This is a genomic window from Rhizobium sp. 1399, from assembly GCF_031455475.1.
Taxonomy (GTDB): domain Bacteria; phylum Pseudomonadota; class Alphaproteobacteria; order Rhizobiales; family Rhizobiaceae; genus Rhizobium.
This window is the reverse complement of the sequence record NZ_JAVDSU010000006.1, coordinates 228,006-283,221: the sequence shown is the minus strand read 5'-3', so window position 1 is coordinate 283,221 and position 55,216 is coordinate 228,006. Positions and strand designations below refer to the sequence as shown.

General features: G+C 58.7%; 61 protein-coding genes, 6 pseudogenes and 1 other annotated feature (2 of these 68 only partly in view). Of the genes and pseudogenes, 50 read left to right on the top strand and 17 right to left on the bottom strand.

Annotated elements, in window-relative coordinates; all coding sequences use genetic code 11:
• From aspS to J2X71_RS20820, 4 genes are all read right to left on the bottom strand, one after another.
• Positions 1-917, bottom strand: the 5' portion of a protein-coding gene (gene aspS / locus J2X71_RS20835) for an aspartate--tRNA(Asn) ligase (RefSeq protein ID WP_310384502.1). 400 nt of this gene lie to the left of the window's left edge; the window shows 917 of its 1,317 coding nt (coding positions 1-917); its start codon is at positions 915-917; its stop codon lies off the left edge, out of view.
• 539 nt (positions 918-1,456) lie between these two features.
• Positions 1,457-1,975, bottom strand: a complete 519-nt coding sequence (locus J2X71_RS20830; protein WP_310384500.1) for an AAA family ATPase — start codon at positions 1,973-1,975, stop codon at positions 1,457-1,459.
• Positions 1,976-2,390: 415 nt separating this feature from the next.
• Positions 2,391-3,491: a serine hydrolase gene (locus J2X71_RS20825; RefSeq protein WP_310384498.1), complete on the bottom strand. Its 1,101-nt coding sequence runs from the start codon at positions 3,489-3,491 to the stop codon at positions 2,391-2,393.
• A 270-nt stretch (positions 3,492-3,761) separates the two neighbouring features.
• Positions 3,762-4,073 (bottom strand): DUF982 domain-containing protein, encoded by a 312-nt coding sequence (locus tag J2X71_RS20820; protein WP_310384496.1) that lies wholly within the window; start codon positions 4,071-4,073, stop codon positions 3,762-3,764.
• Positions 4,074-4,465: 392 nt separating this feature from the next.
• Here J2X71_RS20820 and J2X71_RS20815 point away from each other — a divergent pair, with 392 nt between their 5' ends.
• The 21 genes and pseudogenes from J2X71_RS20815 to J2X71_RS20715 all read left to right on the top strand — a co-directional run bounded on the left by J2X71_RS20815 (position 4,466) and on the right by J2X71_RS20715 (position 22,111).
• Entirely contained in the window at positions 4,466-4,744 is a 279-nt protein-coding gene (locus tag J2X71_RS20815; protein ID WP_112968925.1) for a CopG family ribbon-helix-helix protein, read from the top strand.
• Positions 4,744-5,106, top strand: coding sequence for a type II toxin-antitoxin system RelE/ParE family toxin (locus tag J2X71_RS20810; protein ID WP_310384492.1), 363 nt, complete (start codon positions 4,744-4,746; stop codon positions 5,104-5,106). Before J2X71_RS20815 ends, J2X71_RS20810 begins: the two co-directional genes overlap by 1 nt.
• Positions 5,107-5,612: 506 nt before the next feature.
• Positions 5,613-5,786: a hypothetical protein gene (locus tag J2X71_RS20805; protein WP_310384490.1), complete on the top strand. Its 174-nt coding sequence runs from the start codon at positions 5,613-5,615 to the stop codon at positions 5,784-5,786.
• 229 nt (positions 5,787-6,015) lie between these two features.
• A complete protein-coding gene (locus tag J2X71_RS20800; protein ID WP_310384488.1) occupies positions 6,016-6,558 on the top strand; it encodes an AAA family ATPase in 543 nt (180 codons plus the stop codon).
• A 285-nt stretch (positions 6,559-6,843) separates the two neighbouring features.
• Positions 6,844-7,718 (top strand): annotated as a pseudogene (locus J2X71_RS20795) (ornithine carbamoyltransferase).
• A gap of 125 nt (positions 7,719-7,843) precedes the next feature.
• A complete protein-coding gene (locus J2X71_RS20790) occupies positions 7,844-8,617 on the top strand; it encodes a DUF3658 domain-containing protein (protein ID WP_310384486.1) in 774 nt (257 codons plus the stop codon).
• 123 nt (positions 8,618-8,740) lie between these two features.
• Positions 8,741-9,223: a GNAT family N-acetyltransferase gene (locus J2X71_RS20785; RefSeq protein WP_310384484.1), complete on the top strand. Its 483-nt coding sequence runs from the start codon at positions 8,741-8,743 to the stop codon at positions 9,221-9,223.
• A gap of 51 nt (positions 9,224-9,274) precedes the next feature.
• Positions 9,275-9,706, top strand: coding sequence for a cupin domain-containing protein (locus J2X71_RS20780; protein ID WP_310384482.1), 432 nt, complete (start codon positions 9,275-9,277; stop codon positions 9,704-9,706).
• Positions 9,707-9,867: 161 nt separating this feature from the next.
• On the top strand, positions 9,868-10,491 hold the full coding sequence (locus tag J2X71_RS20775; protein WP_310384480.1) for a GrpB family protein: 624 nt from the start codon (positions 9,868-9,870) through the stop codon (positions 10,489-10,491).
• A gap of 74 nt (positions 10,492-10,565) precedes the next feature.
• Positions 10,566-11,159, top strand: coding sequence for a phosphotransferase-like protein (locus tag J2X71_RS20770; RefSeq protein WP_310384478.1), 594 nt, complete (start codon positions 10,566-10,568; stop codon positions 11,157-11,159).
• A 155-nt stretch (positions 11,160-11,314) separates the two neighbouring features.
• Positions 11,315-12,543, top strand: a protein-coding gene (locus J2X71_RS20765) for an IS3 family transposase (protein WP_130679134.1) whose coding sequence is annotated in 2 segments (ribosomal slippage) — positions 11,315-11,606 and positions 11,606-12,543 — 1,230 coding nt in all. Because the reading frame shifts where the segments join, the coding sequence is not laid out codon by codon here.
• Positions 11,596-11,712, top strand: a sequence feature (AL1L pseudoknot). Its footprint overlaps the gene before it by 117 nt.
• Positions 12,544-12,612: 69 nt before the next feature.
• Positions 12,613-14,178 (top strand): AAA family ATPase, encoded by a 1,566-nt coding sequence (locus J2X71_RS20760; RefSeq protein ID WP_310384471.1) that lies wholly within the window; start codon positions 12,613-12,615, stop codon positions 14,176-14,178.
• Positions 14,175-14,942, top strand: a complete 768-nt coding sequence (locus tag J2X71_RS20755) for a metallophosphoesterase (protein WP_310384469.1) — start codon at positions 14,175-14,177, stop codon at positions 14,940-14,942. Before J2X71_RS20760 ends, J2X71_RS20755 begins: the two co-directional genes overlap by 4 nt.
• Before the next feature lie 683 nt (positions 14,943-15,625).
• Positions 15,626-15,793, top strand: a complete 168-nt coding sequence (locus J2X71_RS20750) for a hypothetical protein (protein WP_310384468.1) — start codon at positions 15,626-15,628, stop codon at positions 15,791-15,793.
• 746 nt (positions 15,794-16,539) lie between these two features.
• Positions 16,540-16,729: pseudogene (locus J2X71_RS20745) on the top strand (type II toxin-antitoxin system HicA family toxin).
• Positions 16,730-16,737: 8 nt separating this feature from the next.
• Positions 16,738-17,163 carry a type II toxin-antitoxin system HicB family antitoxin gene (locus J2X71_RS20740; RefSeq protein ID WP_310384733.1) on the top strand — a complete coding sequence of 142 codons (426 nt, stop codon included), beginning with the start codon at positions 16,738-16,740 and terminating at the stop codon, positions 17,161-17,163.
• 550 nt (positions 17,164-17,713) lie between these two features.
• A pseudogene (locus J2X71_RS20735) lies at positions 17,714-18,909 on the top strand (DUF932 domain-containing protein).
• A 42-nt stretch (positions 18,910-18,951) separates the two neighbouring features.
• Positions 18,952-19,203, top strand: a pseudogene (locus J2X71_RS38140) (hypothetical protein); the annotation flags it as partial.
• A gap of 8 nt (positions 19,204-19,211) precedes the next feature.
• Positions 19,212-20,246: a toprim domain-containing protein gene (locus J2X71_RS20725; RefSeq protein ID WP_310384464.1), complete on the top strand. Its 1,035-nt coding sequence runs from the start codon at positions 19,212-19,214 to the stop codon at positions 20,244-20,246.
• Positions 20,247-20,576: 330 nt separating this feature from the next.
• The gene (locus J2X71_RS20720; RefSeq protein ID WP_310384462.1) at positions 20,577-21,497 is read left to right on the top strand and encodes a DUF2493 domain-containing protein; all 921 of its coding nucleotides are present in this window, start codon (positions 20,577-20,579) and stop codon (positions 21,495-21,497) included.
• Positions 21,498-21,844: 347 nt separating this feature from the next.
• Positions 21,845-22,111 (top strand): WGR domain-containing protein, encoded by a 267-nt coding sequence (locus J2X71_RS20715; protein WP_310384460.1) that lies wholly within the window; start codon positions 21,845-21,847, stop codon positions 22,109-22,111.
• Between the two features lie 52 nt (positions 22,112-22,163).
• Here J2X71_RS20715 and J2X71_RS20710 read toward each other — a convergent pair whose 3' ends face one another.
• Positions 22,164-22,334 carry a hypothetical protein gene (locus tag J2X71_RS20710; RefSeq protein ID WP_310384457.1) on the bottom strand — a complete coding sequence of 57 codons (171 nt, stop codon included), beginning with the start codon at positions 22,332-22,334 and terminating at the stop codon, positions 22,164-22,166.
• Between the two features lie 444 nt (positions 22,335-22,778).
• Between J2X71_RS20710 and J2X71_RS20705 the strand changes: the two genes are divergently transcribed.
• The 4 genes from J2X71_RS20705 (at position 22,779) to J2X71_RS20690 (ending at position 24,492) form a co-directional block, all read left to right on the top strand.
• A complete protein-coding gene (locus J2X71_RS20705; RefSeq protein WP_025668403.1) occupies positions 22,779-23,090 on the top strand; it encodes a DUF736 domain-containing protein in 312 nt (103 codons plus the stop codon).
• A 276-nt stretch (positions 23,091-23,366) separates the two neighbouring features.
• Positions 23,367-23,633, top strand: a complete 267-nt coding sequence (locus J2X71_RS20700; protein WP_310384454.1) for a type II toxin-antitoxin system prevent-host-death family antitoxin — start codon at positions 23,367-23,369, stop codon at positions 23,631-23,633.
• Positions 23,630-24,046 (top strand): hypothetical protein, encoded by a 417-nt coding sequence (locus J2X71_RS20695; RefSeq protein ID WP_310384453.1) that lies wholly within the window; start codon positions 23,630-23,632, stop codon positions 24,044-24,046. The genes J2X71_RS20700 and J2X71_RS20695 overlap by 4 nt, the downstream gene beginning before the upstream one ends.
• 275 nt (positions 24,047-24,321) lie before the next feature.
• A complete protein-coding gene (locus J2X71_RS20690; RefSeq protein ID WP_310384451.1) occupies positions 24,322-24,492 on the top strand; it encodes a hypothetical protein in 171 nt (56 codons plus the stop codon).
• A gap of 90 nt (positions 24,493-24,582) precedes the next feature.
• Here J2X71_RS20690 and traG read toward each other — a convergent pair whose 3' ends face one another.
• The 3 genes and pseudogenes from traG to J2X71_RS20675 form a co-directional block, all read right to left on the bottom strand.
• On the bottom strand, positions 24,583-26,505 hold the full coding sequence (gene traG, locus J2X71_RS20685) for a Ti-type conjugative transfer system protein TraG (protein WP_310384449.1): 1,923 nt from the start codon (positions 26,503-26,505) through the stop codon (positions 24,583-24,585).
• A pseudogene (gene traD, locus J2X71_RS20680) lies at positions 26,492-26,626 on the bottom strand (conjugal transfer protein TraD); the annotation flags it as partial. The pseudogene traD and the gene traG, both read right to left, overlap by 14 nt.
• Before the next feature lie 61 nt (positions 26,627-26,687).
• A pseudogene (locus J2X71_RS20675) lies at positions 26,688-26,915 on the bottom strand (TraC family protein); the annotation flags it as partial.
• A gap of 248 nt (positions 26,916-27,163) precedes the next feature.
• On the opposite strand from J2X71_RS20675, the gene traA reads away from it, so the two are divergent.
• The 4 genes from traA (at position 27,164) to J2X71_RS20655 (ending at position 32,826) form a co-directional block, all read left to right on the top strand.
• Positions 27,164-30,475, top strand: a complete 3,312-nt coding sequence (traA, locus tag J2X71_RS20670) for a Ti-type conjugative transfer relaxase TraA (protein WP_310384447.1) — start codon at positions 27,164-27,166, stop codon at positions 30,473-30,475.
• 65 nt (positions 30,476-30,540) lie between these two features.
• A complete protein-coding gene (traF, locus tag J2X71_RS20665) occupies positions 30,541-31,038 on the top strand; it encodes a conjugative transfer signal peptidase TraF (protein WP_310384445.1) in 498 nt (165 codons plus the stop codon).
• A complete protein-coding gene (locus tag J2X71_RS20660; RefSeq protein ID WP_310384443.1) occupies positions 31,028-32,191 on the top strand; it encodes a conjugal transfer protein TraB in 1,164 nt (387 codons plus the stop codon). Before traF ends, J2X71_RS20660 begins: the two co-directional genes overlap by 11 nt.
• Positions 32,192-32,208: 17 nt before the next feature.
• Positions 32,209-32,826 (top strand): TraH family protein, encoded by a 618-nt coding sequence (locus J2X71_RS20655; RefSeq protein WP_310384441.1) that lies wholly within the window; start codon positions 32,209-32,211, stop codon positions 32,824-32,826.
• Positions 32,827-33,053: 227 nt separating this feature from the next.
• Here J2X71_RS20655 and J2X71_RS20650 read toward each other — a convergent pair whose 3' ends face one another.
• Both J2X71_RS20650 and J2X71_RS20645 read right to left on the bottom strand, forming a co-directional pair.
• Complete coding sequence (locus tag J2X71_RS20650) at positions 33,054-33,320, bottom strand: hypothetical protein (RefSeq protein ID WP_310384438.1); 267 nt, start codon at positions 33,318-33,320, stop codon at positions 33,054-33,056.
• Between the two features lie 254 nt (positions 33,321-33,574).
• The gene (locus J2X71_RS20645; protein ID WP_310384436.1) at positions 33,575-34,423 is read right to left on the bottom strand and encodes a type IV toxin-antitoxin system AbiEi family antitoxin domain-containing protein; all 849 of its coding nucleotides are present in this window, start codon (positions 34,421-34,423) and stop codon (positions 33,575-33,577) included.
• 489 nt (positions 34,424-34,912) lie between these two features.
• On the opposite strand from J2X71_RS20645, the gene J2X71_RS20640 reads away from it, so the two are divergent.
• The 12 genes from J2X71_RS20640 (at position 34,913) to J2X71_RS20585 (ending at position 43,711) form a co-directional block, all read left to right on the top strand.
• Positions 34,913-35,041, top strand: coding sequence for a hypothetical protein (locus J2X71_RS20640; RefSeq protein ID WP_310384434.1), 129 nt, complete (start codon positions 34,913-34,915; stop codon positions 35,039-35,041).
• 224 nt (positions 35,042-35,265) lie between these two features.
• Positions 35,266-36,273: an ABC transporter substrate-binding protein gene (locus tag J2X71_RS20635; RefSeq protein ID WP_310384731.1), complete on the top strand. Its 1,008-nt coding sequence runs from the start codon at positions 35,266-35,268 to the stop codon at positions 36,271-36,273.
• Positions 36,274-36,282: 9 nt separating this feature from the next.
• A complete protein-coding gene (locus J2X71_RS20630; protein ID WP_310384432.1) occupies positions 36,283-37,182 on the top strand; it encodes an ABC transporter permease in 900 nt (299 codons plus the stop codon).
• A complete protein-coding gene (locus J2X71_RS20625; RefSeq protein WP_310384430.1) occupies positions 37,179-37,982 on the top strand; it encodes an ABC transporter permease in 804 nt (267 codons plus the stop codon). The genes J2X71_RS20630 and J2X71_RS20625 overlap by 4 nt, the downstream gene beginning before the upstream one ends.
• Entirely contained in the window at positions 37,979-39,064 is a 1,086-nt protein-coding gene (locus J2X71_RS20620) for an ABC transporter ATP-binding protein (protein ID WP_310384428.1), read from the top strand. Before J2X71_RS20625 ends, J2X71_RS20620 begins: the two co-directional genes overlap by 4 nt.
• 112 nt (positions 39,065-39,176) lie before the next feature.
• Positions 39,177-40,040, top strand: coding sequence for a TauD/TfdA family dioxygenase (locus tag J2X71_RS20615; RefSeq protein WP_310384426.1), 864 nt, complete (start codon positions 39,177-39,179; stop codon positions 40,038-40,040).
• A 24-nt stretch (positions 40,041-40,064) separates the two neighbouring features.
• The gene (locus tag J2X71_RS20610; RefSeq protein ID WP_310384424.1) at positions 40,065-40,718 is read left to right on the top strand and encodes an RraA family protein; all 654 of its coding nucleotides are present in this window, start codon (positions 40,065-40,067) and stop codon (positions 40,716-40,718) included.
• Complete coding sequence (locus tag J2X71_RS20605; protein WP_310384423.1) at positions 40,715-41,608, top strand: carbon-nitrogen hydrolase family protein; 894 nt, start codon at positions 40,715-40,717, stop codon at positions 41,606-41,608. Before J2X71_RS20610 ends, J2X71_RS20605 begins: the two co-directional genes overlap by 4 nt.
• Before the next feature lie 73 nt (positions 41,609-41,681).
• Positions 41,682-41,969, top strand: a complete 288-nt coding sequence (locus tag J2X71_RS20600) for a hypothetical protein (RefSeq protein ID WP_310384421.1) — start codon at positions 41,682-41,684, stop codon at positions 41,967-41,969.
• Between the two features lie 25 nt (positions 41,970-41,994).
• Positions 41,995-42,336, top strand: coding sequence for a hypothetical protein (locus J2X71_RS20595; RefSeq protein WP_310384419.1), 342 nt, complete (start codon positions 41,995-41,997; stop codon positions 42,334-42,336).
• A gap of 424 nt (positions 42,337-42,760) precedes the next feature.
• A complete protein-coding gene (locus tag J2X71_RS20590; protein WP_310384418.1) occupies positions 42,761-43,072 on the top strand; it encodes a PepSY domain-containing protein in 312 nt (103 codons plus the stop codon).
• A gap of 36 nt (positions 43,073-43,108) precedes the next feature.
• Complete coding sequence (locus J2X71_RS20585) at positions 43,109-43,711, top strand: general stress protein (RefSeq protein WP_310384416.1); 603 nt, start codon at positions 43,109-43,111, stop codon at positions 43,709-43,711.
• A 323-nt stretch (positions 43,712-44,034) separates the two neighbouring features.
• Here the strand turns inward: J2X71_RS20585 and J2X71_RS20580 are convergent, their stop codons facing one another.
• Together J2X71_RS20580 and J2X71_RS20575 are read right to left on the bottom strand one after the other, a co-directional pair.
• Positions 44,035-44,376: a response regulator gene (locus tag J2X71_RS20580; RefSeq protein ID WP_310384414.1), complete on the bottom strand. Its 342-nt coding sequence runs from the start codon at positions 44,374-44,376 to the stop codon at positions 44,035-44,037.
• A gap of 244 nt (positions 44,377-44,620) precedes the next feature.
• On the bottom strand, positions 44,621-45,034 hold the full coding sequence (locus J2X71_RS20575) for an HD domain-containing protein (protein ID WP_049818532.1): 414 nt from the start codon (positions 45,032-45,034) through the stop codon (positions 44,621-44,623).
• 243 nt (positions 45,035-45,277) lie between these two features.
• On the opposite strand from J2X71_RS20575, the gene J2X71_RS20570 reads away from it, so the two are divergent.
• Both J2X71_RS20570 and J2X71_RS20565 read left to right on the top strand, forming a co-directional pair.
• Positions 45,278-45,661 (top strand): response regulator, encoded by a 384-nt coding sequence (locus tag J2X71_RS20570; protein ID WP_310384412.1) that lies wholly within the window; start codon positions 45,278-45,280, stop codon positions 45,659-45,661.
• Positions 45,662-45,739: 78 nt separating this feature from the next.
• Entirely contained in the window at positions 45,740-46,249 is a 510-nt protein-coding gene (locus J2X71_RS20565) for a sigma-70 family RNA polymerase sigma factor (RefSeq protein WP_310384410.1), read from the top strand.
• A gap of 330 nt (positions 46,250-46,579) precedes the next feature.
• Here the strand turns inward: J2X71_RS20565 and J2X71_RS20560 are convergent, their stop codons facing one another.
• The 3 genes from J2X71_RS20560 to J2X71_RS20550 form a co-directional block, all read right to left on the bottom strand.
• On the bottom strand, positions 46,580-47,107 hold the full coding sequence (locus J2X71_RS20560; protein ID WP_310384408.1) for a response regulator: 528 nt from the start codon (positions 47,105-47,107) through the stop codon (positions 46,580-46,582).
• A 701-nt stretch (positions 47,108-47,808) separates the two neighbouring features.
• Complete coding sequence (locus tag J2X71_RS20555; protein ID WP_310384406.1) at positions 47,809-48,054, bottom strand: hypothetical protein; 246 nt, start codon at positions 48,052-48,054, stop codon at positions 47,809-47,811.
• A gap of 158 nt (positions 48,055-48,212) precedes the next feature.
• Positions 48,213-48,800, bottom strand: a complete 588-nt coding sequence (locus J2X71_RS20550; RefSeq protein ID WP_025669692.1) for a cysteine hydrolase family protein — start codon at positions 48,798-48,800, stop codon at positions 48,213-48,215.
• Between the two features lie 402 nt (positions 48,801-49,202).
• Between J2X71_RS20550 and J2X71_RS20545 the strand changes: the two genes are divergently transcribed.
• The 6 genes from J2X71_RS20545 to J2X71_RS20520 all read left to right on the top strand — a co-directional run bounded on the left by J2X71_RS20545 (position 49,203) and on the right by J2X71_RS20520 (position 53,316).
• Positions 49,203-49,616, top strand: coding sequence for a CBS domain-containing protein (locus J2X71_RS20545; RefSeq protein WP_310384401.1), 414 nt, complete (start codon positions 49,203-49,205; stop codon positions 49,614-49,616).
• A gap of 423 nt (positions 49,617-50,039) precedes the next feature.
• A complete protein-coding gene (locus J2X71_RS20540) occupies positions 50,040-50,375 on the top strand; it encodes a hypothetical protein (protein ID WP_310384399.1) in 336 nt (111 codons plus the stop codon).
• 251 nt (positions 50,376-50,626) lie between these two features.
• On the top strand, positions 50,627-51,127 hold the full coding sequence (locus tag J2X71_RS20535; RefSeq protein ID WP_025669695.1) for a ferritin-like domain-containing protein: 501 nt from the start codon (positions 50,627-50,629) through the stop codon (positions 51,125-51,127).
• Between the two features lie 179 nt (positions 51,128-51,306).
• The gene (locus tag J2X71_RS20530; RefSeq protein WP_310384396.1) at positions 51,307-51,687 is read left to right on the top strand and encodes a GFA family protein; all 381 of its coding nucleotides are present in this window, start codon (positions 51,307-51,309) and stop codon (positions 51,685-51,687) included.
• Between the two features lie 190 nt (positions 51,688-51,877).
• Positions 51,878-52,096: a hypothetical protein gene (locus J2X71_RS20525; RefSeq protein ID WP_310384394.1), complete on the top strand. Its 219-nt coding sequence runs from the start codon at positions 51,878-51,880 to the stop codon at positions 52,094-52,096.
• Positions 52,096-53,316, top strand: coding sequence for a phospholipase D-like domain-containing protein (locus J2X71_RS20520; protein WP_310384392.1), 1,221 nt, complete (start codon positions 52,096-52,098; stop codon positions 53,314-53,316). The genes J2X71_RS20525 and J2X71_RS20520 overlap by 1 nt, the downstream gene beginning before the upstream one ends.
• Here J2X71_RS20520 and J2X71_RS20515 read toward each other — a convergent pair.
• Positions 53,308-54,276, bottom strand: coding sequence for a lysylphosphatidylglycerol synthase domain-containing protein (locus J2X71_RS20515; RefSeq protein WP_310384390.1), 969 nt, complete (start codon positions 54,274-54,276; stop codon positions 53,308-53,310). The two genes, J2X71_RS20520 and J2X71_RS20515, sit on opposite strands and share 9 nt — an antisense overlap.
• A gap of 117 nt (positions 54,277-54,393) precedes the next feature.
• On the opposite strand from J2X71_RS20515, the gene J2X71_RS20510 reads away from it, so the two are divergent.
• Complete coding sequence (locus tag J2X71_RS20510; protein WP_310384728.1) at positions 54,394-55,092, top strand: endonuclease/exonuclease/phosphatase family protein; 699 nt, start codon at positions 54,394-54,396, stop codon at positions 55,090-55,092.
• Between the two features lie 37 nt (positions 55,093-55,129).
• On the opposite strand, the gene J2X71_RS20505 is transcribed toward J2X71_RS20510, so the two are convergent.
• Positions 55,130-55,216 carry the 3' end of an SDR family NAD(P)-dependent oxidoreductase gene (locus J2X71_RS20505; protein ID WP_310384387.1) on the bottom strand. Its footprint extends 708 nt past the window's final position, so the window shows 87 of its 795 coding nt (coding positions 709-795); the start codon falls outside the window, past its right edge — the gene reads right to left on this strand; its stop codon occupies positions 55,130-55,132.

The following is a 55,216-nucleotide window of genomic DNA, read 5'->3' as shown; positions in this document are numbered from 1 at the left end:
TCGAGGTCGTAGGATTTTTGTAGGTCATGGCCCAATGTGCCGAGGGTCTCACGCGCCTGTTCGAAGGTGATTTTCGGGAAGGGAAGTTTCGGCGGTGATATTTCGACGTCGAACAGCTCCTTGATGGCCGTGCCGTGAGCGGTGGCTACCGCACTCACGGAATGCGCCAGCCACCGCTCCTCCAAGTCCATTAAGTCGTAGTGGTCATCGATCCACGCAGCCTCCATGTCGATTGAGGTGAATTCGGTCTCATGACGGGAGGTGAAGGACGGTTCCGCACGGAATGCGGGCCCAATCTCGAATACCCGTTCCATGCCTCCAGCAATCGCCATCTGCTTATAGAATTGAGGTGATTGGGCGAGAAAAGCTGTGGTGCCGAAATACTTTACGGCGAAAACCTCCGATCCGGATTCACTGAACGTCCCCATGAGCTTCGGTGAATGAAGCTCTCGGAAACCGTTCTCGCTCCAGAACGAACGCATCGCTTCTTCAAGGGTCGTCTGGACAGAGAAAACGAGTTGCTGTCGTGGATATCTCAGACTGACCTGCCGATGGTCAATCCACTTGTCGAGACTCGACTCCTCGTCAATTGGCGAGCGAGCGTCGGCGAGCCCGCAGATGTCGGCAGTTTCGAGGCTAACTTCCAGGCCGCCAAGTTTCACGCCGGGAGCCGAGGTTACCAGACCAGTGATGGCAACCGCGCTTTCCGGAGTGAGGGCATCGAGAACAGCGGTGAGCGAGAGATTGTCTTTGCTTTGGGTAAGCTGAACTTTTCCTGTGTGATCCCGGAGGACGATGAAGCGCATTCGCTTTTGATCGCGGATGGCCTCTGCAAAGCCGCAGAGCCTGACACGTTGGCCTACGAGCATAGGCAACTGTGCAATTACAGATCGTTTTAACGTTGATTTTTCAAGCATGACTATCTCCTGAAACGGAAACCGGATCAGAGAAGCCAAACCACAAGCCCTTCCGAAACCGGCAGGGCTGTGGTGATCAATGAGCTACGCTAAAAGGCGCACACAATGTCCACGACCCCGAAGGGGCCGTTATTATTGATCGTGTTCTTCGACAACGTGCTCATATAGTCATCTGGACACAGGATACTACGAAAGTAAACCCGCAAAAATCATGAGAGTGTTTGGTGCGAGAATGACCGGTTTTGGTAAGGTGAACCGCGTCACAGGAGTGCTGGCGGTGCAGCGCGGTCATCATTGCTCACTGCCACCAGAACGGTTTTGAATCCGATTAGAAAGCTATGCTCGTCGGTGTTGGCAAAGGCGGACTCGGTATCGCTATTGATGGCGTTCTAGAGCGGCAACGTTGTTCGCGCCGCTCTAGAAAGGTTTTGAAGCCAATGAGAAAGCGATTGTCGTCGCGGCTTCGACGCCGTCGGGCGTTATCTCGTCGTCGATCCGCCGATCAGGATGGAAGTCGCATTTCGGTGCATGTTTCGGAATTAAACATGCTGCCGTCGCGACACGCGAAGGACAAGTTCAACCCCCTGTTCCAGCGTCAGATTTGATGTGTCGAGAATTTTGCATCCGTATGCCGATGCTTCATTCCGTAGGAAGGCCGCCCAGTTCATCATATCCGGGTTTGCCAACTCAGGTTGGCCTCGATCAATCGAAAGCCGTCTGGTTCTAGTCTCGTCGTCGCAATCAACGAGAATGCAGGCGTAGGGGATGATTCCCGCGCGTTCGGCCGCTTCCACCAGAAAGGCAAAACGAGACTGACCCTCGAATAGAACGCTGCGGCCCTGTTCGACTAGTGGCGATAGCCGAGCCATCCATTCGAAAGTGGCCGCTCTCTGCCATCCTTCGACAGAGCCGAATTTATCGATCATCTCGTGGACGGGCGGTACGCCGATGCGGTCCTTGTAAAAGACGTCGATCTCTTGGCCATGCAGGCGTTCAATCGCTTCGGCAATGGTTGTTTTCCCGGCTCCTGATGCGCCGGTCAGAATTACGAGTGGCATGATTATTTCCTCAATCGCAGCCAGCAAAAAGCATCCGCAAGGCGGGCTGGCTAAACGTACCCAGGTGCGATGCACCTGCTTCGAGCCCCTTCAGCAAGGGTAAGTGCCGTTAGGCGTCGAAGAAGGCCGTGGCGATGTTGAGGATGATAGTCTTCATGGTGCGGAGGCTATCTTACAACCAAAGTTAGTGCAATCCGGTCGTCGCTGTTTCGTCGAGACCTTTGTCATTGGTCGGGGCAGTGTTGCAGGGGTAGTGTGAAGGGGAGACGAATGTCGCGGCTGGTAGGACTGATCGGCATGTCGGTATTTGTTGGCCTGGCCAGCGCGACGATGGCTTGTTATGCAGCGTCATCCCCTTATTAGGTAGCAGTCAACAACATTTCAGTTATCAGAGCGAGTACAGAGACGGTGATTTTCAGGTGTCTGTCAGACTAGGCAGGAACACGTCGAACAACAGCGCGGCAGGTGCCATCCACTGATCCGGGGAATTGTAATTGCCGGTGGTGATGGCGAGGACAAAGTCAAAACCGGGGAAGACGAACAGCCGTTGCCCACCATTGCCGAACGCAGCGATGAAACGCTCGCCATAGGTTCCCGTCTTGTCTGTTATAGCCTCCTCGCCGAGATACCAGAGATAACCGTAATGCATTCCCCGCCAGCCGATATCAACGATGGCGGCAGGTTGGAAACTTTCATCGAGCCACGATTTGGGAATGACACTGCGGCCTTGCCATTCGCCGCCCTGCAAGATCACCTGCCCGATGCGGGCCAGTGAGCGAGGCGACAGCCGTAGCCCCGATGCAGCCGACGGCTCGCCGTCTTGGCCCCGAATCCATTCCATGGCGTCAATGCCGAGGGGATCAAACAGCACCTCTTTCGCGAAGTCCGGCAAACTCTGGCTGGTCCCTCGCTCAATGATCTTGCCAACCAGCGCAACCGCCCCGCCACTGTAAATCCAGCCCCTTCCCGGTTTGGCAAGGATCGGGCGATCCAAGATGAAGCGATAGCGGTCGGGCGCTTGCTCCATGGCGATCTCGCTATTGGCAGGATCGGTATAGGGGGCGTCTTCGTTCCATTCCATGGCCAGCGTCATGGTCAGTGCATGGCGAATGGTGATGCGCTCGCGTTCAGGATCACGGCCAAGATCAGCATATTCGGGAAACTGCGCGACGATCGGCGTGTCAAGCGCCGGCACTCGCCCCTTAGCAAGCGCAATACCGTAGAGCAGACCGACGATGCTTTTAGTAACGGATCGGATGTCGTGAAGGGTTTCTGGCCCGAACTTAACATTTTCTAGCGACTGCCCCCACTTCATGTCGTCGCCGTCAATGTAGCGTTCAAAGACAATACGACCGCCGTGCAAGGCAACAACCCCGTGCACGCCCGATAGCTTTCCGCTTTCCGCTAGATCGTCGAAACGCGTTACGGGGTCGGACTTGAATCCGGTCTCACCTGTGGCAGCAATCTGCCAATCGGTATGCTTTCCGTCCGCGATGGCGGGTGTAGTGCTGACCATTATTGTTGCTCCCATGTACTTGAGGATGTCTCTGCGATTTGCTCGGGTGGTCATTGGCAACCTGTCAATTAAGGGGTCTGCTCTGTGATTTCTTGACAGATTTTGCTGACCTCGAACAACTTCAGCCCATCATCGCGGACGCAACGAGCTAAGGCATTCTTCAGACCGCCAGGTCCTTATTGCGAGGATCGTCGAGTTGCATTCACTCCTCGGAGGCAATACGGAAAAAACTTCGGGTGGAGTTTGGAAGCCACCATACTGAGGGACAGACTAATTGCACTGCTGGGAGGGCCGATCAGGTTGGGTCTGTTCCAATCCGTGATGGACGACAGTTAGAGCAGCAATGCCAGCTTCATTGGCCGCACGTAAGAGGATTTCCCGAAATTGCTCTGGTGAGATGTTTCCGGTAATGGCGTCGACGCAAGCTTTCACGGCAGCCACATACTCCTCGCCGTCATCGGACGGCCAGTCCTTCATTAGGAGATGTGCTGCATCACCCAGTGTGCGCACGACTCTGCGTGTTGCTCTGTCGCGCAAAACAATCCCGACCGGCGTGAATGCCGATGATGTATTCCAGCACATTTTCCTCAACCCCAACGCACTAATATTTCAATCCTCGTGTGCAACATACGCGCGTATTATATAATTTGGAATTGAAATTATCCTGGAGAAAGCGACCCCATCGAAGCTGTCGGGTATAAAAGAAAAGGGCGCTCTACGACATATGTCGGAGCGCCCTGAGCTGCGTCAGCCTTTGTTGCGTTGGTGGACGACCGCAGCAACACCAGTTGATTGGATTCGTAATAGATTGCAACCGGACGCGTTTCGACCAGGTGTTTTACGACTATGTATATTTCGCCTCCACTCGATGATGTGGTGTGGCAGATTCCATCTAAGCCGCAAAGACCAGTGTCATTTGACTTTAATCTCGTTTGGGTTACGGTGTATTTCAGTGAATTACGGAGCGGTTTGCCATGTTACATAACGAAAAAACCCAGGTTTCCCTGCGTCTCCCAGCCCATTTGGTTGCCCAGTTCGATCAGATTGCAGTGCTTCTGGATCGGGATCGTACTTGGGTGATGCAGAAAGCCCTCGGACAATATCTGGCAGGTGAAGGAGCTGAAGTTCTCCGAGATGCCCAAGGCATCGATGAGCTGGATCGCGGCGAAAGTGTTGATCTTGAGGAAGTGCTTGAGAAGGCCCGAACTATCGTTGACGCCGCCGAATATCGACGCGGTCAACGGGTCGGTTGATGCCTCCTATCCGTTTATCCAAAAGCGCGGAACGCTGGTTCCTGGGCAAGGTTGCAGAAATTGCTGAGGTGAACCCCGCTGCCGCCAGAAAGCTCATTGAGCGTCTGGAGAGGCAGAAGGACCTTCTTTCATCATTCCCGCAGATGACCGAAAAAGGTGTTCTGGAGGGGACGCGGAAGGTGAGCATGCCTCCTTTGGTCCTCACCATCCGTGCACGCAATGGCATCGTTGAGATTGCTGCAATCAGGGACGCACGGCAGAAAGACGCGTATGCGCCAGCCGAACTTGGTGTCGCCTACGACAACGATGATGACGACGAAAAAGAGGATGCGTATAGCGGCGGCGCAAAGCCGGGCCCTTGACCTTACACGTCGTCAATGAGTAGCGAACACGAATGCTGACCGTGATTTTGGCCAAGACCGGGCGTGGCGGTGCGTCTCGCTGGATGGCATCCCGGCGCGGAGAGAGATGGAAACCAAACGACCGTTCTGTTCGCGCCCGCGCCCCGAATATCCCTGGGCGGAGATGGCCTGTCACCTAATTTCCAGGGAACTTATTCCCGACAAGCCCGTCGAAATGACAGTTACCGTAAAGGCCGCGGGCTTTGATCCCTCGGTCCGCGAACGGAAGGCCATGTTGAAGAACCAGCCCACCGTGGCTTCCGACGGGCCTCAGAACCTATCGTTCGCAACATGACCTCTATCTACAGCGGCCGGACGGATATTTCGCCCATTGCCAGGACTATCGTTCCAAAAGCCAACCTTGGCTCTACTGCACAGCAACGGAGGAGTTACAGCCGCTGGCAATAATTGACTTCGACAGCGCATCACCTGGACCTCGCCTACACGATCTGGGCTACGCGGCATGGATGTGGCTCGATCTCGGTGATGACGATATCGAGCCTGATCTGCAACGACGCCGGTTGACCATGTTCTGCGGGGCCTATGATGAAAATGTGGATTTGCCGCGTGTTGTCGATTTTATCTTGCTTCGCCAGCGGATTCTGATGCTCAAGGGCGACGCGTTGGTGATGGGACTATAGAACGCTGGGCGGACGATTGCCTCCAATGGACCATCAGGAACCTGCACAATGCATTCGACACATCGGACGCCAATAGCGGTACTGGCCAGTAACGCAGCTCTCGGGAACGTCCAGTCGAGCGCTCACGCCCGGGGGAGGCAGGCCATTTCGTCAATTTGGATTTGAACTCGCAGAAAATTCCCGTTTAAATTACCGAGATCGATATGACCGCGAATGTTCGGGAGGCGCAATGGATTCTATCAACCCATCAACCCCCTTCGAGCGGGTTCTCATCATGGGAAACGGCGGCTCCGGCAAGACGTGGCTCGCCCGCCGCATCGGCGAACAGCTTCACCATCCTATCATCCACCTCGACGATATCCATTGGGAGCCGGGTCGGTACGGGATTGCTCGCGACAGGACGCTCAGAGACGAGATGGTCACGGCTGCAGCTAACGACGACCGCTGGATCATGGAAGGGGTCTACGGCCAGCTGGTGAACCTGGTTCTGAACCGCGCGACAGCGTTGATCTGGATTGATCTGCCCGAAGAAGCTTGCATCGCAAATGTCAAAGAAAGGGGCATTCAGGGCGGCGAGACCCAGACGCAGTTCGATGGGCTCGTAACGTGGGTGGCGGGATATCGGACGAGAAGGAATAACTGGAACTCATTCGAGGCGCACGCTCGTCTCTTCTCCGCATTTCCCCTCCCAAAATTCCTACTATCAAGCCGTGATGCGGTTACTGAATTTGCTGATCGGCTGTTCATGGATATCGGAGCCGCCGATAAATGAACCGAGCTTTTCAACCGGCGAACGGCGAGACGGGTTGATGCTCGTCAAGGTGTCGAGGACCCGGACGGGAATCGTATCGATGTAGGCCAAGTGATCTAAGGCCGCTTTCCGAGGCCGGGCGGAATGGCTTCTGTCCGGCGTCGCGAAACTCCCACAGACCGTCCCGAAAACTCCGATGAGTAATCGCCAGGAGGTTTTGGGACGGTCTGCCTAACATTTGCGAGGTTGTCGGTCCTTCTGGAAAACACGAGTAGTATTCGTCGCGAACTAATTCGGAGCACCTAATTGCAGCAAAACTTTCTCGAATTTCATTCTCTGCCGCCAGATGCCGCCCTCAGGATCATCGAACGCGCTTGCGACCTGGCGAAGCACTGGGCAGATCGCGAAATGCCTCAAACGCTTTCGGGCAAGCGGATTGCTCTCATCGTAGACGATACTGGATGGCGAAATACCACAGCCATTGAACTCGGCGTGAAGGCGATGGGTGGGATTTGCGTCGAGGCTCCAGTCAAATTCGGCGGCGGCGAAGCCGTTGCGGACCTGGGGGCTATCTCTCCAACTGGTTCGATCTACTCGTCATACGCACAGGGGAGTTGGCCAATCTGAAGGCACTTGCATCCGCGATTGATATACCTGTCATCAATGCACGGACCCGATCAAATCATCCATGCGAAACGCTGGGCGACTTGGCGTTCGTGAGAAGCGTGCGCGGAACCTTGGAAGGACTGAAAGTTGTCGGCATCGCGCCTGATGCCAATATTCTCCGGTCGTGGGTCGAAGCCTCGAAGTCTTTGCCGATAAGGGTTACGCAGGTTTATCCGGAGCGATGGCATATTGCCGATCCCGCACTGCTCAACGCGAACTTCACGACAAGCACCAATATCAAGGCTGTCTTTGATGCTGACGTGATTATAACAGATTCCTGGCCGAATGAGGAACAGGAGAACCAACTTCTTCCATACCAGGTGTCAGCCAGTCTTTTGGACAAGGCACAAAATAACGCGATCTTCCTGCCGTGCCCACCGGTCGCCAGAGGCCGGGAGGTAACGGCGGATGCGATGCTGCACCAGGCTTGCCAAAGCCGACCAGCGAAAGCGTTCTTGCTGCATGCTCAGAACGCGCTCATGGAGTTTCTTACCTCGCGCCACCAGCTCTACTGACATGTCTTCGGGCGAGTACGGCCTTCAGACACGGTTCATTCGGAGGAGTAATCCACAGTTCATGTGCTTCGAGTTTACTGATATTGCCTCATCGAGATTTCGTGCGTCCGCGTGGAGCCTTTCCAATGAAGACAACACATATCATTCCAGGTGATTCAGCCGCAGGATCGTTGCGAGAGGCGCTTCGCGTTGCAGGCCGTGATGACGACTTGCTGGTGTTTCAGGATGATCTGAGTTGTGGCCCCATCGCAAACATGGACCCATCTGCACGAGCAGCTTGGTGGCAGATGGATGGCTGGGATATTGAGAACAGCCTTCACGCCTTCTGGTCGAACGCGAGCAAGGCAGATCGGTTGGTCGTCTGGTTTGGCCAACATTCAGCCAGAGAAATGGCTTTTCGCCTAGCGTGGGCATGGCGAATGGCGGGGCGTCACTACCATGTCATTGATGTGACAGGCCTTCGGGTGCCTGTCAGATGGGGCAACGGCAATGACGGAGTGATTCAGTCAGCTCAAGCCGTTTCGATCATACCTGGCAACGGGCTGGCAACGCTTTTCGGTCGCGAAAGAAACGTTTCTGCTGACGAAGACATTCTGAACCAGCGGAGATGGGAAAAGCTTATGGCCGACAATGCACCGTTCCGTGTCGTAACAGCAGACGGTCTCGGGTCCGCACCAATCGATCACTTTGATGCTTTGCTACTGGCGCAGGCAAATTCGGAATGGAAAAAGGTTGCTTTTATAATCGGCAACGCTCTCGGTCTGAGTAGTGACCCATATTTACAGGTCGGCGACATGGCATTGCATGAGCGCGTGATCAATTTGGTTGAGGAAGGTGCCCTTATCGCAGATGGCGATCCCTCGGAAATGAGGACTTGCCGAGTCCGCCTACCAGGTTAAGCCATCACCAAGATCGGCCCATGCTTTCAAGTGCTGTCTAGTCGCAAGCATTCCAAGCTGAACCTAAGATTTGTGTCAACGTGCAAACTGACACAGCGCTTAGCTAAAGGTAGTCTCGATCCTATGAAAATTCCTGACCTTCCCCCTGATTTGACATTTCAGATGCTCACGCCAACGGATGAGGAATTTGAGTGCTCATTTCAGGCGAAGAAACAGGCCCTCGGTCCTCACATCATTCAACAGTGGGGATGGGATGAAAAGTTCCAGCGCGAAGTCCACGATCAGCGATTGCGCGAGAAGCCATTCTGTCGGATCGAGCTGGATGGACAGCCGATTGGAACCGTCTCGCTTCAACTGCTACCCGAGTTCGTCCGCTTCGGCGAATTTTATCTGATGGACTCATTTCGCGGGCTCGGCATTGGCTCGAAAATCCTTGCACACTGCCTCGAACTTGCGGACGCCGAAGACCTCCCCGTGCGCCTCGAATATCTCCTGTGGAACCCAGTTGGTAGCCTCTACCGAAGGAATGGTTTCGTTGAAGTTGGACGCACTTCAACTCACTTCCTCATGGAGCGACCAAAGCGCCTCGGCTCCCGACAATCCTGAGGCGATCATGCTATCTCGTTTTGACCATTTCCGTCGCCGGAGACAGGAGCCATGTTCGAAAGCCGCATTGGCAGCCTTGCAACCGCGCCTCATACGCCAAGCGCCAGCTATGAAGGTCAGATAAAGCCCGAGCGCTTCACCGGTGTGGCCGAGTTGAGGTTGGCTAAACCGCTTTCTCTCACACAGTTTGGCGTCAACCATGTGCGGCTCGAACCGGGAGCGTGGTCGTCACTCAGACATTGGCATATAGCTGAGGACGAATTTATATACGTGCTCGAAGGCACCCTAACATTGATCGATGATAATGGTCCGCATGAACTGACGCCGGGCATGTTCGCTGCCTTTCCGGCGGGTGAACGTAATGGTCATCACATCCAGAACCGCTCCGACCAGCCGGGCATCTTCCTGGCTGTCGGCTCACGCCGACCGGGTGGAGAAACGATTCACTACCCCGACGACGACTTCGGTCCGATCCAGAAATAGAGTTCGTTTGTCGTGCGGAGACTGATCTCAGGGCGGCCGCTTGGCGTGTCGATGATGCTGCGGGCTAGCGACATCGTCGTAATCGATGCCGCGCTCCCACCGTGGAGCTAGATGCTGATCTCTACGACGGCGATCCTCCGCCAGGAGGAGACATGGATTAGATGAATCGGTTAACGTCAGCTATCTCCTCTGTTGACGGTACGCTCATGCCGACCTTAGTCGAACTCTCCGCTTTCGATCCAAATTGGACGAATGATTTCTCTGCCGCTGAAGTCCTGTTGAGAGCGACACTCGGGAAATATGTCGTGTCGGTTGACCACATCGGCAGCACTGCCGTACCGGGCTTGGCCGCGAAGCCGATCATCGACATCGACATCACTCTATCGAGTTTGGACGACGTCCCCGACGCAAGTGCGGAGCTGGTCAAGCGTGGATTTGAATCGCGTGGAAATCGGTACGACGACGATGTTTGGGCCTTCCTTTGGAAGCGCCGTATACCCCAGCTCAGGGTCTATCTCTGCCCGCCATCAAACCGGACTCATGAGCGTCGGATGTTGTTTCGGGACTATCTTCGTCAACATGAGGAGGTGGCGACCGAATATGCCGTGTTGAAACGACGGCTCGCAGATCAATTCCCATACGATGGAGATCGGTACACGTCAGAAAAGAGCGCGTTCATCTCGGAGATCGTAGGAAGGGTCCTGAACGAAAGCTGGGAAGATGTCACCTCAGGGAGACCACAAGAAGTGGACACGCAGTTTTCGTCGTTCTCGGATAGAAGCTGATTATCATATGGCGGACTTGCGCTTATAGCAGTCATTGCGGCGTTACATAGGTTTCCAAACCGGGAGGCCATTGAATGGCACAAATAATCTTTCTCCACGGAGCGTCGAGCAGCGGCAAATCAACGATTGCGAAAACGCTACAGAAACGCATCGAGAAACCTTTCTGGCATATATCGATTGATCACCTGCGTGACGCTGGCGTGCTTCCAACCGAGCGCTTCAAGAACGGCGATTTTCGCTGGGCTGATGCCCGGATGGCCTTCTTCGATGGGTTTCACGGATCGCTGAAGGCTTACGCGGATGCCGGTAACGATCTCATTCTTGAGCACATTCTTGATACTGAGGGATGGTTAGAAAGACTTGTTCACCTCTTGGCGGGGCACGATGTTTTCTTCGCCGCTGTGCATTGCTCACTCGAACTTTTAACGGAGCGCGAAGCCGCGCGAGGTGACAGGCCGCTTGGCAGTGCCAAGCGGGATTTTGAGACAATACATGTCGGGAAGACATACGATATCGAATTGCGATCCGAGGACGGCACTGAGGCAAACGTCGAAAAGCTACTTGTCGCATGGAGAAATGGCGGTCGATCCTCAAGTTTCGTCGAACTGAGGTCCGCCTCGGGCCGACAGCAGACTTCAGATGTGTCGCTCCGAGTAATTCCACGGTAGGTCGTCGATCCGGCTCTGTTTGTGACCGCTGAGGATGGCGGTGAGCGTGCTAGTCAGGGTTAGCTCTGTTTGCCTCCCTTGACCATGCACGCAACTACAGTTTGAACCGCACCGGGTTTGCCGGAGGCTCCAACTTCTGAGAGAGTGGAGCCGATATGAGCAAGACAACGAACAAGTTTTCACCTGAAGTCCGTGAGCGTGCGATCCGCATGGTCCTGGATCACGAAGCAGAACATCCGTCACGATGGGCTGCCGTTTCCTCTATTGCGGCCAAGATCGGCTGCTCGGCAGCCACGCTGTATGAGTGGGTGAAGAAGACCGAGGTCGATAGCGGCAAACGAGCAGGCCTGCCGAGTGATGTGGCGGAGAAGATGAAGGCTCTGGAGCGTGAGAACCGCGAGCTTCGTCAGGCCAACGAGATATTGCGCAAGGCGTCTGCTTATTTCGCCCAGGCGGAGCTCGACCGCCCCTTCAAACGATGATCTCGTTCATCGACGAACACCGTGGCGTGTTCGGGGTCGAGCCGATCTGCAGGCTTTTGCCGATTGCCCCGTCAACCTATCACGAGAATGTCGCCAAGCGCCTCGACGTGGATCGCCTCTCGCTCCGTGCCCGCAGCGATATCAGTTTGAAGATCGAGATACGCCGTGTCTTCGAACAGAACTTCCGTGTCTATGGCGTTCGCAAGGTCTGGCGGCAATTGCAGCGGGAGGGCATCGACGCCGCCCGTTGCACTGTCGCCCGGCTTATGAGGTCGATGAGCCTGCAGGGGATCATTCGAGGAAAGCCGGTTCGCACGACATTCTCGGACAGAACGGCTCCGAGCCCGCTTGACCGGGTTAACCGGCAGTTCAAAGCCCCTGCACCAAACAGGCTATGGGTTTCTGACTTCACCTATGTCGCCACCTGGCAGGGTTTCGTCTATGTGGCCTTCGTGATCGACGTCTTCGCTCGTCGCATCGTCGGCTGGCGGGCGAGCCGGACAGCACATGCAAGCTTTGTCCTAGATGCGCTGGAGCAGGCACTCCATGATCGGCGTCCCGTTCATGGGGGCGGCCTCGTGCATCACTCGGACAGGGGTGTCCAATACGTGTCCATTCGCTATTCCGAGCGGCTTGCAGAAGCAGGTATAGAGCCGTCTGTTGGAAGCGTCGGCGACAGTTACGACAACGCCCTCGCCGAAACGATCAATGGTCTCTACAAGGCCGAGGTCATCCATCGGCGCGGGCCATGGAGGAATTTCGAAGCGGTCGAATTCGCCACTTTGGAATGGGTCGACTGGTTCAACCACCGACGCCTCCTGGAGCCCATTGGAAACATACCGCCAGCCGAAGCCGAAGAGCGGTACTACGCCATGCTGGACGAACCAGCCATGGCCGCATAACTTAAACCAAATGGCCTCCGGCAAACCCGGTGCGGTTCAGACGACGCGGAAATCTCGGATGAGCTGGCGTTGCTCATCGACCATCGTATCGCCATGGATATGCCGGTGGCCAGCCATTTCCAGGTGGCGGCAAAAACGCGCGGCCTCGCAATCGCCGAAGATGAATCCACGTACCTGGCGACATGCCGTCTTTGCGATATCAGCCTGGCTCTGCGACCAAACCGTTCCCTTCGAAATCTAGTCCAGCGCTTGAAGGCCGTCGCGCTCGAAGATTCTCCGCCTACTCCTGCAGAGCCTGACCGCGCTTCTCCCCGCCTGGAGGACCTCTCGGGGCTCGGAGACGCCAAGACCTGGGGACTGCAAATCGCGGCCGACATCAAGGCTTGGTTGGATGGCGAAATTCAGTGGGCCGACATCGACAAAGGGGTCGTCCTCGCCGGCCCAAGCGGATGCGGAAAGACGACCTTTCCAAAGGCCCTCGCCAACAGTTGCGGTATCGCTCTGGTCACGAGCTCCGCCGGTGCGTGGCAGGCGAACGGGCACCTCGGTGACATGCTGAAGGCCATGCGCAAGACGTTCAAGGAGGCGGCGGCCATCAGGCCAGTGATCCTCTTCATCGACGAGCTCGACAGTCTCGGGGACCGAGAGGCCTACAAGACCAGCGACTACCACGACTACAAGCGGCAGGTGGTGAACGCGATGCTGGAATGCCTTGACCCAGCGGAGGGGTGGGAAGGGATCATCGTGGTCGGCGCTACCAATGACCCCAGCGCGATCGATGTCGCACTGTTACGGCCCGGCCGGTTCGAACGGGTAATCGAAATCCAGCGCCCGAACGCACAAGACCGCAAAGCGATTTTGAAGTACCACTTGCCGGAGCTGTCGGTCACGGATTTTGAGCCATTCGTCGTTCAGTCTGATGACTGGTCGGGTGCAGAAATCGAGAAGCTAGCCCGAGACGCGAGGCGAATTGCCCGCCGATCTGGTAGGAAGACGGTGACAGACGAAGACTTGCTTGCGGCAATGCCGCCGCTCTCCGCCTACACGGAGGAGGAGGGATATCGTCTCGCCGTCCATGAGATCGGACACGCTGTCGTCGGAGCCACACTGCGGCCCGACCAGCTCCTGAACGTCAAAATCAATCGATGGCGGCCTTCCAGAGTTGGATGGAACCGGATCGGCGTAACCTACTTCAACGAGAGGTCGCCACTTATGACGTCGGAATCTTATCTGACGGATACGATTGCTGTCCTTCTCAGCGGAATGGCCGCGGAACGCATTTTCTTCGGCGAACACTCCATGGCGTCCGGAGGGAATGTGACGTCCGATCTCAACAGGGCTACCGATCTCGCGACGATGATGGAACGCTGCTTCGCTTTCGGCGACAACCTTGTCACCGACATCGGCGTCGGCGAACGGCCGATGGAAAACCTGAGACAGGCTGATCGTGATCTCCAAGATGCCGTTCGGCGGCGTCTCGATGCTCAACGTGAAAGAGTGATGCAAATCCTGACATCAAGGCGAGCAGCCGTGGAAAGCTTGGCCAACAGGCTCGCGCAATCCTTCGAGCTTTCTGCGGAGGACATCCTACAGATGCTGCGCGGCGGAGACTTCGACATGGGAGCCGAGCCATGAAAGTCTTGGTCTTTTCCGACCTCCATTTGGAATTCGGCAAGCCTTTCACCGCGGGGCCCCCGAGCGCCGTCGACGCCATCGTGTGCGCAGGGGATGTTCTCGACAGGGGCATCGTGCCGAGCATCGAGTGGCTATCCAACTACGCGGGACCAGAACTCCCGGTGGTATTCGTGGCAGGAAATCACGAGTTCTACCGCAGCTTTCTGTCGGACAGCATCACCGCAGCCAATGCGTTGCGTTATCGCTATCCGAACATCCACTTCCTTGACGACCGGGATGTCGTGATCGGCGACGTGCTTTTCGCGGGGGCGACGCTCTGGACGGATTTCCGACTTTTCAATCGTGATCCGGAAACCGCAATGTGGTGGGCGGAGAAGGGGATGAACGACTTTAGGCGTATCAATCTTTCAAAGAAACCGTTCCGGAAGTTCAGGCCTATCCAAGCCTTCCGGAGCCATGACGCTTCCATGCGATTCTTGTCGGAAAGCCTCACTCGGACCGAGTCCAGGAAGCGGGTAGTCGTTACTCACCACGCGCCATCACCTCGCTCGATTTCCCGCTATTTCAAGGATGACCCGCTTTCGCCATGCTACGCATCGGATTGTGAAGCGTTCATCAGGGAGACGGAACCCGACTTGTGGGTCCACGGACATGTCCATCAGCGGCTGGACTACACGCTCGGCTTTACTAGGGTCATCTGCAATCCGCGTGGATATTCGGGGGAGGCGACAGGGTTTGACCCGGAACTTGTGATCGAGATTTAGAGGTTACGCCACTTGGCCACGATCATGTGGCGCACCTCGCGATTGCTGGAGACAGGGACGAGGAGAGGCAGCCGATTTCTCCGCAAGCGTCAGCGCTAGGTCATTTAGTCTGGACCGCTGCTTCGCTCCTTCGGGAACAAGCAGTGGTTAAGAACGGGAGCTTTCGCCGGCATCGTGGACCGTCAATAGCTACCGCCTTTCTGGCCGCTTCTTTGGCCAGTTTGAATATCGTAATTTCGTCAAGTATAACAGAGTGTAAGAAGATATTGCAGGTGAGGGGCGTCCGGATTTTTGGCCGCTTTTGCGGGAGTTAGAAACCTCAGCCGTCGCGCCACCTTCAACAATCAATGGGGATTGAGATATGTTAAGGCAGAGGCACCGAATTCGCTTGCCTGGAGAAAAGCAGGTGGACGACTAATTGTCGATGGCCGAAGCGGAAAGCACTTATCAAACCCCTCGGAGAGCGGTTGAAGGGGCCGATCATATCCGCGAACGAGATGGAATGCCGCGTCAATACGATGATCGAGCGGAAGCGACGGGAAACCTGTTGAAACCCGCGCCCTCCGTGATCAGGTGCTAGAAACTCGCTCGAGCCGAGTTCAAATGCCGTATGCTCGACACGAGGCTGGGAGTTTTGTAGCCTCTGAAGGCTTCCAATGAAGGGGTGCCAATTGGGAAAGACGGTGCCTATCAAACAGAACGAGCTCGACCCTGACGGACAGCGCACCCTGGGGAGCGGCCTCGGGCCGGACTTCCGCCCGCGCGGGGAGCGCATCGTTATCGCCTCCGGCCGCGATGCCAAGCCGCTGAAGATCAAGCTGCAGCCGACTGATAAAAACCGCGAGCGTTGAAGCTCGCGCACACACGTGAGAGCTGGGTCGACCTCATCTGATCCAGCCACGATTTCTACTCATGGGCACAGCCCGTGTATTCCACTGGATGCTCGTCTACCAAGCGAAGCGCGGCTAGACTCAGTGGCCCCCGATCGATGATGTCGCCCAACACAACGCGGAAGGCTCAGTCAGCGATCATGACTACAGATGCGAAAGCAAACAGTATCCGTTGCCAGACGACGTGTCTGCGAGGACATGATCTCGTCTCCGTCCGGCTACGGAAGCAACAATGTCACTGGAAATCGCCCCCTTTGCCCATACGAGCTTGATCGCTAGGAAATTAAAATCAGATTTAATGACCTTGGCCGGGCCGCCTCGTTCTGAGTCTCATAGTTCAGCTTTTGGGCTCCCTTCTACTCTTATCCGACCAGCCAATCTCTCTGGGCGAAATTAAACGCCCGAACCGGCGAATTCATGTGGATTTGGGCGAGACCGAGTGTCCAGCGACAAGAACTAGCGCCCAAGAGGATGTCTTTAGTTCCATAATATCTATTACGCGATTTTGCCTCCAGGCTTGAAAAATAATTAATGTATTCATATACTTATGTGTGTTCATGCCGACGTGCCGGAGGCGCCGGTGCGTCCCATTCAAGCCGAGGGGGCTCGGTCCCTCACCTACAAACGGCTAACAGATGAGGCTACAGGGTAAAACGTGCGTCTCGCTTTCTCTCTTGATTTATACACTCGATGTGTATTTTTTGTTTATGAAGAGCGGCGACATCATAGCGGCACTGAAAAATGATGGCTGGTATGAAGTGGCTACCAAAGGTAGCCACGTCCAATTCAAGCATCCAACCAAACCAGGTCGTGTCACGGTTCCGCATCCGGAGCGCGACATTCCAGTTGGAACGCTCAAGAGCATTGAAAGACAACCCCGGTCTGAAACTGAAATAGGTAGCATGATGCGTAACTATATCGGACTGATCCATAAGGACGCTGACAGTGACTTCGGCGTTTCATTTCCTGATTTTCCCGGCGTTGTCACCGCGGGCACGGATCTTGATGACGCCCGTCGGCTTGCCGAGGAGGCGTTGGCCTTCCATGTGGAAGGACTAGTCGAGGACGGCGAGGCCGTTCCCGAGCCCTCCTCCCTGGATGCTGTAATGGCGGACCCTGACAACAGGAACGGTGTCGCAATCCTTGTTTCGCTCAAAGGCGAAAGTAGAAAATCCGTTCGCACCAATGTCACTCTCTCGGAAGACGTTTTGAATGCGATCGACGCTTATGCGGAATCTCAGGGCCTGACGCGTTCTGGTTTTCTGGCCCGCGCGGCAAGACGCGAAATGGCGAATTCACAGGATGCGAAGGAATACGCGTTAAGTGCATAAGCCTTCCCGGTGAGCGTCGAAGCGCAATAGCTGTGTTTGCTTTCAACGTGGGCTATCGCAACAAGTCAGCGCTTCCATCCGGACCGGGCCGTTCCGGCGTCCAGCTTCACAAGCAGTTCCTCCTTGTCGAAAAGGCTGAGACGTTATGTCCGCAAAGATAAAGTCAAACGCCGCGCTCAGAACTTACTGTAAGCTGAGGAGCGAACCAGAAACATCTGCCCTGATTTTGATGACCTGAGAGATTGCGGATTGGACTGATTGCGAGCAGCCCTGCTCAGAATCTTGTTCGATTGAGTAGCCCCGCGTTGAGTCCTCGATTGCAGGCGGCCGAGCGAGTTTAGGATACGAGGATCCTGTCAGAGGTGAGTCCCAGGCTGATTTGGACACGCGCCGCGGAAAGCCTCCTCCTGCGGCCGAGCCTTCGTCTCGGCCGACCCCTTCCGCGCGGTGGACCCGCAACGCCCCTAGAGTGAGAGCGCGGACCGGATTTGGCGTGACGGGTTGAGGGCTGGAGAAGAGGTCTCCGGCGCCCGTCATGGAGTTTGGTCCCATGACCCAGATTGAAATTCCTGACGCAGGCCGTGATACGAGCGGCGGCTACAAGGTTGATGTGCGCCGCGGCGAACGAGTGAGCCGCGTCTCGTCCGAGTGGTTTTCGCGCCCGGCTGACGAGCGCTACCTGTCCCTCTCCGAGCTGGCGCGCTCCGTTCGCGATCGTGCCGATCACAGCCGGACCCGCGTTGTGGAGAGCGCTCGCATCCACGTAGAGGCGAACCGCTCCGATCCGGAGCGCCTGGCGCTCCTGCTCCCCGACGCCGATCGTCCTGTCGTGCCGACCCATTGGAGCTTCGGCCAGCTTGCCGCCCTTGTTGGCGCCCCGGCCGCCTACTAGCGCCAGCTTCCGCCCCGCTCGCCGCCATCAACCTGCAATATGGCCTGAGCGCCACGCGGGCCGAGCAGATCAAGACGCTCGAAATCGACCACGGGCGGCTGGAACTGCGCGCCGTCACCGGTCCCGATTATGGCCGGATCTTCGATCACGAGCTCGTCGATGCGGTACAGCGCATCGCCGGCAACGGCACGGGCGACACAAGATGGAAGGTCCCCGGCGTCCTCGACTGGTCGACCGGCATTTATAATCCGCGCGTCGATATCACCAAGGACACGACGACACTCTACGCGTCCGACCGCGACGTCTTCCTGTTCCTCGTCGATGACCTCAACCCGATCGAGGCCGGGCGCCTGCCCGATGGCTCTCCGGATCTTTATTTTCGGGGATTCTATTGCTGGAATTCCGAGGTCGGCGCCAAGACGCTCGGCATGGCGAGCTTCTATCTGCGTGCCGTTTGCCAGAACCGCAATCTCTGGGGCGTCGAGGATTTCGAGGAAATCACCATCCGCCACTCGAAATATGCCGCCTCCCGCTTTGCCCATGAGGCGGCGCCGGCCCTGCTCAATTTCGCGAACTCCTCCCCCCAACCCTTCATCAATGGCATCAGGGCGGCGCGCGAACAGATCGTGGCGCGCCATGACGGGGATCGCACAGACTTCCTGCGCCGTCGTGGCTTCTCCAAGGCCGAGACCGGCAGGATCATCGAGGCGGTGCTGGCCGAGGAAGGCCGCCCTCCTGAAAGCATCTTCGACTTCGTCCAGGGCATCACCGCGATCGCGCGGGACAAGCCGCATCAGGACGCGCGTCTCGACATGGAGGCGAAGGCGAAGAAGCTTCTGGATAGCGCCGCCTGACACACGGGGCCGGAGACCCGATTGACGGCGCTCCCGCTTTCGATGTCCACGCCCCTCATTTCAACGGAACCGGTGGCGCTGCCCTCGAGAGTGAGGGGCGGCGCTGCGCGTCGTGACGGGTTAAAGGTCGAAAGAGAGACTTTCGGCAGCCCGTCGCGGAGAAACCCGATGGCTATTGCAGTTCAGAAGATGACCCTGTCGTCCTCGCGCGACATTCCCTTCAACAAGCTGGTGCTGAACCAGTCAAACGTTCGACGCGTAGTCTCGTCCGAGACGCACATCTCCAGGCGGGGGGCTGCGTGATGACCCGTCAGGACGCTTCCGATCTCGCCCATCGGCTTGGCCGGCAGGCAGAAGCAGTGTGCCGCCACTATCTCTCCAGCGGCCGCCGCGTAGGTGGCTACTGGCTGGTCGGCGATGTGCACAACACGCCCGGTCGCTCTCTCTACGTCAGGCTTAAGGACTCACCAAAGGGCCCGGCCGGCAAATGGACCGACGCCGCCACGGGCGAACATGGCGATCTCCTCGACGTGATCCGTGAAAGCTGCGGTCTCGTCTCCTTCCAGGAGGCCGTCGACGAGGCACGGACCTTTCTCGCCATGCCGCAGCCTAGGCCTGCCCAGCCGGCCATGCATCAACTCCCGGCGCTGCACGGTTCGCCCAGGGCCGCACGACGGCTGTTCGCCATGTCGCAGCCCATCGCGGGCACACTCGTGCAATCCTATTTGCGCGAACGCGGCATCACGGATCTGCGCGGAACCGGAAATCTCCGCTATCACCCGCGTTGCTACTATCGGCTCGACGAGCATGTCCCGACCGAGACCTGGCCCGCCATGATCGCGGCCATCACCGATCAGGACGCCATGATCACCGGGGCGCATCGCACCTGGCTTGACCCGACAGGCCAGGGAAAGGCGCCGATCGATAGGCCGCGGCGGGCGATGGGCAACCTTCTCGGCAACGCCGTCCGCTTTGGCGCGAGCGGCGACGTCATGGCGGCCGGCGAAGGCATCGAGACTGTCCTCTCGATGCGACAGGTCCTGCCTGACATGCCGATGCTGGCAGCGCTCTCTGCAACTCATCTTGGCGCCGTCCTGTTCCAGGATACGCTGCGGCGGCTCTACATTCTGCGCGACGATGATACGGCCGGCGACGGCGCATGCGACCGCCTGATCGAACGGGCGAACGCGGTCGGGATCGAGGCGATCGTCCTCTCGCCGCAGCTCGGCGATTTTAACGAGGATCTCCGCATTCTTGGTCTCGATTTGCTGCGCGCCCAGACCCGAATGAAGATCGATCCGCGGGATGTCGGACGCTTCATGGAGCCGGCGGCGTAGCTGGCGAGCGGAAACGTGCTGCAGTGCCGTTGTGCTCGTCCGGATGCTTCGATCGGAGTTAGCGCGCCCCGGCCTTCGAGAGAACGATCGGCCCACAAGCCGGCCAGCCCGGCAATGGCGGCGGCCGACTATTTTCCGGCGGCCCAAGTCCAGACGCGGAAGGCCGCTCCGGACTTGGGCCTTTCCATCGCGAGGCAAAATAGTCAGGCGCCGCCATCCTCCGCTGTCGCTTCGGCCCTGCGCTCACGCTGCGGGTGCAGGGACAGCCGGCCCGTGGGCTTCGTCGCCATGAAGGCCGCGACGGTCGCAGCCCAACCGACGGAGCATCCGATGAACGAGCACGACTTCGAACCGCACCACGAATCCTCACCCACCGAACACGTCCTTGAGGAGCTGCAGCTTCACGGCTATCGGCCCTTTGTCGACGAATCCGACCAGCGGCTCCTGCCGGACGGCAACGCGGTCGCAGGCGCCGTTGCCGACATCTTCGACGCCCTGATCGCGACCCTGGAGGATACGCGCCTCGAACCCGATCTCGACGATCTCCTCTGGTCGGCCGTCAATGTCTTCCATCGGGCGGCCGAGCGGATCGCACGCGAGCTCGACGACAACGAACAAGCCCAGAAACGCTCCCAGAGGGAACAGGACGGCAGTGAGGTGAAGTCGGTCGAACTCGAACGCCTGATCGCCGAGGGCATGACGATGATCGAGCGCCGGAACGCCTTCGAGCTTATGCGCGACCAGGCCGGCGAACACTACGAGCGCCATGTGGGCAAACCCTGGCTCCCGCGCAGCGGATCGAAGGTCAATCATCGCAATCTCACCTCGGCGATGATCGACAGTCGCGACTTCCTGATGGCGAGGAAGCGCGCCGAGCAAGAAATTCTTCTGCCTCCCGGTCCGAAGATCATCATCACAGGTGGAGTCGACTTCAACGATCACCGGATGATCTGGGCCAAGCTCGACCAGGTCTACGCAAAGCATCCTGACATGGTGCTGGTCCACGTCAAGGCGACGAAGGGTACTGAGAAGATCGCTTCGCTCTGGGCGACACACCGCGGCGTGGCACAAATCGGCTTCGCGCCCGACTGGACGAAGCATGGACGCGCAGCGCCCTTCAAACGCAACGATCTGATGCTGGAGATCGTGCCGAAGGGCGTGATGCACTTCCCCGGCACTGGTATCAACGACAATCTCGCAGACAATGCCAGGAGGCTCGGCATTCCGGTCTGGACGTTCGGCGGCGCGTGAGCGCCGCCGCCTGGGCATAACGAACGGGGACGACGTACCCTCTGCCCCGGCCCCCTTCCCGCTCGCATCGGCCTGAGCCGGCAAGACCAGGTGGCTCTCGTCACCGGACACCCCGCCGCTCTTGTGGGCGATCCTTGATCCAGCAGCACGGTTGGCGGCATCAGCCGGACGGTCCGCTGACGGGCTTGCGCCGTCGCGGGCTGCCGCGGCGATTGCCGCTGCCACCAAATGGGCGTTCCGATGAGAGACGGCCCGGCCTGCGATCCATCATCATCATGAATCGGTGCGGCCGGATCGATTCAAACTTGTCGTTGGACGCGACGGATAAAGCTGGCGATTCTCCTCGCATGACAACCCATTCCTACCAGCTCTATTGCCAGCGTATCGATGAGACCCGAAACATGGCACGCTATTATGCCTTGTCGATCCAGCCGACCCTGTTCGGGGAGATCGCCGTCATGCGCAGCTGGGGTCGCATAGGCAAGTCCGGCGGAGAAAAGAGCGAGATCTTTTCCAGTGAACAGCAGGCGATTTCGCATTTCCTGGCGCTTGCTCGCAGGAAGCGCAAGAGGGGATACGTTCCGGTTGGGATGGATCGACGGGATGTGAATTGAGGATCGCGCGCCGAACCGATCGCCGCCGGCAAAGCCCGGCTGCCGAGCCTGATCAGTCACCGGTGCCGTCTGAGGCCGAGGCAGGTTCGTTTGTCGGTGCCACGGCCACAAGATCCTGATCCCGGCTGAGATCCAGATCGCCCCAGATCGACGACTTGCGTGCGAGGGCCTTCGGTTTCCGGGGCTGCTCGATCTCGACGATGAACGGCTTTGTCTGGCGCATATGTCCTCCGCGCGGGCGAATCTCTTGGCAACGATATCCATTGCATCGGCCTTAGCAACTGGTCGAGCGCGAGAATGTTCCGTTCGGGCGGCCTCGTCGTCGGTGGGTCGGGCGATACGCTCGTCCGGACCTTTCCGGTGATGAATGTGCGGTCGCGCCAATGCTCGTTCCTTCGAGCGTCTGTTATCCGGCAGCCCATCTGCGGGCTCGATGGGGCTTGTCTGACCGGAGAGTGGCTGTGCCTCGATCGTGCTGCCGCAACGGCAATCGCAATTTTCTTACCCCTGCCGGCTTTGCCGTCATTCCGCGCCAACTAACAAACTTGCGACTTGCCGTCCTCCATTACATTTCGGCCCTATGGGTGCGGTCCGATCGTCCCCGGTCTTTGCGACAGCCATCGAGGCCGCGATGGTCGTGGCCCGAAACAGCGAAAGGAACAGGACAATGGCAACCATCGGCACTTTCACTTCCACCGAAACCGGCTTCTCCGGCTCGATCCGGACCCTCGCCCTCAACGTCAAGGCCCGCATCGCCCGGATCGATAACCCCACCGACAAGGGCCCGCATTTCCGCATTTTCGCGGGCGCCGTCGAGCTCGGCGCCGCCTGGCAGAAGACATCCGAGCAGGGCCGCGACTACCTCTCGGTCAAGCTCGACGATCCGAGCTTCCCGGCCCCGATCTACGCGACACTCTCGGAGGTCGAAGGCGACGACGGATACCAGCTGATCTGGTCGCGCCGCGTTAGCCAGGACTGACAGACACAGCCCCGCCGAAAGGCGGGGCTTTTCCTGCTACATCTGGATGCCGGAGCCGGTATCGAATCCTGCTCCGGCATTCATGTATGCGGAGGTTGCGTCCTCGGGGACGCGACTTGCCTCTCTGTGTGTACATTTTGCTCACGCAGGTCCGGAGTCAAGGATTCACAGCATTTACAAGCATTTACAGAAAATTCATAATTGCTGTAAATGCTGTAGTATTCCGGTTTACCGTGCTATGGTTCAAACGGGCAGGAAATATTGAGGAGATTGACGATGGTGCGTCGAACCGGTTCCTATACGACGAGCGATCTATCGCGAAAATCTGGGGATATAATTGCGGAGGCGCTGCGCCACCCCGTCACCATCACGCAACGCAACAAGCCGCGGCTGGTTCTTTTAAACATCGAGGATTACCAGCGCCTCATGCAGCAATCGGATGTGCGCACCTCAGGCACGATCGAGACCATGTCCGAGACCTTGCTGGCAGAATTCGAGTCGGCTGTCGAGGAATATGCCGATAGCGACGAGGGCGGCCGGTGACCGGATACGACCATATCCGGACTGCAGCAGTCATTCGCTATCCCTATCTTTGGAGCCGCGAGGCTAGCTATGGCGAAACGGAAGGGCGCAAGCATCGGCCCGTTGCGGTTGGTGTTCGCATGCAAAGGCCGGATGGCGATCTCGTGCTGTTCTTCCCAATAACGACAAAACACCCGGACGGTTCTCGCTTCGCCGCCGAAATCCCGACAATCGAGAAACGACGTGCCGGGCTCGACGCAGACCTCCGACTTTGGATCATCCTCGATGACTTCAATAGCGACGTTATCGGACGGTCATTCTATCTTGAGCCTGAACCTCCCATCGGGCGTTTAAGCAAGGCCTTTTTTCTGCCCCTCCTTCGCGAATTCGTTGCCCGTCGCAAATCGTCGACAGAGGTTAACCGGTCCCGTTGATCGCCTCGAAAGACGCGCACGAGCATCGAGCTCGGTTGCGTCTTAACGGCGCGATACGGAGAGCGGGATGTTTGCTCTGATCCTCCAACTGTGGCACGGCGAACAGGCGGCCTCAAGGATGCGCGGTCCCGCCAATTTTTCGCGGCCGGACTATGTCCGTCCGCACAAAATCGGTTCCCCCGCGCCCCGCCTTGCGGTCGCTTTCGCGATCCTTGACCCCGCCTGCTCGCCGCACCGCCGTTCGTCATCTTTCACCCTCTCCAGGAGATAGGACGATGACGTTTTCCATAGAAGAACAGATCGAGGAGCTGCGGGTTGAACTGTCGAATTCGGTCGATCCGGCCGAACGCCGTCAGATTATTGCCGAGTTGGATCTGGCACGAGCCGAACTCAATGTGGCGGTGGCGGAACAATTGGGCACGATCGATACCGAGCCGCCCTTCTGAGGCCGGTGGGGCGAGCCCCGATCGCCTTACAAAATATCTCCGTCTGGCGGTCGCACGGTCCTAATCTCTTGTCTCAAGCCCACCTGCGACCTATTCAATCGGTCGCACCACGTCACTGTGGAACCGGTTCTCGTTCACGCATGCGCGCATGTCCCGCCTGCGAAACCAGATGGCGCGTCCGCATCGCAGCGGTGCGTTGCCGGCGGTAAAGACGATCTGTTCGTCGGTTCGCATTTGCAGCACTTCATGGGGTTGAATCAACGGCCGGGCTGCGAGCTGCTTTGATCGTGTTCGCGATGATCCCCGAGGCTGGAAACTGCGGCTCTCCTGATTGATCTCGACCGTCGTCGTGCCGCATCGGCGTGAGATATAGTCGGCCGCTTCCGGATCGTTGATGGCCGCAAACGAAATCCAGCTGGCGCTCTCGAACCATTTGCTGGCGGCGTCGCGACCGCCATAGGTTTCGCGCATCTGGCCGATCGATTGATAGATCATCGTCAGCGTGATGCCATACTTGCGGCCGGCGTCTCTCGCGGTTTCGAGAATGCGCATGTAGCCGAGGCGGGCGACCTCATCGAGGAGGAAGAGCGCGTGCCCATTCATTGCGCCGTCCCGGTTGTAGATCGCGTTCAAGAACGAGCCGATGATGAGGCGGGCAAGCCCGGCATGGTTCTCGAGGGTTTTCAGATCGATGTTGATGAACACGTCGGTTTTGCCGGTGGCGATGTCTTCGGTCGAAAAGCTCGACCCGGACACGAGCGCGGCATAGTTTGGATAAGAGAGCCAATGGGTTTCCTTGATCGCATTGGCGTAGACGCCTGAGAAGGTTTCCGGGGTCATGTTGACGAAAGCGGCGACATTTTCCCTGACGAAAGCCGATGCGGAATTGTCGTAGATTTCCTGCAGGCGCTGGCGCAGTTTCGGCTCCGGCTCGGACAGGTTGGCCCGCGCCTGGCGGAGCGTCTGATGGTGTTCGACCGTATGTCCTGACAGGCAGATGTCGGCGATGATTGCGGTTAGAAGCTGCTGCCCGGAGGTTCGGAAAAAGTCGTCGCGTAGGCCTGCTGCGCGACCGCTATCGCTCATGATCCAGGACGCGACGGCAGCAATATCTTCCTCCTTGCTGCCGCCGAATTTGCCGATCCAGTCGAGCGCATTGAATCCACTCTGTGACTGATGCGGATCGAGAATGCGAATTTCGCGACCCGCCGCTTCGCGATGGTCCGACACCATGGGAGCGACTTCGTTTGAAGGATCGAGGAGGACGAGGGTGCCGCCCCATTTGAGCGCCGTCGGAATTGTTACTGAAGTCGTCTTGAAACCGCCTGATCCCGCAAAGACGATCCCGTGGGTCGAGCCGAACGAGCAATCGAAACAAAGTAGTGGTGACCTGCCGCCGGATCCCCAGCTTTCCTTGTCGTCGCTGCGAAACGACCGGCCGGCGACGGAATCGCGATCGACACGGTAGCACTCGCCAATGACAATGCCGCCCGTCTGGGGAAAGAGTTTGTGCGCGTCGCGCAGCGTCATCCAGCCGGCATCGCCATGAATGGCGCGCCTGCCCCGAACGCGCTTTGGCCGAGCGTCGGCGAAGGCCGCATTGCCGAGGAGCACGACGCGCAGAGCGAAGCCGGCCGATATTAATAGAACCGCTGCGCCGGCCACAGCGCCCGCATCGGGAGCGGTCATGATCGATCGACCGCCGACGCCGCTCGTCGCAGACGTCTCGAGGCGCGATGCTTCCCTGAGGACGGCGCTGACGAGGCTCGCGAAGCTTCCCGCTACAACACCCCAGCCTGCATGTCTGATGCTTGCTGATCCGGCGCAGGCAAGTAGGAAGACAATGCCGGTCGCGGCCGCGAGAGCAGACGGCAATGCGATGCCGGCCTGGGTCAGAAAAAGCCTCGTCGCCTGTGTCCCGGCAAATGCCTCTCCGATCCCGCTCGTCGTCATCGTTGCCGATACCATCAGGCCGATCGCGAGGGCGGGCAGCCCGATCCTATGCCCGATCATCCCCGAAAGCCTCCGCGCCGAGCTCTGCCAATCTTGCCCGCTCTTGTTGGTCGCCGCTCAATCGCCGAGCGAGCTCGATCAGGGCCCCCAGAAGCACGGCGCGTTTTTCGAACCTGAGGCCCCTCAGCAGACCCGCCCGTAGTCGCGCCAGGCGCGACCGGCGCGGTTTGAACCGGCCCCGCTTCGGATCGCCTGGCCTGCTCGCTGCCGCCCGATGTCTTGCCTTTGCGAAATCGCCTCGTGAGCTCTTCGAAGGCAGCCTCAAGTTCGGCCTCTTCGACCTCGATCTCGCCAAATCCTGCTTTCAGTGCGATACGGCCGATACGTTCGGCTTCACGCGTTTCGGCAAGCCTCAGCTGTTCCTGCAGCTTGGAAATCTCCTCACGGATCCTGGAGGATGGCTTCTTCATTCCGGTTCGTCCTTTCATGCCGTTTCGAACGCGATCGGCATGACAGTCCCGTAGATCGGCACGCCGATCTACTATCACATATGCGAGTTGGCGCAGCCGACACCTTTGCGCATGATCCCGGCCGATCCGGAGGAGCGGTCCTGAAGGGCGCAATTATACGTCGCTGGCGCGACGTCCTTGCTGAGGGCCCGGACTGTTTCCGTCTCCAACGGACATTGTGGTTTCGCCGACCTCCAGGAGCCGTTCCCGTGGCCGTTCCGCATTTTTCCGTCAGCATCGTCGCCCGCGGCTCCGGCCGCAGCGCCGTGCTGTCGGCGGCCTATCGTCACTGCGCACGCATGGAGTTCGATCGGGAAGCCCGGATCATCGATTACACGCGCAAACAGGGGCTCCGGCATGAGGAATTTGCAATCCCCACCGATGCTCCGCCGTGGCTGCGGTCAATGATCGCCGATCGTTCGGTCTCTGGCGCCTCCGAGAGGTTCTGGAACACCGTGGAAGCCTTCGAGACCCGCGCCGATGCACAACTTGCCAAGGATTTCACCATCGCCTTGCCGATCGAGCTAACAGGCGAGCAGAATATTGCCCTCGTTCAAGATTTCGTTGCGACCCAGATCACGGCCAGAGGTATGGTGGCCGACTGGGTCTATCACGACGTTCCGGGAAATCCGCATGTGCATCTGATGACGACGCTGCGTGCGCTGACGCATGACGGTTTCGGGGGCAAGAAGATTGCGGTGCGCGGCGCTGACGGCAATCCGATCCGCAACGATGCGGGCAAGATTGTCTACGAGCTCTGGGCTGGTGGCATCGACGAATTCAACGGGCTGCGCGACAGCTGGTTTGTCTGCCAGAACCGGCATCTGGCGCTCGCTGGTCTTGAGATCAAGGTCGATGGGCGCTCCTTCGAAAAACAGGGGATAGAGCTGACGCCGACAATCCATCTCGGCGTCAGCGCAAAGGCGATCGAGCGGAAAGCGGCTGATCTCAGCCCTTACGTCTTGCTGGAGCGGCTCGAGCTTCAGGAGGCGCGGCGCGCAGAGAATGCTCGCCGTATCCAGCTGACACCCGATATCGTGCTTGACCTGGTCACGCGAGAGAAAAGCGTCTTCGACGAACGTGATGTGGGCAAGATGCTGCATCGCTACATCGACGATCCTGGCCTGTTTCAGAGCCTGATGGCGCGGATCGTCCAGAGCCCGCGTGCTTTGAAGCTCGAGGAGGAGCGGACCGATTTTACCACCGGGCTGCGTACGCCGGCCAGATACACGACCCGCGAGATGATCCGCCTGGAAGCCGAGATGGCGAACCGGGCGATCTGGCTGTCGCAGCGCTCATCGCATGGTGTCAGACGAAGAGCTCTGGAGGCGACGTTTGCGCGTCATTCGGCTCTGTCGGACGAGCAGAAGGTGGCGATCGAGCATATTGCCGGCGGGGAGCGGATCGCAACCGTGATCGGCCGAGCCGGCGCCGGCAAGACGACGATGATGAAGGCGGCCCGCGAGGCCTGGGAGGCGGAAGGTTATCGTGTCATCGGCGCAGCACTCGCCGGCAAGGCGGCAGAGGGACTGGAGAAGGAAGCGGGTATCGTCTCTCGCACCCTGTCGTCCTGGGAACAGCGCTGGAGCCGCGGCCGAGACCCGCTCGACGACAAGACGGTCTTCGTGCTCGACGAGGCCGGCATGGTCTCGTCTCGGCAGATGGCATTCTTCGTTGAAGCTGTCACGCGGGCTGGCGCCAAGCTCGTGCTTGTCGGCGATCCCGAACAACTGCAGCCGATCGAAGCGGGCGCCGCTTTCCGGGCAATCACCGACCGCATCGGCTATGCCGAACTCGACACGATCTACAGGCAGCGCGAGCAGTGGATGCGCGACGCCTCGCTCGATCTTGCCCGCGGCAATGTCGGTCGGGCCATCGACGCCTATAGGGCCAACGACAAGATCATCGGCTCGCAGCTGAAGGCGCAGGCCATCGCCAGTCTGATCGCGGACTGGGATCGTGATTACGATCCGGCCAAGACCTCGCTGATCCTGGCGCATCTGCGCCGCGACGTGCGCGCCTTGAACGAGAAGGCACGCGAACGGCTTGTCGAGCGCGGTATCGTGGAACAGGGCTTCGTCTTTGCGACGACCGAGGGCAAACGCCAATTTGCGGCCGGCGACCAGATCGTCTTCCTGAAGAACGAGGCTTCGCTTGGCGTCAAGAACGGCATGTTGGGCAAGGTGGTCGAGGCAGCGCCCGGCCGCATCCTCGTCCAGATCGGGGTGGGCGATGACAACCGGCAGGTGGTCGTGGAGCAGCGCTTCTACGGGCATGTCGATCACGGTTATGCCACGACGATCCACAAGAGCCAGGGTGCCACCGTCGACCAGGTCAAGGTTCTGGCCTCGCTGTCTCTCGACCGGCACCTGACCTATGTGGCGATGACGCGCCACCGCGAGGATCTTGCCGTCTACTACGGACGCCGGTCCTTCGAAAAGGCCGGCGGTCTCATACCAATCCTGTCGCGCAGGAATTCCAAGGAAACGACGCTCGACTACGAGAAGAGCTCTTTGTACGGCCAAGCCTTGCGCTTTGCAGAGGCCCGAGGGCTGCACCTCATGAACGTCGCCCGCACGATCGCACACGATCGCCTCCAATGGGCCGTCCGGCAGAAACAAAAACTCGCCGACCTCGGTGCCCGTCTTGCGGCAATCGGCGCTGCACTCGGACTGGTCCCAGGAGGCAACAACCAATCTATCCCGAATAGGATCAAGGAGGCCAAGCCAATGGTATCAGGCATCACCACCTTCCCGAAATCGCTTGAGCAGGCTGTCGAGGACACGCTCGCCGCCGATCGCGGCCTCAAGAAACAATGGGAGGACGTCTCGACCCGCTTCCATCTGGTTTACGCCCAGCCGGAAGCGGCCTTCGAGGCGATCAATGTCGACGCCATGGTCAAGGACCAGTCGGTCGCGCAATCCACCCTCGCGAAGATTGCCAGTGAGCCCGAAAGCTTCGGTGCGCTGAACGGCAAGATCGGTCTCCTCGCCAGCCGTGGCGACAGGCAGGACCGGGAAAAAGCCGTTGCCAACGTGCCAGCGCTCGCCCGAAATCTTGAACTCTACCTTCGTGAGCGGGCCGAGGCCGAATTGAAGCATGAGACGGAGGAGCGCGCGGTCCGGCTCAAGGTTTCGGTCGACATCCCGGCCCTCTCGCCAGCGGCCAAGCAAACGCTCGACCGCATTCGCGATGTGATCGATCGCAACGATCATCCGGCTGGCCTCGAATATGCGCTGGCCGACAGACAGCTGAAGGCCGAACTCGAAGGTTTCGCGAAGGCTGTGTCCGAGCGCTTCGGGGAGCGGACCTTCCTCCCCCTGGCCGCGAAAGACACTGATGGCAAGACCTTCGAGACCGTCACGGCAGGAATGACGGCCGGCCAGAAGGCTGAGGTCCAGTCCGCGTGGAACTCAATGCGCACCGCTCAGCAACTTGCTGCTCATGAACGAACGACGCAAGCGCTCATGCAAGCCGAGACGCTGCGACAGACGAAGAGCCAAGGGCTCTTTCTGAAATGACGGCGGGAGCTGGAGCGCGCCGGGCGATGACCCCGCAACAACGACGAGCGGCCGGAATGATTGTGATGACTGCATTTCTCGCCATTCTGGCGATCGGCACTGTCCTCGCCGGCGGATACTGGATCAATCTGACGCCGAGCGAGCCGCTCGGCCTATGGCGTATCGTCCCGCTCTATCGTCCCGTTGCTGTCAACGACCTGGTATTCATCTGCCCATCCGCAACCGCGGAAATGCGGGAGGCACTTGCGCGTGGCTATCTCCGTTCCGGCTCCTGCCCAAGCGGCATCGCACCGCTGATCAAGACAGTAATCGCCGTCGCAGGACAGCGTGTCGAAATCGGCGCCAGCGTGAGCGTGGACGGGCGGATGGTTTCCTCTTCCAGTCTTGCGCAACGGGACGGCAAGCGCCGCCCATTGTCGCCGTTTCCGGGTGGTATTGTGCCGCCAGGATATGTCTTCCTGCATTCCGCCTTCCCCGCCTCCTACGACTCCCGATATTTTGGTCCGATGCTTGCCTCCGGCATCCTCGGCCTAGCGCAGGAGGTCATCACCTTTGCGCCGTGACTATCTTCGAGCGATGCTGCTGATATTTGCCTCGATCGCGATCGGCGCTGTGGGCTGGAGCGGCCATGTGATGCTCTTGCCCGTCGCGATCGGGTTTCCGGTTGTTTGGTCGATCTCACAAAGCAGATTGGTAGCTGCACTCGTTTCCACCGGATACTTCCTGGCCGCGTCGCACGGTCTGCCACAGGGCGTTGCCGCCTTCTATTCGTCCGATATCTGGCCGGGCTTGTTGCTCTGGCTATGCGCGTCCATCAGTTTTGTCATCGTGCACGCCGTCTCCTGGACGAAGAAGGCTGGCGCTCGTCCGTTCTGCTATCTTCTCGCGGTCGTCATCATGGCCCTCCCGCCGTTCGGCATCACGGGCTGGGCGCATCCCGTCACTGCCGCGGGGGTTCTGTTTCCGGGATGGGGATGGTGGGGACTTGGGCTTATGACAGCTAGCCTAGCGGGCCTCGTCACCCGCATGTGGCCAGCTGTCGCCATCGCCTTGGCAGGCCTTTGGCTGTGGTCCGCCGCAATCTGGACCGACCCGAAACTACCGGAAGCCTGGCGCGGGGTCGATCTGGAATTGGGTGCTTCGCTTGGTCGTGAGGCCGGTCTTCAACGGCAGCGTGACCTGATCGCGACGGTGCGCGGTGCGGCTGGCGATAACGCCCGCTTTGTGGTGCTGCCGGAAAGTGCGCTCGGTTTCTGGACACCGACCGTGGAGCGATTTTGGACAGGCGCCCTCGGCGACGGCGATGCGACTGTCATCGCTGGCGCTGTGGTGGCCGACGCGAGGGGCTACGACAATGTCCTCGTGTCGATCGATAGCAAGAGCGTCCGCATCCTCTATCGCGAACGCATGCCGGTCCCCGGCTCGATGTGGCAGCCGTGGCGATCCTGGTTCGGAGAAAGTGCCGGTGCCAGGGCGGATTTCTTCGCAAACCCAGTCGTTTCCGTTGGTGCCGGCCGGGCAGCCCCTCTGATCTGCTACGAACAACTGATTGTTTGGCCGATCCTTCAGTCCATGCTCCACGATCCGGATCTTGTCGTTGCTGTCGGAAACGGATGGTGGACCGAAGGCACATCGATTGTCTCCATCCAGCGGGCTGCTACGACCGCATGGGCGAGGCTCTTCGCAAAGCCGCTTGTTACTTCCTTCAACACCTGATCGCCAAGGAGACACACATGCTCGACGAAGCTGTGATAAAAGAATGCGCCGACCCTTCCCTCAGACCCGCGATCGTCGAGCAGTTCGTGACATCAGCGGGCTCCGCCGATCCCCTCGCCGTCACCGTCAGATCGGGCGGCCGATTGATCCTCGTGCCGAAAGTGTCGTCAGCAGAGGATGCGATGGCGATCGTACGGCAATATGCTGGTCGGGCGGTCGTCCGCGTTGGGCTCACTCAGTTTCCCGCGGGCGTTGGCGCCAAGGAACCGGCGGATCTGAAGCCGGACATTGTCGATGCCTGCCAGAACCTTCGCCAGGGCACGGCGATGTTCGCCAAGGTCCTGAAGATCGTTGGGAAATGGTATGGCAACCCCACGAGCAAAGACGTCTTTCCGCAGATCCTCGAGGATGCGGTCTACGCATGGAAGACCGGCGAGTTCGAGGGTGTGCATGTGTTTCAGGTAGAGGATCCGGGAACGGAGGGCGAAATGCCGCAACAAAGTAGAGAGAAGATCCTCGCCGAGGAAGAGGAAGACGCTGACGCAAAACCAAGAGAGGAGCAGGCAGAGGCGGAGCGAGATGCTGGGCGCGCGCGGATACGGATCGATCTGTCGCGCATTGGTGGCCAGCAATAGCACCGGGTTCGTCCCGCGTTGGCGTCATCTGTCGGCCATTCCTTGATCAGGAATGTAGGGCGCGTCGCCAAACATACGCCCGACCCTGTGCGCCAATCGACCTCGCAGAACCAGCCCGACCGGGGCGTTGGCGGATGCTGTTTCCCGGCGCGGCGCGGTCATCGACGCTGGAAAATGGCGAACCGCGACACGGCGGCCTGCCGACTGCGGTCGTTCTCAGCCAATCTTCAGCCGAATTTTCTCTTCAGCTCCTCGCGCTGCTGCGCATGTTTCTCCGGGTTGACCTCGCGCAGCTTGCGCAGGTTCACGACCTTCCATTTGACGGCAGGCAGGTCGGCGGCCCGGGGCAATCCAATCGCGTCGAAGTCAGGCTCTCCGTCATGGAGGGTGAGCAGAAAATCCCGTTCGGGCGCCTTCAGCATGCCTTTTATGTCCTTTATCAAGCGAAGGCGCGTTTCCTCAAGGTCCTTGAGGGGAATACGCACCTCGGTCATGCCTTCGAATTCCCGCGTGAATGACATCTCCAGAGGCTGTAGCGATGGCCCGATAACCTCATGCATTGGGCGGCTGGACATCGCGACATAGATCAGGAAGGTCCGAAACAACTCATCGGTAATGCCTTCATTGTCGTAGAGTAGCGCACATCGTAGAGGTCGCGCGGATGCTGGCGCCCTTGAGCGCGAACGCCTCCTCCCTGGCGATCTGAGGCAGGGCTCGGATCAGTAGTTGCACCTCAGATTTGTAGCGGTCACGCGCCAAGTTCTTCTTCCTTGCGGCCAGGCACGAATTCAGGCGGGACGGTCACGCGATAGATCGGGTGCAGGCGCCCCCCCTTCACAATCGAACGATCCCCACTTCCAAGATCGACATTGGCCAGATCGAGATGTTTGCGCCATGCATGTCCATGCCGCTCGGCGAAGACCAGAAAGAGCCGTTTTACTTTCACACTGCGACAGTCCTGCAGAAGCTCGGAAAGCTTTCTCGGCCGCAGATTACTCAGTGACCGGAAAAGCGTATCGACGTCATGAAAGCTTTCCTCTTTGGGGAGTTCATCAATCATTTCCATGATCGCACGTTCGGGCGATGACATCCTCATTGGCCACGTCCAAGGGGAAAGCGAAAGCGATTGGCCATCGCCACTCGCCAAGCTGAAATCGCTGTTGTCGATGCCCAGATCCAAGTCGGTAAACAGATTGGTCGGTCTCAAACATGGCCTGATGTTCAGGCTCAATCTTTCGAACCAAGACGGCACCTCACCGTAAAGATATAGCCGGGCGTTTCCGCCAAAGGATAGGTAATGGGTCACGCCGGCAAGCTGCAATGCACTCATACCGCCAACATGAACCCGGTGGTTCATGAGTTGCTGCGTGGACAAGACCGGTATTTTCCAGTCTATCAATACGTCTGGTCGAGTTCCGGCCGGGAATGGTCGCCGAAACAGGCCCCGTCCAAGGCTTTCGAGCCAGCCGTTCCGTGTATATTGATGCGCGGATTGCCTGGAGATGCCGTTTTGGTTCATCCAGGAGGAGTCGACCAGGAAACCTTGAGGCACTTGGTTTAGGACTTTCTTTAATGAATCGTCTTTTTGTCTATCCATGATTGACGTAAATACCATTTTCGAAAGTTGGCGTCCAGATAACTTTATCATGTGTCGAAAATGTCAATTAAATATTGACCAATAGGAATATCTATAAAGGCTCGTCCAACCGAAAAGCCATTCTAGCCCATGGCGATCTACGCCAAACCTATTACCTGATTGACCCGGAGCGGCGTACCTATCTAGGTCAGGTACTCGCCCAAGCGCTGCGATGTTGGCGCTGCCCTTGTGATGCTGGACTCCTCGCCTCCCCTGCGCTGTGCGTCTCTACTCCTCACAGCTTAGCTGAGTGGTGGCACAATGGTGTTGCGAGCCCATGGCCCTACCATAGCACCCGGAGCATCTAAACGGAATTTGGCCGGGCGCGGTCTTCACCGACTGCGCCTTTCGTCATCGAGGGTAGAATTGAACGGGCGGACTGAAGGTCGACAATTTAGACCGGGATGATAGCTGACAGTTTTGCGGCGCGAAGCGTCTGGAGACGCCGCCGTGATCGATCAGGCCGACATCGAGATTGCAGAAGCACACGACATGGTCGCCGTTTTCCAGCTCGGCCAACCTGACGAGCTCGCCATGAACTTCGCCACGACATACTATACTGCAGCAATCGTCATCTGATGGATGGGAAAGTCTCCAACCTAGGCCACATCGTCTCAGTTTCTCGCTCGTCGTTCAAGCGACAAACGGTAGGACGGCGCGGAGGTTCTCGTTCATATCGCCGAGGCATTAATCCCAGCCAATTGCTATTAGACGTGTGAAGTCTGCGTCGTCACCCTTTTTCCGGGAACATTACCAACCGGGAGAAACCGACGTTGCGAAGAATCCAATCACCGCTTCTTCTCATGGCAGCCTGTCTGCCTGAGCTCGCGCATGCCGAAACGCTCGTGGTCAATAGCTATGGCGGACCTTACGAGGCCATCATTCGCCAGGCCATCATCGAGCCATTCGAGCGCAAGACCGGCATTGATGTCGTCTATGACGCTGTCGGCTCCGCCTCACAGGACTATGCCAAGATCAAGGCGACCAACGGGCATCCGGGCTTCGACGTCGTCGTCATGACTGCGTCGCAGTCGCTCCAGGGCTGCCGGGATGGCGTGCTGGACAAGCTGGACGCCGCCGCAATCCCCAACCTCGCCTCCCTCACGGCAAGCCTTCAGGACGCGGCCGGCCCCTGCGGCGCCGTGCACGAGGTCCAGTACCTGTCGCTGCTCTACAGAACCGACAGGCTTGGCTCCGCGCCGACCTCTTGGACGGACCTTCTCGGCCCAAATCTGGAAGGCAAGGTCGTCCTGCCGACTTTCCAGAATATCATGGCCGTCTATCTCCTGGAGATGATGTCGATCACCGAGGGAGGCGGGCTGATCGACAATATCGATCCGGGTTTTGCGGCCATGGCGCGGCTTGCCAGGCAATCGATCGGCTTCGAGCAATCCTCCGCCATCCTCGAAAGCTACATCAAGGACGGCACGGTCTGGGCGATGCCCTTCTGGAACGGTCGCGCCCAGCTGCTTGTCGACGAGGGTCTGCCCGTCGACTACGTACGGCCGAAGGAAGGGACCATCCCGCTTCTTGCGACGCTGAACATTCCCGTCGGCTCCGAGCATAAGGCCGCGGCAAGATCCTTCATCGATTTCTTCCTCGAAAGGACCAGCCAGGAAGCCTGGGTCACAGGCTACAAGGTCGGCAGCGCCCGCACCGACATCGAGGTTCCGGAAGCCCTACGCCGCCGGCAGATCACCTCTGCCGAAGATCTCAAATCGCTCAGGATGCCCGATCTGACCGTGCTCGGTGACAAGCTCTCCGAATGGGGCGAACGCTGGGACCGAGACGTCGTCTCGCAGGCCCGTTGAGGAGTTTCCATGGTAACGCTTGCTGCCACTGTCCCGGCCGTTTCCGGGCGCCTAACCGTGCGAGCGCCGGCATCGATGCTGCTGGCGCCGTCCTGCCTCCTGCTTACGACCTTCTTCGCGCTTCCGATGGGCGTGATGATCGCCATGAGCTTCCTCGATAGCCGGACCTTTGTCCCGACGCTCGCAAATTACGAACGCTTCTTCCTCGACGGGTTGTCCCTAGCCGGTTTTGTTCGCACGGCGATCATGTCGGCTCTTGTCGCCGTGGCCGTCACACTGCTCGGCTATCCAGTGGCCTATTTCCTCGCCCGTTCGCGATCGCGCTGGCGGACCGTCGTTTTCGCGCTGGCGCTCGCGCCCGAACTCGCCGGCGTGGTGCTGCGCACCTATGGCTGGCTGATCATCCTCGAGGATCGTGGCTTCATCAATGATGCGCTGATCCATCTCGGTGTCATTTCAACGCCGCTTCCCCTTTCGAAGAGCTTGTTTGCGGTTGTCGCCGGGCTGACGCATGTCGTGCTGCCCTTTGGGATATTGTCGTTGATGACGAGCATACAGGGCATCGACGTCAACCTCGAACGCGCTGCGCAGATGCTTGGCGCCTCCAGAGCCTCCGTCATCCGTCATATCGTCCTGCCGCTATCCGTGCCCGGCATCGTCAGCTCGCTGTTGATCAGCTTCACGATGGCGGCCAGCGCCTACGCGACGCCCGCCCTTCTGGGCGGCGCGCGCTTCAAGGTGCTCGCGACGATGATTTCCGAACAAGTGCTGTTCTACATCGACTGGCCCTTCGCCAGCGTCATGTCGATCGCGTTGCTCGCGATGATGCTCACAGTCTCGCTGATCGGGATCCGATGGGAGGCAAGCCTCAAAGCACGCAAAACATCGCGGAAGGGACAGACGCAATGACGAAATTGATTGCAGTTGGTTTCTGGTCCGTGCTCGCTCTGGTGCTGGCCTTCATCACACTTCCGCTCCTGGTCGTCATCGCGGCGTCGATCAGCCCGAACGCGTCGGTGACCTTCCGACCCTGGGAATGGACACCTGTCTGGTATGGCGGTCTCTTCGAGGAGCGATGGCTCCAGCCCTTTCTGTCGAGCGTCCAGATTGCGGTGATCGTTGCGGCGATCAGCGGCCTTCTCGGCACACTGGCCGCCTTTGCGCTTGTCCACGAGCGCATTCCGGGTTCGAGCGCGATCATGGCGGCCCTTTTGTCGCCGCTTTCGGTTCCGCAGATAGTCAAGGGGGTGGCGATCGTCTTGTTCCTGTCGATCATCGGTCTGCAGAAGATGCTCGGTACTCCGGCGCTGATTGCCGCACATGTCGTGCTTGCACTCCCGTTCGTCATACGCATGGCTGCAGGCGCACTTGCGAATTTCGACGAAAACCTCGATCGGGCAGCGCAGATCCTCGGCGCCAGCAAGCACCAGCGGATGTTCTATGTCGTCCTGCCGCTGATCAAGCCGGGCGTTCTGTCCGGCGTGACATTCGCCTTCATCATCTCATTCAACAACATTCCGCTGTCGGTCTTTCTGGTCCGACCAGGGGACACGACCCTGCCGATCGCCGTCATCAATCACCTCGAATACAGCCTCGATCCGATCATGGCGGCGGTCAATGTCGCATCGATGGCCTTCATCCTGGCGGTGATCCTGATCTTCGAGAAAGTCGGCGGCTTTTCCGCACAGCTTCATGGAGGAAGCAAATGAGCGAATTCGATATCGAACTCCTGTCGGTCAGCAAATCCTTCGCAGGCCTGAGCGTGGTCAGGGACATAAATCTACAAGTTCCGGCGGGCGAGTTCGTGAGCATTCTCGGTCCCTCTGGCTGCGGCAAGACAACGACGCTGAACATGATTGCCGGTTTCAGCACGCCAAGCCAGGGTGACATCCGCATCCGCGGACGCAGCCAGGTGAAAGTGCCGCCCGAGAGACGCAATCTCGGCCTGGTGTTTCAAAACTATGCGCTTTTCCCGCACATGACGGTTGCCGACAATGTCGGCTTCGGGCTGCGCATGCGAGGCGCGCCGCGTGCCGAGATCGGCGCAGCCGTCGAGAAGGCGCTGCGCGGCGTTCACCTCGAGGGTTTCGGCACACGCTATCCTTCAGAACTCTCCGGCGGCCAGCAGCAACGTGTCGCGCTTGCCCGGGCGATTGCCCCTAAGCCCTCCGTCCTGCTCCTCGATGAGCCTCTCTCCAATCTGGATCTCAAGCTGCGCGAGGCAATGCGGGTCGAGTTGAAGGAGATCCACGAGACGCTCGGCATGACCTTCATCCACGTGACGCACGACCAGGAAGAGGCCATGGCGATGTCGGATCGAATTATCGTCATGGACGCCGGCTCGATCGCCCAGCAGGGCACACCCGGCGACATCTATCGCAATCCCGCCTCGCGGTTCGTTGCCGATTTCATAGGACGGTCGAACATCCTGCCGGTCAGCGCATCCTCGCCCTCGGCCGCAGGCGTGAAGCTGTCGATCGACGGCAGCCCGATCGTCTTGAGGGCGCGATCGGCTGCGGCCGACGGCGGCGTGATCAGCTTCTGCTCGATCAGACCGCAAAGCCTGACGCTCGCGGCCCGGGCAGCGGTGCCCGATGGCATGAACCGGCTCGAAGCGACGATCCACAGAGTTATCGATCTTGGAGCCCATGCAGAGCTGGAGGTCGTGGTGGAGGGCGGACACCGGCTTGTTCTGCACCATCCAGGCAGTGCGATGGCCCGTTCCTATGAGCCCGGTCAGGCCGTCACCATGTCGGTCGATCCGGCCGATGTGCGTCCCCTTTCCCGGTGAGAGCGACCGATCGCCCTCGGTTATCAATGCGCGGCGATCGATATTGGAACTGCGGTCCTGCGCCAACCTAGGATGGCTCCGGTCTCAAGGAAGACCACAGAAGGAGATTGAAATGCTGAAGGAAAGACTGAAGGCGGTGCAGCAGGAGAGCAATGTCTGCGCCGACATCGAGGGGTTCGATTTCAACAATTATGATGCGCGCGATATTGAGGATCTGCGCCAATACTGGCTCCAGTATGGCGTGCTGCGCTTCAAGCGCACCCGGATCAGCGATGCCGATCAGGTGGCATTCTCGCGCCATTTCGGCGAGTTCGTGATCCATCCGAAACAGTTGCAGGAAGGCGGTCATCCCACCCATCCTGAGATCCTCGTCATCAGCAATGCGACGAAGGACGGGAAGCCGACGGGCGCCATGGGCAACAGCGAGGCGACCTGGCATACCGATACCTGGTTCTATGAAAAGCCGCCCGCCGGCGCGATCCTGCGGGCCGTCAAGGTACCGCCCACAGGAGGCGATACGTACTTCCTGTCGACCTATATGGCCTATGAGACGCTGCCGCTGGTCCTGAAGAAGCTCGTCACCGGCCGCCAGATCTTCTTCCAGCACGTCTATGACAAGACCGGCAAACTCCGTCTCGGCGAGGTGGCTCCCTCCAGCCGGGATTTCCGCGAGTGGAACGGCATGGTCCATCCGCTGGTGCGCACGCATGGGGAAACGGGCCGAAAGGCGCTCTATCTCGGCGGCACGGCTGACGGTGCCTGGATCGTCGGCATGCCGATCGACGAAAGCAACGCGCTGCTTGCCGAACTCTGGGATCATACGACCAAGCAGCAGGAGGTTTTCGTCCAGCGATGGGACGAGGGCGACATCATGATGTGGGACAACCGATGCACCATGCACCGGCGTGACTCCTTCGACCCGGCGTCGATCCGCATCATGCATCGCACGACGACTTCGGGCGAGCGCCCGATCTGATCTCCCTTTAGGAAGGACCGTGACGTGACACCCTTCTATCGGGCCAATGAACGCCAGCTTTGCCTACCCCCGGATCTCCTCGACATGCTTCCGGCCGTCGAGACCGCAACGATCGGACATGTCGAGCATCTGGGCTTTGTTGGCGCCAATGTCCGTCCCGTCTTTCCATGCCGGGCCTTTGGCCCCGCCTTGACCGTCGCGGCGCCGGGCCGCGACGGCGTTGTCATCTACAAGGCGATTGACATGCTGAAGGCGGGCGACATGCTGGTCATTTCCCGCGTCGATGGCGACGATGTTGCCTGTGTCGGCGGCGGTGTTGCGACCGCCGCCAAGGCCAAGGGGGCGAGTGGCATCGTGATCGACGGCCCCTGCACCGACGTCGAGGAGATCAGGGACATCGGCCTCCCCGTCTGGTGTCGCGGTGTCTCGTCGCGCACCACAAACCGGATCTTTGCGATCGGCGGGTCGATCAATGTTCCGATCGCCTGCGGCTCGGCCGCTGTGCTTCCAGGCTATGCCGTTCTTGCCGACAGCGAGGGTGTCTTCGTCGCCGATGCCGAGCGCATGCGCGCGCTTGCCCATGTTGCGATCGCCCGCCAGCAACGCTCGGCCGTGCTGCGCCGCCATCTTGCTTCCGGCAGCTCCATCTTCTCATTCGATCAACAGGACCTCGCATGAAGATCTCTCTCATCCAGATGAATGCCCGGCCTGATCGGGCCTATAATCTCTCCGAGGCAAGCCGCCTGATGTTGAAGGCGGTGCGCGATGAGCGCCCCGATCTCATCGTCTTGCCGGAACATTTCGATTGGACGGGAGGAACGACGGTCGAGAAGTCGGCGGCCGCGGATCTTGTTCCGGGCGGCAGGGCCTACAACATGGTGCAGCACTTTGCCGCCGCGCACGGTGTTGCGATCCATGCCGGCAGCATCCTTGAGAGTGTGCCCGGCCATAACCGGATCTTCAACACGAGCGTCATATTCGACGCTTCCGGAAGACAGGTCGGCACCTACAGGAAAGTGCATCTCTTCGATATCCTGGCGCCGGACGGCAAGCGCTACGCGGAATCGGACACTGTCGCGCCCGGAAACCAGTTGCTGATCTATGAGCTCAACGGGTTTCGGATCGCCTGCTGCATTTGCTACGATCTCCGCTTCTCCCGGCTGTTCGACCGATTGGCGAGCCATCATGCTGACGTCTTCATCCTGCCGGCTGCATTTACAACGCAAACCGGTCGCTATCACTGGGAGGTGCTGTGCCGGGCGCGCGCGATCGAGTACCAGGCTTTCCTGGTCGCCTGCGGACAATGCGGTTCCTATACAGCGCCTGACGGCGAGGATCGCCACATGTTCGGAAACTCGATGATTTGCGACCCCTGGGGGCAGATTCTGACCCAGGCCGGCGATGAGGCAGGCGTGTTCAGCGCGCGGCTCGACCCGCGGCGTCTGGAACAGGTGCGATCCTGGATACCAATGGACAGTCATCGCGTCGATCTCGGCGGCATGCCGGTCGCAATTGCCAAAATAGGCGCGGCAAGCAAACCTGCCCTCGCCCGTGAACACCGAGGCTAATGCGGCCGCGCCTTGGCTTCTCTCCCTTGACCTTGCCGATCCTTGCGACAAGTCACAGGCAAAGCGGGGCCTCATGCGGATCGATCCTACAAAACCTCAATTCACGTCGGTGCAAACGATCGCGATACTGGTCCCCTTCGCAGACACGCTGCTCGCGTTGCTGAAGGATTTGGGCGAGGACGATCGCGGGGAACTTGCGCTGCTGGTTGAGGACGTGTCCCTGACCATGCGACGGCTGGCACCCGATATCGGCGAAGGCGATCCAGACGTCGCCTTCGAGGTGGTCACCTCTTGCGCTCGCCTCATCGGCGTGTTGAGGCACGTCACAAAGCGACAGCCGAACCGATCGTCATTGCACTGACGAGACGGTGTCGACAGGGGACACCATGGACCGACGACAAAAGACACGGACTTTCGGGCAGGTTTTCGAATCCAGGAAGCCGTCTGCGGATGGAGAGGCGGACGCCTGTCTCGAATTCGAGAGTTTCCAGCCTTTCGCCTTGTCCGCGGACGGCAAAGTCAGCGTCCGCCTAGCCCTCACAAGCGACGAGACACTCGACCTTTCGACCAACACGGTTTGCGCCGCCAGACTCGCCGTTGCCCTTCTCGACGTCGTTTCAAGGTCCGGTGACCTGCTCGTCGACCTCGCGGTTTATGATCCCGACAGCGGCGATCAGCGGGTCAGGATCAAGCCGGCGGCCAGCAGTGCCATCAAGTCCGAATCCTAGCCGATTTTGGCGACGTCCCATGCAGCCGAAGCGCTTGCGTGTGTCACACGAGGCACCGGGCAATCATCAGGCGTCCGGAACTCATGGCGACAATGAAAGAGAGAGCCCTGTTGTGCGCTCATCTGACCCTGTTGACGACGTCTCGAGCGCTTAATCGCGCGGGCGAACCTTTCATCCGTCAGCAGCCTTTGAAAGAGACGCGCAGGGACATCCCAAGCGAGGGATCGTCCTGCGGCGTCCGGCGAACAAGGTTCATGGAATAGAATCCGATCGTATCCCAGAGACGAATTCCACCCGAGCGACAGTCGCACATCTGATCGATAGGCCTTTTCGCGATCGCCGCAGCCGATTGCGCCCTTATCACTAAGCGTCGGAACAATTTGTATTTTTCGATGTTTTAGACGGGCAACAAAAGGAGATGACTATGAACAAGACCGCCGCACTTTCCCTGGGTCTTTTGCTTTCGGCAACGGCTGTCTTTGCCCAGAGCGAGACGCCTTCGACGACGCAGACCACACCTGCCGTCAATACGGAACACAACCCGGGCGCCCCCGTGGCCGGCAAGAACAGTTTCACGGAGGATCAGGCAAAGTCCCGCATTGAGGACGCCGGGTACACCGATGTCACGGGGCTTAAGCTGGACGATCAGGGTGTTTGGCGCGCCGCCGCAAAAAAGGATGGCAAGGACGCGGCCGTTTCCCTGGACTTTCAGGGCAACGTGACGCTGGCCAAGTAACAAAGATCCAAATTACAAGACATTAAGGAGATCCACATGCGAACGATTACAGGACTGTATGATCGCTATGACGACGCCCGCGCAGCCGTGAAGGCATTGGAAGATGCCGGAATTTCGTCTGACGACATAAGCATTGTAACGAATAACGCCCACGGCGTGGATATCGAGGGACAGGGAAGCCATGCCGCCGAAGGCGCAGGTACCGGCGCCGGTGTCGGCGCGGTGGCCGGCGGAGCCGGCGGACTATTGACCGGGCTCGGCCTGATGGCCATTCCCGGCGTCGGGCCTGTTGTTGCGGCTGGGTGGCTAGCTGCAACTGCCGCCGGCATGGCGGCTGGCGCAATTGCGGGCGGGGCCGTCGGCGGCATTGTCGGGGCAATGATCAATGAGGGTGTTCCCGAAGACGAAGCGAATTTCTACGCCGAAGGAATCCGCCGGGGCGGCTCGGTCGTAACCGCGAAGGTAGAGGACAGCAGGGTCGCCGAGACGCAAGCCATTCTTGGCAGGTCGCGTCCGGTTGACTACGCATCGCGTCGGGCCAGCTATCAGGAGCAGGGCTGGAGTCGGTTCGATGAGGCGGCCCAGCCCTATACGCCTGAACAGATCGAGACCGAGCGCCAGCGCGATCGTCGTCTCTAATTGTATTCCGAGGATTTTGGCGGCTCTCCTTAAGCCGCCAATTTTCCCGTGCGCTCTCCGTGGATCCGTAACGCCGCGCCTTCGGCGAGGTTTATTGATTACTGTATCCGATGATCCGGAGCGGGTTCGATCTGCCAGTTGTTTTCGGATCGAAGCAGATGCCCTATCCGCAAGCGGGCTCGATTGCGCAGGACGAACCTCGCTGCGTAGAGGCGCATTCTTGCGAAAAAGCTACGCACAGCCTGAATAAATAGCGAACGTTAATTGTGTTCCGCCCTGCGGCGCCCTCGCGGGTCGAACCGACGACATCGCGTAGAGCGCAGTCAGGATAACGCCTTTGCGAGACTGCGACGAACGCTGTCGTCGGAAAACGGTTTTCCGATGATATCGACCGAACCCTCTAGACCCGCGCCGACAGCGTCCGGGCGACCGGTAACGAAGATCACCTTGATCTGGAAGCGATCAATGAGCCTCCGCGCGAGGGCCGCTCCGCTCGAACCGTCGGAAAGGCCAAGATCGACAAGTGCCGCATCAACGCGAGGCGCGTAGGCGAGCGCCTGCTCCAGTGTTGAGACGGGCCCAACGGCCTGATGACCCTCCTCCTGGACGATCCTCTCCAATTCAAGGGCAATGATAGGCTCGTCTTCCGCGATAAGAATGCGCATGATCTCCTCGTCATGGTTTAACTACGCTGTCAGCCTCATCCTTAGGCGGATAGTGATCTACTGACGTTCGAAGGGGAGCAGAATGTGGGTTGGATGAAAGGCAACGGTCATGAGAACCTGTTTTGTCCGACTTTGTTCCCAATACGCAGAAAGACCGCCCAGGAGTCGCCTGCCGAAAAAAACGTTGGTGGAGTCGTGCCGTGGGCAATGAATTGACCCGCAAGGCGAACATGCTGCTGGCCCTTCATCCCGCGAGGAGAGCCAAGGCGCGCTTGTATTTCTCCGCATCAAGCCCCGCCTGCTCGGCCTGAGCGAGATTGTCTTCCAAGTCGGCCTGTTTGACGGACCGCGCAAGCGGGTTTGCCGCTGCTCTGCTAACGAGGTGGGCGTCGTCCTCGTCTGCCTTGCGCGTAAGAGCATCCACGGCCGCGATGATTTTGGCAGCGAAGCCTTCTTCTGTCAGACGATCAATTGTCCAAGCCGGTGCCTTTTCCGGAATGTCATGCAAATAAGCGACGATCTTCTCATCCTCGCTCACCAGGCGATCGGCAACACGCTGGCAGTGATGAAAATAGGGATTGCCAGCTTTGTCTTGCTGCCCCTCGTGAGCGACCATGGCAACTTGCCTTGCATGCTCCAGATGGTGATAGTCCTGCATGAGAATTCCTCCGCCTTCGCAAGCTAACGCGGATGTTGCCATAGAGTTCAACGGCGAGCGAAGCATGAGCTTCGCGGGCTGATTACAGAACGGGGCAATTCGCGGGAACTTCTTTTGTCACTGACGCTTAGACGTTTAAATTCAGGCGCAGCGATCAGAATCGATGTTTGCATGTTGCCAGATCGCCGGCATGGAATCCTTTGAATATGAGATAATTCGTCGTCAACCGGGGAATGGCATCTGATGGGAAGTGGAAGTCTTCACCTCTTGAGGGGAAAGCGTATCCTCATCGTCGAGCATGAATATTTCGTGCCCGATGAAACCAGAATGGCCCTCGAACGGGCCGGCGCAACTGTCATCGGTCCTGCTCCTTCCGTCGAGATCGGTTTGGCCCTAATCGAAGAATATGTGGTCGAAGGCGCAATCCTAGACATCCGGCTTGAGGGTCAAACGGTTTTCCCAATTGCGGAACGTCTCCAAGACACCGGAATCCCATTTGTCTTCGCCACTGCCTATCTTGGTAGTGGCGTGCCGGAGCACTATGGGGGGTATTATCTTGCTGGCAAGCCGAACGCACTCGAGGAGATCGCGAGCGCGCTCTTCGATCCTTCCCCGAGAATCCAATAGGGCCCGTACGTTAGCGTACGGATAAGGAACGAAGAAAGGTCAAGTTTCTTTATCCGCTTTAGATGGAGGAACGGATGAATGAAAACAGCAGAGAGTAATTGTGCCCAGCTAGAACAAGAACTGGTTGCGTTAATTCCGGCGTTGCGCAGTTTTGCGCGAGCCTTCCAAAGGAATCCTGGCGACGCCGATGATTTAGTACAGGAAACTCTTCTCCGGGCACTGAGTCATATCGATCGCTTCCAGCAAGGCACCAGGCTCAAATCATGGGTTTTTACGATCATGCGAAACACTTTCTGCACCCAGTATCGTGTAGGAAAACGTGAGATTGTTGGCAGTGAGGAAACTGCGGCCTTGGATGGCTCGGTGCCGGCCGATCAGGAGTGGCACATGCGGGGTCGGGAACTTGAAGCGGCCTGCGCAGCACTCGCCGAACCTTATCGTTCCGTCTTCGAATATGTGCTGATTGAAGGACATTCGTACGAAGACGCGGCCTCCCATTTCCATTGCGCGACCGGCACGATCAAGAGCCGGATAAACCGTGCGCGGCTTAAACTGAGCGACCGGCTTGGCGAAGAAGCGGCGCGGTAGGACAGCCAGCGGCGTCCTCGCATCGCAATGGTAATGCCTTCATTTTTCCGGAGGACCCTTCGACCTTGTCATGGTTCTAATAACTGGGCACGGCACCCGATGCTCGGCGACGACCTCTCGATGAGCTATAGTTGATTGCTGATCCCTGCTACATTGCTTTGGCGTGTCGCATCGACCCGTGGTTATCGAGCGCACCCACGATGCGACCGATACCCCATCGGGGGGGTGGGCGAGGCGATCGTCCCCTCGCCGCAAAGAAGCCAAAGCCGAAATCGACAGTAGGTCCTTGCCGAGTAAGCCGAGGGGCCGATGGAAATATGGCCTCGCGGACTATGCCAGAAGCTTAAGCAACTCTAAGCCGGCGGTTGGTTTGGCGACAAAGGTTACGCCCGCTTCCATATCCTTGTGAGAAAGCTTGACAAGGCCGGACGTCACGATCACCCGCGTTGAGGGCCAGTGAGAACGCACCTTGGCGACGAGGCCAAGGCCATCCATGCTGCCGGGCATATCGATATCAGTATACAGGGTATCGATGACATTGTTCTTCAACAGAACGAGCGCCTCGTCGGCGTTGGCGGCCTCAAGTGTCTGGAACCCAGCCTGATCCAGAAAATCGACAATGTTATAACGGAGCTGGAATTCGTCCTCGACAATGAGGACACTTCGAGGCTCGATTACGCTTGCCCTTGGTCTTTCCATCACTTCCCTGCCGTCGGCGGAAGCTTGAGTTTCCTCCAGAAGCTCGCGCTCGAGTACCGCTTGTTGCCAGTGGATCTCGTCCTGGCCGAACGGTCTTCCTGCCTGCTCCCAAAGCGAGTAGGCCCGTGCTGCGATCCATTCATTGCGATTGTTGTTCATGAATTCCGTCCCGTCTTTAGCGGCTACGAAACGCTAAACCCCGTCGAGAGTTCCTGTTGGCGAGCAAGTTCGCCCGCTTGAGCCGCCGTCCGTACGCTGGCGGACAAACCGCCGCCAAGAAGGTGCCTGAAGCACCATCTTTCGGGTTCGTCATTCCCGTTGAGTTCTCTCCCTTTCGACTGCAACGGCGGGAGCGAAAGCCCGTTGCCGGGGAGGTCCCAACCGACATTTGCGCTGGTCAAGGACCGAGCTGCTACGCGCAATAACCTGGGTCGGCGCTATGGGTTGTGCAGCGGATAGTGCCTCATCTTCAGGCAATTGTGAGATTCGCAAGATTGATACATCGAATTTGTAGGCCTTGAGCGCGACGCCGGTGGAGTGGAAGCTCTACCGGATTGAGGCTATTCGCCAAAGTCTAGCGCTCCTGCTCTGCCTGCTGTCTCGCTGCCTTTAGCCTGGCACTCTTCTCGTCACGGCGCCTTCGTTCATCTTCAAGCGCGTCGCGAGCAGCGCGATCTGTTTGTTCGAACGCCTCTCTCCTCTGAGTAAGCGATGTGGACAGGCGCCGTCGGGGCGTGGCATTGTCGTCGGCCATCTACTGGTCTCCCGTTGATTGTAGGGAGGAAACGCACCAATAGCTCCAACGATACACGGCCGTACGCTAGCAGACGAATTGGCCATGGTCTGCAAAACATTAGCGTCTAAAGTAGTGGCTGGCTTTTCTTCCAGTCGCGATACGGTGCCAGCAACTGCCCCGGAAACCGGCGCTCAATCTCTTCTTCGACCAATGCGATTCGAGAGAGAACCTCTTCGCGCTCTTCTCCCTCAACGTTCTCACTGAGGACTTCAAGTTGTCGCATCGTCGCAAAGACCTCTTCAATGCTCATAGCGGTAAAATGTGATGCAAGCTCTTCAACCGATTGCGCCACAAGGTCGGTGTACAGCATACGTGTCTCCGTCTCTGATCAAGCAGGAACTTCGACTTCCGGGTATTGTTCCCTGTTTTAGGAACAAGAAGCCCTCGACCCTGAATGGCGTCCTCGGCAAGGGACGTCGAGGTCATTTCCTTCAGGCAAGATTGGCTTACAACATGATCCTGCGAAAATCATCTCGCGCTGGCGGCTTTCTTGAGGAAGGTCTCCGTCTCAAGAAGGTCGAGCTGCACCGAAAATCGGTCGCCGAGCAGCTTGAGCGTCGCATCGTGGGTGTCGTCGGCGCCGCTGCAAATTGCATCTGTGAGCACACGTATACGATATCCGAGATCGATCCCACCTAAGACAGCGGCGAGCACGCATACGTCCGTTTCGCCGCCGGTGATGACAAGCGTCTCGACGGCTTCGGTCTGGAGCACGCGGTGAAGCTGACCACTCATCCAGGGAGAGTAAGTCATTTTATCAAAAATACGGGCCGGTGGCACGAAACGGCGGAGCTCGGAAACGAGATCGATGAGATCCCGGTCGAGACGGTCGAGCGTCATGTCCTGCCATTTGCGATAATATGCCTGCCAGGCGCCCGGCATCTGTTCTGCGCGTAACGGTGGAATGAACCGGGTGAAGATCGTTTGGTCCGGATAGCGGCTGGCGATCTCCACGATGGCTGGGGATACTTTCGACATCCATGCAACGCGCCACGGCGTGTCCTCCGCAAACATCCGTTGCATGTCTATGCACAAATGAATCCAATGTCCGCTCAAGTGCCTGCCGTCCTCTGCCGGAATCCTTTCTAACTTCGCTCGGTAGTAGAGGTTCCAAGACCGGGTTCGATGGAAGAAACCTGCCCCACCGTCAACGTACTCATCGGAATTTACAAGCCTCGCTTCTTTCCTTCGTGCGGCAAACTTGCGGGTATCGCGGGGCTGGATCGACGAACAGCGTCCGTCCCCGGCACGCACCCTTTCTCAACTGCAAAGGTGCCCTTCTCGGCTCGCTGCTCCGCTCGCCAAGCTGATTTGTCTGCTCGCATGTTTGGCCGTGGGTCGTCTGCACCTTGAGCCCCCGCCGCTGAAAGCTTCCAAAGATGACGATCCGTCCATTACGATGGGAACCTCAAGAGCGCCTTCAAGTTTTGAGAACGCAAACCCATGGGAGGCACAAACATGCAAGTTAAAGACGTAATGACGAAGCAGGTGGTTACCGTAACCCCCGACGCCAGCATTCGGGACGTTGCGCGGCTGATGTCGGAGATCGATTCCGGCGTTATTCCGGTCATCGACGGGCAAGTATTGGGTATTGTGACCGACAGAGACGTCGTCGTGCGTGCCGTTGCGGAAGGCATTGATATCGCGAGACCTATCTCCGACATCATGACGAGCGGGATTGAGAGCTGCTTGGAAACCACCGAACTGCGCGAGGCGGCCCATCGAATGTCGGAACTTCAGATGCGGCGACTTCTCGTGTTCGACGATGCTGGATCTATTACGGGCATCCTGTCACTCGGGGATATCGCGCGCTTAAATGAGGAACTCGCGGGCGTTACGCTGGAGGAAATTTCCGACGACGAGGCCCGATAGAGGTCGCGCGCTCGCCAGAAAACCTCTCTCGCGGAATGCGTCGCGCAACGCAGCGTCGTTCGAACAACCCCCAGGAGTATGGAGCCGGTCGTGTCGCAGACGTCGCCTTTCCTTTCCTCGTCGCGACCCGATCGGCTGGTGAGCCAACCATCGTTGGCAACGGTGCGGCAAAAAGGAAACCGGCGCTGTTCAGCAGGTTCCGCGCATCCGGTATCTTGACACCTGCCGTCATTGCTATGGGCCATCCGGTTTCCCCACCCTGTCGCAGGTCACTCGAATTCCTTTCCATCTCTTTTCACCGGAGGCCGACGCCCAGCAATACCCAGGACAATGAAGTCCGCTGTTTGCCCGATACGACCGCCGTTAGCGCAAGGAACCAATTCAGCGATCTGAAGTTTGAGTTGCAGCGCAAAGGAGGTAGAGATGAACACCCTTATCAAAGTTGCACTTATACCACTGCTCCTGAGTGGCGTCTCCGCGCCCTCCGTGGCTCAGGCGCAAGTGGAATTTCATATCGGCCCCGGCGGCGTCGACGTGCAAAACCGTGATCGTGATCGATATGTCGATCCGGATTACGATCCCGGTTCGCGCCGGCGCTGCGATCCGCGTGATGCATTGGATAACGCACGCGATGCTGGTCTTCGGCGTCCACAGATCATTCGCGAAACCGCGCGAAGGATCACCGTCCAAGGCTTCACGCGGAGCGGAAGGCCCGACCGCATCAGCTTCGCCAATGTCAGGGGTTGTCCCGAAATCTAGAAGGACTCTCCTGCTGTGCCGAAGGCGACCAGCATTTTTGTGATGGGGAGCGGGCAACGAGTTTTAATGCCAACCGCAGCAGGCGCCATTGACCGGCTGGGTTTCTCCTAGCTGCGAACGAGCGCGGTCAAGGCAGTCGTTTCCGTCCGCATCCGTACAGGAACATACTGCCTCTGCCTGCATTAGGGTTGGTCTTCGCTGGCCGCAGACGCCGGCGAACATCATCAATCGATCCCGTAGGAGGAACTATTATGGCATCGACAAAGACCTTGGACGACCTCTTTCTTGACACTCTCAAGGACATATATTTTGCTGAAAAGCAGATCTTGAAGGCGTTACCGAAGATGGCCCGTGCGGCCCAGTCCGAAGAAGGCAAGGCGGGGTTCCTTCAACACCGCGACGAGACGCAGGCTCAAATCGAGCGCCTTGAGCAGGTTTTCGAACTTGTCGGCAAACCTGCGCGTGGCAAGACCTGTGAGGCGATCCAGGGCATCATCGCCGAAGGCGAGGAAATCATGGAGGAATTCAAGGGTGCGCCCGCGCTCGATGCCGGCCTGATTTCGTCGGCCCAAGCCGTCGAACACTACGAAATCGCGCGCTACGGTACGCTGATTGCCTGGGCGAACCAGCTCGGCCTTAAGGATGCCGTGCCACTCCTGAAAGCAAGCCTTGCTGAAGAAGAAGCAACCGACAAGAAGCTGACGCAGCTCGCGCAAGCACAGGCCAACCCTAAAGGCCAAAAGGTCGCCTGACCACGATCACGTCAGCACGGCCGCCCGAAATGGGCGGCTTTTTTCGTATCACGGGATGTCAAATGGTTAAGACGGCTGCGAGCCGGAAAGAGGAACCTATTTTTCGGCGCGTTGTTGCGCCCTTGCCCCCTCGTGCCGGCTAAGGCCAGCAACAGCAGCAGTTTCAAAAAGGAAGACACATGGTTCGACAGGGCGGTTGTTTATGCGGCGCGGTGCGGTTCCAGGTTGAAGGGGAGCCCTATCGCACCGGACTGTGCCACTGCGCGGATTGCCGTAAGGAAAGTGGTTCATCGTTCGTCTATTTCGCCCACTGGTCGCGTGACGCTTTTTCGGTGACCGGCGATTTCAAGGCATATGCGGGGCGAAGCTTCTGCCCTCATTGCGGTTGCAGGCTGTTTTGCTTGAACGAGCAGGATGTCGAAATCCGGCTGGGCTCCCTGGACGAGGCGCCGAGCAGGATTTTCCCGCAGATGGAGGTCTGGACGAAGCGTCGCGAGCCCTGGCTGCACGCTTTTAGCGGAACCGGGCAATATGCTGAGGACCCGCCAAAGAACAGCTGAGGTCGAAATCGCCCAGCGCCAGGTCGCAAGATAAGGCTGTTGTTTAGGTCGGTTCGTGAATTTGGGCCGCGGCCAGCGATGCGATAAAGGCCCGGCGAGCCTGCCGTCGCGATCAAACAACGTTTCGGAACTCATATGAGGAGCACTGCGTTTGAGCAGTTGTAGCGACCCCACGACCCTGATGAGCCGTATGGACAGTACCCTCCCGACTTCCGCCAAAACCTACGTTGGAACTATGCCGCCAAAGATTTTGGCGGGCGGCCCGTCAACTGACTACCCCTTCGGTGGAACGGCGCATTCGGTGGAATTTCTTGTCAACGGCAAGCTCTACTTTGAACGCCTTGCCGAGACGTTGCGCCAGGCGTGTGGTTCCATCTTCATCATTGGGTGGGATTTCAATCGGACATAATGCTGGAACCCGGCAGATCGACTGAAACCCTCGGCAATTTGCTGAGGAGCGCGGTTGAAGCCAACCCCACGCTTGATGTCAGGATCCTTGTGTGGTCAATGGGGCCGATCTATTCGCAAAAGTCGCTCCGATCCTTTTATCGCACTGACTTCCCGGCCCATCCGCGCATTAAGTTGCGCTTCGCCTCCCACAAGCACTGGTACGCCTCTCATCATCAAAAACTTGTCTGCGTCGACGACGATGTCGCCTTCATTGGTGGTATTGACCTGACCTCGCGACGGTTCGACGACCGACGGCATGCTGCCTGCGACCCACGTCGGCAGGACCCGGACGGAAAACCACACGATCCACTGCATGACGTCCAGGCCATGGTCACGGGGGAGGCCGCCTGGCAGATCGGTCGCATCGCGCGGCGCCGATGGACCCATTCGAGTGGTCAGGATGAACCGCTTCCTTATGTTGCATCGCAAGGCCGCCAACTATCGAGCCGCTCGGTATCGATCAATAACATTCCTGCCCGCTTTGCGCTGACCGAACGGGGAATGGGGATTGGCGGTGGCACACGAGACGGCATACGAATGACGCTCGAGATCATCAAAGACGCAAGGCACAGCCTCTATATCGAAACGCAATATCTGGCGTCCCAGACGATTGCCAAGGCGCTCGCCGCGCGCCTTGGCGAATTGGACGGCCCGGAGATCGTCATCATCTGTACCCGCAGCTCGCACGGATTCATCGAGCAGTTGGTCATGGGTCGCAACCGCCGTCGGGTCATCCGCTGCCTTAAAAAGGCTGATCGGCACGATCGGCTGCGGGTCTTCTATCCGTCGGTGCCCGGTGTGGAGGGCGAGGCAGAGGTCCTGGTTCATTCGAAACTGCTGATCGCCGATGATGCTATCGTGCGGATCGGCTCGTCCAACCTCAATCACCGGTCGGAGTGGCTCGATACCGAATGCGATATGCGCCTTGACGCCACAACGCCCGACCATCTCGAGGCAATCGCCAATCTGCGTAATCGTCTGCTTGCCGAACATCTCGGAATGTCGGCAGCCACAGTCGCCGATCAAATGCGCCAGCTTGGCTCGATGATTAATACGATCGAGGCTTTGAACGGCGGTCCCAGGTGCCTGCGAGCGCTCGACACGGATATCGGTCCTGGCCGCGTCGAGCCGGTGATTGGAACCTTGCTCTTTGACCCGCAGGCGCCCGCCTTATCCTGATCGGGCCTCGGAGGGCGGTCGCGTCACGGTCTTTCCATCCTTGCGCGATTGGCCTTTGCGCGGCGCGAATTCCGAGATCAGCAGCAAGCCTGTGCCCAGCATGAGCGGCAGCACGAAATAGATCGCCCGGAACGCAATCAGTGCGCCGATCGTGGCAGCATCCGGAACGACGTGCCTGACCGTTGTCTCCAGGACGCCGAGACCGCCCGGGATGTGGGTCGCAAGGATCGCCGAATTCGCGAGTACGAATGCCGTCACCGAACGGAGAAATGCGACCTCGGCGAAGGCGCTCAAAAGTGCATGCAGGCATGCCGATACGAACAGGAAATTCACCGCCCCAATCGCGACTTGGCAGATAGCGATCGGGAGCGGAGGCAATTCAACCGACCAACGCCAGAGATGGAGGCGGGCCCGCACCAAACCAGATGTCGCCACATAAGTGAGGGGCGCCAGCAACAGGGCAGCACCTGATAGCCGGGCGCTGCCTTCAGACAGCCGCAACAGAGGCGCTGCGTCTGAAGCGTTGACAATCAGGGCAAGGGCGCCGAGCGTGACAAGTCCAAGGCCGACAGTGATGCCGCAGAAGAGAACGATCTTCGCCACGTCCTCGGTCGATAAGCCCCAGCGGGAATAGAAACGATAGCGGAAGGCGCCGCTGCTCAAGCCGGCGAAACCGATATTGTGGCCGAGGGAAAGACTGACGAAGGACGCGAGCGCGACCTGCCGATAGGCGAGTTGTTTGCCAAGCGACCGGACCGCCAGAAAATCGAAACCTGTCAGGCAGATATAGGAGCCGGCTGCTGCGAGCGTAGCAAGCAGCAAGCTTTGAATGGGGATGTTCGCAAAGGAATCCAAGATCTCGCTTGCGCTATATTGGCGGAAAATCCGGTAGAGAAGAAAGGCGGCGAGGCCGATTGCGGCGACGAACAGGCCTTTCCAGATCAGCGATTTAAGAGTCATGCATGCTTTCCCGGACGCGCGGAATGGCGTCGTGAAGTTGGAACGAACGAGGCGCTGTTGTGTTCCTCGCAGGGGATCAGAGGTTTGAGGACGCCCTTGGCAGAAAACATCACGCTCATGACCTATAACGTCCACAGCTGCGTCGGCACCGACCGGAAACTTGATCCTGGGCGCATTGCTCAAGTCATCGCACAGGCCAAGCCCGACATTGTTGCACTCCAGGAGGTCGATGTCGGCCGGTCGCGCACAGGGGGGCTGGATCAGGCGAGGGCAATTGCCTCGCTCTTGAAGATGCAGGCCCATTTTCACCCGGCACTAACCGTGGCGGAGGAACTCTACGGAGATGCAATCATCACGGCACTTCCGACCGGCGCAAAAAAAGCCGGTCTCCTGCCCTCGATGGGTGAGCCACGCGGGGCGATCGCGCTCGAAATATTCGTCAGCGATCAAAAGCTGCTTGTTATCAACACCCATCTCGGTTTGCGCGGGCGCGAACGCATACAGCAAATGAACACATTGCTCGGTGCCGGATGGATTGGAGATCATGACGGTCCCGTCATCCTCTGCGGCGATTTCAATGCGATCCCCGCATCAGCCGCCTACAGAGCTGCGGCCCGCCGGCTTCGCGACGTGCAACAGGTAAATTGGACCGGTTTCCGTCCCACCTTCCCGTCCCGGTTCCCTGTTATGCGGCTCGACCATATCTTCGTGACGGAGGCAATAGGTGTTGTCGATGCCTATGTCCCGAATGACCCGCTCGCAAGGATGGCTTCGGATCATCTTCCGCTGGTTTCGATACTTGCTCTTTCGCGATAATCGGTGTCGGTGATCAGCGGCGCGGCCTGTCTGAGGGCTATTTAGTGCCCGACCCAGGCTCTGCCATTTTTGCATACTGATGCGCGAGTACGCTGGCTGGCGTCACATTGGCGACGACGGCCTG

Coding starts and splice junctions, on each gene's coding strand:
- J2X71_RS20715 (WP_310384460.1), top strand. CDS start 21,845: ATGACAACCCATTCCTACCAGCTCTATTGCCAGCGTATCGATGAGACC.
- traG (WP_310384449.1), bottom strand. CDS start 26,505: ATGATCGGGCATAGGATCGGGCTGCCCGCCCTCGCGATCGGCCTGATG.
- J2X71_RS20775 (WP_310384480.1), top strand. CDS start 9,868: ATGAATCGGTTAACGTCAGCTATCTCCTCTGTTGACGGTACGCTCATG.
- J2X71_RS20560 (WP_310384408.1), bottom strand. CDS start 47,107: ATGAACAACAATCGCAATGAATGGATCGCAGCACGGGCCTACTCGCTT.
- J2X71_RS20820 (WP_310384496.1), bottom strand. CDS start 4,073: ATGTGCTGGAATACATCATCGGCATTCACGCCGGTCGGGATTGTTTTG.
- J2X71_RS20605 (WP_310384423.1), top strand. CDS start 40,715: ATGAAGATCTCTCTCATCCAGATGAATGCCCGGCCTGATCGGGCCTAT.
- J2X71_RS20540 (WP_310384399.1), top strand. CDS start 50,040: ATGAACACCCTTATCAAAGTTGCACTTATACCACTGCTCCTGAGTGGC.
- J2X71_RS20645 (WP_310384436.1), bottom strand. CDS start 34,423: ATGGATAGACAAAAAGACGATTCATTAAAGAAAGTCCTAAACCAAGTG.
- J2X71_RS20705 (WP_025668403.1), top strand. CDS start 22,779: ATGGCAACCATCGGCACTTTCACTTCCACCGAAACCGGCTTCTCCGGC.
- J2X71_RS20700 (WP_310384454.1), top strand. CDS start 23,367: ATGGTGCGTCGAACCGGTTCCTATACGACGAGCGATCTATCGCGAAAA.
- J2X71_RS20590 (WP_310384418.1), top strand. CDS start 42,761: ATGAACAAGACCGCCGCACTTTCCCTGGGTCTTTTGCTTTCGGCAACG.
- J2X71_RS20710 (WP_310384457.1), bottom strand. CDS start 22,334: ATGCGCCAGACAAAGCCGTTCATCGTCGAGATCGAGCAGCCCCGGAAA.
- J2X71_RS20570 (WP_310384412.1), top strand. CDS start 45,278: ATGGGAAGTGGAAGTCTTCACCTCTTGAGGGGAAAGCGTATCCTCATC.
- J2X71_RS20530 (WP_310384396.1), top strand. CDS start 51,307: ATGGTTCGACAGGGCGGTTGTTTATGCGGCGCGGTGCGGTTCCAGGTT.
- J2X71_RS20515 (WP_310384390.1), bottom strand. CDS start 54,276: ATGACTCTTAAATCGCTGATCTGGAAAGGCCTGTTCGTCGCCGCAATC.
- J2X71_RS20635 (WP_310384731.1), top strand. CDS start 35,266: ATGGCAGCCTGTCTGCCTGAGCTCGCGCATGCCGAAACGCTCGTGGTC.
- J2X71_RS20595 (WP_310384419.1), top strand. CDS start 41,995: ATGGACCGACGACAAAAGACACGGACTTTCGGGCAGGTTTTCGAATCC.
- J2X71_RS20625 (WP_310384430.1), top strand. CDS start 37,179: ATGACGAAATTGATTGCAGTTGGTTTCTGGTCCGTGCTCGCTCTGGTG.
- J2X71_RS20790 (WP_310384486.1), top strand. CDS start 7,844: ATGAAGACAACACATATCATTCCAGGTGATTCAGCCGCAGGATCGTTG.
- J2X71_RS20650 (WP_310384438.1), bottom strand. CDS start 33,320: ATGACCGAGGTGCGTATTCCCCTCAAGGACCTTGAGGAAACGCGCCTT.
- J2X71_RS20830 (WP_310384500.1), bottom strand. CDS start 1,975: ATGCCACTCGTAATTCTGACCGGCGCATCAGGAGCCGGGAAAACAACC.
- J2X71_RS20510 (WP_310384728.1), top strand. CDS start 54,394: ATGACCTATAACGTCCACAGCTGCGTCGGCACCGACCGGAAACTTGAT.
- J2X71_RS20520 (WP_310384392.1), top strand. CDS start 52,096: ATGCTGGAACCCGGCAGATCGACTGAAACCCTCGGCAATTTGCTGAGG.
- J2X71_RS20600 (WP_310384421.1), top strand. CDS start 41,682: ATGCGGATCGATCCTACAAAACCTCAATTCACGTCGGTGCAAACGATC.
- J2X71_RS20575 (WP_049818532.1), bottom strand. CDS start 45,034: ATGCAGGACTATCACCATCTGGAGCATGCAAGGCAAGTTGCCATGGTC.
- J2X71_RS20545 (WP_310384401.1), top strand. CDS start 49,203: ATGCAAGTTAAAGACGTAATGACGAAGCAGGTGGTTACCGTAACCCCC.
- J2X71_RS20585 (WP_310384416.1), top strand. CDS start 43,109: ATGCGAACGATTACAGGACTGTATGATCGCTATGACGACGCCCGCGCA.
- J2X71_RS20555 (WP_310384406.1), bottom strand. CDS start 48,054: ATGCTGTACACCGACCTTGTGGCGCAATCGGTTGAAGAGCTTGCATCA.
- J2X71_RS20725 (WP_310384464.1), top strand. CDS start 19,212: ATGACCCGTCAGGACGCTTCCGATCTCGCCCATCGGCTTGGCCGGCAG.
- J2X71_RS20630 (WP_310384432.1), top strand. CDS start 36,283: ATGGTAACGCTTGCTGCCACTGTCCCGGCCGTTTCCGGGCGCCTAACC.
- J2X71_RS20690 (WP_310384451.1), top strand. CDS start 24,322: ATGACGTTTTCCATAGAAGAACAGATCGAGGAGCTGCGGGTTGAACTG.
- J2X71_RS20755 (WP_310384469.1), top strand. CDS start 14,175: ATGAAAGTCTTGGTCTTTTCCGACCTCCATTTGGAATTCGGCAAGCCT.
- J2X71_RS20720 (WP_310384462.1), top strand. CDS start 20,577: ATGAACGAGCACGACTTCGAACCGCACCACGAATCCTCACCCACCGAA.
- J2X71_RS20825 (WP_310384498.1), bottom strand. CDS start 3,491: ATGGTCAGCACTACACCCGCCATCGCGGACGGAAAGCATACCGATTGG.
- J2X71_RS20615 (WP_310384426.1), top strand. CDS start 39,177: ATGCTGAAGGAAAGACTGAAGGCGGTGCAGCAGGAGAGCAATGTCTGC.
- J2X71_RS20770 (WP_310384478.1), top strand. CDS start 10,566: ATGGCACAAATAATCTTTCTCCACGGAGCGTCGAGCAGCGGCAAATCA.
- J2X71_RS20780 (WP_310384482.1), top strand. CDS start 9,275: ATGTTCGAAAGCCGCATTGGCAGCCTTGCAACCGCGCCTCATACGCCA.
- J2X71_RS20785 (WP_310384484.1), top strand. CDS start 8,741: ATGAAAATTCCTGACCTTCCCCCTGATTTGACATTTCAGATGCTCACG.
- J2X71_RS20810 (WP_310384492.1), top strand. CDS start 4,744: ATGCCTCCTATCCGTTTATCCAAAAGCGCGGAACGCTGGTTCCTGGGC.
- J2X71_RS20565 (WP_310384410.1), top strand. CDS start 45,740: ATGAAAACAGCAGAGAGTAATTGTGCCCAGCTAGAACAAGAACTGGTT.
- J2X71_RS20740 (WP_310384733.1), top strand. CDS start 16,738: ATGCGTAACTATATCGGACTGATCCATAAGGACGCTGACAGTGACTTC.
- J2X71_RS20815 (WP_112968925.1), top strand. CDS start 4,466: ATGTTACATAACGAAAAAACCCAGGTTTCCCTGCGTCTCCCAGCCCAT.
- J2X71_RS20535 (WP_025669695.1), top strand. CDS start 50,627: ATGGCATCGACAAAGACCTTGGACGACCTCTTTCTTGACACTCTCAAG.
- traF (WP_310384445.1), top strand. CDS start 30,541: ATGACTGCATTTCTCGCCATTCTGGCGATCGGCACTGTCCTCGCCGGC.
- J2X71_RS20580 (WP_310384414.1), bottom strand. CDS start 44,376: ATGCGCATTCTTATCGCGGAAGACGAGCCTATCATTGCCCTTGAATTG.
- J2X71_RS20805 (WP_310384490.1), top strand. CDS start 5,613: ATGTGGCTCGATCTCGGTGATGACGATATCGAGCCTGATCTGCAACGA.
- J2X71_RS20620 (WP_310384428.1), top strand. CDS start 37,979: ATGAGCGAATTCGATATCGAACTCCTGTCGGTCAGCAAATCCTTCGCA.
- J2X71_RS20655 (WP_310384441.1), top strand. CDS start 32,209: ATGCTCGACGAAGCTGTGATAAAAGAATGCGCCGACCCTTCCCTCAGA.
- J2X71_RS20800 (WP_310384488.1), top strand. CDS start 6,016: ATGGATTCTATCAACCCATCAACCCCCTTCGAGCGGGTTCTCATCATG.
- J2X71_RS20525 (WP_310384394.1), top strand. CDS start 51,878: ATGGACAGTACCCTCCCGACTTCCGCCAAAACCTACGTTGGAACTATG.